This window comes from Chryseobacterium caseinilyticum (assembly GCF_014837145.1).
Taxonomy (GTDB): Bacteria; Bacteroidota; Bacteroidia; order Flavobacteriales; family Weeksellaceae; genus Chryseobacterium; species Chryseobacterium caseinilyticum.
This window is the reverse complement of record NZ_JACYFS010000012.1, coordinates 1-44,032: the sequence shown is the minus strand read 5'-3', so window position 1 is coordinate 44,032 and position 44,032 is coordinate 1. Positions and strand designations below refer to the sequence as shown.

At 34.8% G+C, this 44,032-nt stretch carries 44 protein-coding genes and 1 pseudogene; 24 read left to right on the top strand and 21 right to left on the bottom strand.

What is annotated here, in order from left to right:
* The first annotated feature begins 1,485 nt into the window (after window positions 1-1,485).
* The 8 genes and pseudogenes from IC610_RS19550 to IC610_RS19515 all read left to right on the top strand — a co-directional run.
* Complete coding sequence (locus IC610_RS19550) at window positions 1,486-1,905, top strand: transposase (protein WP_191738499.1); 420 nt, start codon at window positions 1,486-1,488, stop codon at window positions 1,903-1,905.
* A 6-nt stretch (window positions 1,906-1,911) separates the two neighbouring features.
* Complete coding sequence (locus IC610_RS19545) at window positions 1,912-2,235, top strand: helix-turn-helix domain-containing protein (RefSeq protein ID WP_191738497.1); 324 nt, start codon at window positions 1,912-1,914, stop codon at window positions 2,233-2,235.
* Window positions 2,236-2,557: 322 nt separating this feature from the next.
* Complete coding sequence (locus IC610_RS20255) at window positions 2,558-2,830, top strand: transposase (protein WP_449506095.1); 273 nt, start codon at window positions 2,558-2,560, stop codon at window positions 2,828-2,830.
* A gap of 325 nt (window positions 2,831-3,155) precedes the next feature.
* Window positions 3,156-4,064: an ABC transporter ATP-binding protein gene (locus tag IC610_RS19535; RefSeq protein WP_191738495.1), complete on the top strand. Its 909-nt coding sequence runs from the start codon at window positions 3,156-3,158 to the stop codon at window positions 4,062-4,064.
* Window positions 4,061-5,626, top strand: a complete 1,566-nt coding sequence (locus IC610_RS19530; protein WP_191738493.1) for an ABC transporter permease/substrate-binding protein — start codon at window positions 4,061-4,063, stop codon at window positions 5,624-5,626. Before IC610_RS19535 ends, IC610_RS19530 begins: the two co-directional genes overlap by 4 nt.
* Before the next feature lie 718 nt (window positions 5,627-6,344).
* Window positions 6,345-7,322, top strand: coding sequence for a Fic family protein (locus IC610_RS19525; protein WP_317173464.1), 978 nt, complete (start codon window positions 6,345-6,347; stop codon window positions 7,320-7,322).
* A gap of 376 nt (window positions 7,323-7,698) precedes the next feature.
* Window positions 7,699-8,313, top strand: a complete 615-nt coding sequence (locus IC610_RS19520; protein ID WP_191738491.1) for a class I SAM-dependent methyltransferase — start codon at window positions 7,699-7,701, stop codon at window positions 8,311-8,313.
* A 325-nt stretch (window positions 8,314-8,638) separates the two neighbouring features.
* Window positions 8,639-9,046, top strand: a pseudogene (locus tag IC610_RS19515) (ISL3 family transposase); the annotation flags it as partial.
* Window positions 9,047-9,242: 196 nt separating this feature from the next.
* Here IC610_RS19515 and IC610_RS19510 read toward each other — a convergent pair.
* Together IC610_RS19510 and IC610_RS19505 are read right to left on the bottom strand one after the other, a co-directional pair.
* Window positions 9,243-9,626, bottom strand: coding sequence for a PA2169 family four-helix-bundle protein (locus IC610_RS19510; protein ID WP_262891695.1), 384 nt, complete (start codon window positions 9,624-9,626; stop codon window positions 9,243-9,245).
* A 143-nt stretch (window positions 9,627-9,769) separates the two neighbouring features.
* Window positions 9,770-10,729 carry an SDR family oxidoreductase gene (locus IC610_RS19505; protein WP_194698945.1) on the bottom strand — a complete coding sequence of 320 codons (960 nt, stop codon included), beginning with the start codon at window positions 10,727-10,729 and terminating at the stop codon, window positions 9,770-9,772.
* A 219-nt stretch (window positions 10,730-10,948) separates the two neighbouring features.
* Here IC610_RS19505 and IC610_RS19500 point away from each other — a divergent pair, with 219 nt between their 5' ends.
* The 9 genes from IC610_RS19500 (at window position 10,949) to IC610_RS19465 (ending at window position 19,430) form a co-directional block, all read left to right on the top strand.
* On the top strand, window positions 10,949-12,727 hold the full coding sequence (locus IC610_RS19500; protein WP_191738487.1) for an FAD/NAD(P)-binding protein: 1,779 nt from the start codon (window positions 10,949-10,951) through the stop codon (window positions 12,725-12,727).
* A 670-nt stretch (window positions 12,728-13,397) separates the two neighbouring features.
* Window positions 13,398-13,754, top strand: a complete 357-nt coding sequence (locus IC610_RS20085) for a DUF1016 N-terminal domain-containing protein (protein ID WP_317173466.1) — start codon at window positions 13,398-13,400, stop codon at window positions 13,752-13,754.
* Window positions 13,755-14,216, top strand: coding sequence for a PDDEXK nuclease domain-containing protein (locus IC610_RS20080; protein WP_317173465.1), 462 nt, complete (start codon window positions 13,755-13,757; stop codon window positions 14,214-14,216).
* 364 nt (window positions 14,217-14,580) lie between these two features.
* Window positions 14,581-15,222, top strand: coding sequence for a WG repeat-containing protein (locus IC610_RS19490; protein WP_191738485.1), 642 nt, complete (start codon window positions 14,581-14,583; stop codon window positions 15,220-15,222).
* On the top strand, window positions 15,191-15,565 hold the full coding sequence (locus tag IC610_RS19485; RefSeq protein WP_191738483.1) for a hypothetical protein: 375 nt from the start codon (window positions 15,191-15,193) through the stop codon (window positions 15,563-15,565). The genes IC610_RS19490 and IC610_RS19485 overlap by 32 nt, the downstream gene beginning before the upstream one ends.
* Before the next feature lie 193 nt (window positions 15,566-15,758).
* Window positions 15,759-16,031 carry a hypothetical protein gene (locus IC610_RS19480; protein ID WP_191738481.1) on the top strand — a complete coding sequence of 91 codons (273 nt, stop codon included), beginning with the start codon at window positions 15,759-15,761 and terminating at the stop codon, window positions 16,029-16,031.
* 158 nt (window positions 16,032-16,189) lie between these two features.
* Complete coding sequence (locus tag IC610_RS19475; protein ID WP_191738479.1) at window positions 16,190-17,971, top strand: M43 family zinc metalloprotease; 1,782 nt, start codon at window positions 16,190-16,192, stop codon at window positions 17,969-17,971.
* A 124-nt stretch (window positions 17,972-18,095) separates the two neighbouring features.
* Window positions 18,096-18,389, top strand: a complete 294-nt coding sequence (locus IC610_RS19470; RefSeq protein WP_191738477.1) for a hypothetical protein — start codon at window positions 18,096-18,098, stop codon at window positions 18,387-18,389.
* Window positions 18,390-18,473: 84 nt separating this feature from the next.
* Complete coding sequence (locus tag IC610_RS19465; protein ID WP_191738475.1) at window positions 18,474-19,430, top strand: hypothetical protein; 957 nt, start codon at window positions 18,474-18,476, stop codon at window positions 19,428-19,430.
* 190 nt (window positions 19,431-19,620) lie between these two features.
* Here the strand turns inward: IC610_RS19465 and IC610_RS19460 are convergent, their stop codons facing one another.
* Genes IC610_RS19460 through IC610_RS19450 form a run of 3 tightly spaced genes read right to left on the bottom strand, consistent with a single transcriptional unit; the run spans window position 19,621 to window position 20,875 of the window.
* On the bottom strand, window positions 19,621-20,085 hold the full coding sequence (locus IC610_RS19460) for a hypothetical protein (RefSeq protein ID WP_191738473.1): 465 nt from the start codon (window positions 20,083-20,085) through the stop codon (window positions 19,621-19,623).
* A 23-nt stretch (window positions 20,086-20,108) separates the two neighbouring features.
* Window positions 20,109-20,528: a hypothetical protein gene (locus IC610_RS19455; RefSeq protein WP_191738471.1), complete on the bottom strand. Its 420-nt coding sequence runs from the start codon at window positions 20,526-20,528 to the stop codon at window positions 20,109-20,111.
* On the bottom strand, window positions 20,525-20,875 hold the full coding sequence (locus IC610_RS19450) for a GRAM domain-containing protein (protein WP_191738469.1): 351 nt from the start codon (window positions 20,873-20,875) through the stop codon (window positions 20,525-20,527). Before IC610_RS19450 ends, IC610_RS19455 begins: the two co-directional genes overlap by 4 nt.
* Before the next feature lie 673 nt (window positions 20,876-21,548).
* Between IC610_RS19450 and IC610_RS19445 the strand changes: the two genes are divergently transcribed.
* A complete protein-coding gene (locus IC610_RS19445) occupies window positions 21,549-22,094 on the top strand; it encodes a peptidoglycan-binding protein LysM (RefSeq protein ID WP_191738467.1) in 546 nt (181 codons plus the stop codon).
* A 621-nt stretch (window positions 22,095-22,715) separates the two neighbouring features.
* Here IC610_RS19445 and IC610_RS19440 read toward each other — a convergent pair.
* The 14 genes from IC610_RS19440 to IC610_RS19375 form a co-directional block, all read right to left on the bottom strand.
* A complete protein-coding gene (locus IC610_RS19440; protein ID WP_191738465.1) occupies window positions 22,716-23,162 on the bottom strand; it encodes a DUF3872 domain-containing protein in 447 nt (148 codons plus the stop codon).
* Between the two features lie 14 nt (window positions 23,163-23,176).
* Complete coding sequence (locus IC610_RS19435; protein ID WP_191738463.1) at window positions 23,177-23,731, bottom strand: conjugal transfer protein TraO; 555 nt, start codon at window positions 23,729-23,731, stop codon at window positions 23,177-23,179.
* A gap of 1 nt (window position 23,732) precedes the next feature.
* The gene (traN, locus tag IC610_RS19430) at window positions 23,733-24,632 is read right to left on the bottom strand and encodes a conjugative transposon protein TraN (RefSeq protein ID WP_228462973.1); all 900 of its coding nucleotides are present in this window, start codon (window positions 24,630-24,632) and stop codon (window positions 23,733-23,735) included.
* Window positions 24,633-24,653: 21 nt separating this feature from the next.
* Window positions 24,654-25,973, bottom strand: a complete 1,320-nt coding sequence (traM, locus tag IC610_RS19425; RefSeq protein WP_191738461.1) for a conjugative transposon protein TraM — start codon at window positions 25,971-25,973, stop codon at window positions 24,654-24,656.
* 5 nt (window positions 25,974-25,978) lie between these two features.
* A complete protein-coding gene (locus tag IC610_RS19420) occupies window positions 25,979-26,248 on the bottom strand; it encodes a nitrogen regulatory IIA protein (protein ID WP_191738459.1) in 270 nt (89 codons plus the stop codon).
* Between the two features lie 11 nt (window positions 26,249-26,259).
* Window positions 26,260-26,883: a conjugative transposon protein TraK gene (traK, locus tag IC610_RS19415; RefSeq protein ID WP_191738457.1), complete on the bottom strand. Its 624-nt coding sequence runs from the start codon at window positions 26,881-26,883 to the stop codon at window positions 26,260-26,262.
* 15 nt (window positions 26,884-26,898) lie between these two features.
* On the bottom strand, window positions 26,899-27,891 hold the full coding sequence (gene traJ, locus IC610_RS19410) for a conjugative transposon protein TraJ (RefSeq protein WP_191738455.1): 993 nt from the start codon (window positions 27,889-27,891) through the stop codon (window positions 26,899-26,901).
* A gap of 1 nt (window position 27,892) precedes the next feature.
* Window positions 27,893-28,525, bottom strand: coding sequence for a DUF4141 domain-containing protein (locus IC610_RS19405; protein WP_191738452.1), 633 nt, complete (start codon window positions 28,523-28,525; stop codon window positions 27,893-27,895).
* A gap of 30 nt (window positions 28,526-28,555) precedes the next feature.
* Window positions 28,556-31,066 carry a TraG family conjugative transposon ATPase gene (locus IC610_RS19400; RefSeq protein WP_191738450.1) on the bottom strand — a complete coding sequence of 837 codons (2,511 nt, stop codon included), beginning with the start codon at window positions 31,064-31,066 and terminating at the stop codon, window positions 28,556-28,558.
* Complete coding sequence (locus IC610_RS19395) at window positions 31,063-31,395, bottom strand: DUF4133 domain-containing protein (RefSeq protein ID WP_191738448.1); 333 nt, start codon at window positions 31,393-31,395, stop codon at window positions 31,063-31,065. The genes IC610_RS19400 and IC610_RS19395 overlap by 4 nt, the downstream gene beginning before the upstream one ends.
* An 11-nt stretch (window positions 31,396-31,406) precedes the next feature.
* A complete protein-coding gene (locus IC610_RS19390) occupies window positions 31,407-31,712 on the bottom strand; it encodes a DUF4134 domain-containing protein (protein WP_191738446.1) in 306 nt (101 codons plus the stop codon).
* Between the two features lie 326 nt (window positions 31,713-32,038).
* Complete coding sequence (locus IC610_RS19385) at window positions 32,039-32,650, bottom strand: conjugal transfer protein TraD (protein ID WP_191738444.1); 612 nt, start codon at window positions 32,648-32,650, stop codon at window positions 32,039-32,041.
* Window positions 32,651-32,652: 2 nt separating this feature from the next.
* Window positions 32,653-33,084 (bottom strand): DUF3408 domain-containing protein, encoded by a 432-nt coding sequence (locus tag IC610_RS19380; RefSeq protein ID WP_191738442.1) that lies wholly within the window; start codon window positions 33,082-33,084, stop codon window positions 32,653-32,655.
* Window position 33,085: 1 nt separating this feature from the next.
* A complete protein-coding gene (locus IC610_RS19375) occupies window positions 33,086-33,853 on the bottom strand; it encodes a ParA family protein (RefSeq protein WP_191738501.1) in 768 nt (255 codons plus the stop codon).
* A 776-nt stretch (window positions 33,854-34,629) separates the two neighbouring features.
* On the opposite strand from IC610_RS19375, the gene mobA reads away from it, so the two are divergent.
* From mobA to mobC, 3 genes are all read left to right on the top strand, one after another.
* Window positions 34,630-35,067 (top strand): conjugal transfer protein MobA, encoded by a 438-nt coding sequence (gene mobA / locus IC610_RS19370; protein WP_191738440.1) that lies wholly within the window; start codon window positions 34,630-34,632, stop codon window positions 35,065-35,067.
* Window position 35,068: 1 nt separating this feature from the next.
* A complete protein-coding gene (mobB, locus tag IC610_RS19365; protein WP_191738438.1) occupies window positions 35,069-36,361 on the top strand; it encodes a conjugal transfer protein MobB in 1,293 nt (430 codons plus the stop codon).
* A gap of 118 nt (window positions 36,362-36,479) precedes the next feature.
* Window positions 36,480-38,468 (top strand): conjugal transfer protein MobC, encoded by a 1,989-nt coding sequence (gene mobC, locus IC610_RS19360; RefSeq protein WP_191738436.1) that lies wholly within the window; start codon window positions 36,480-36,482, stop codon window positions 38,466-38,468.
* Window positions 38,469-38,760: 292 nt separating this feature from the next.
* Here mobC and IC610_RS19355 read toward each other — a convergent pair whose 3' ends face one another.
* Window positions 38,761-39,615 carry an RteC domain-containing protein gene (locus IC610_RS19355; protein WP_191738434.1) on the bottom strand — a complete coding sequence of 285 codons (855 nt, stop codon included), beginning with the start codon at window positions 39,613-39,615 and terminating at the stop codon, window positions 38,761-38,763.
* Window positions 39,616-39,656: 41 nt separating this feature from the next.
* Window positions 39,657-41,369 (bottom strand): helix-turn-helix transcriptional regulator, encoded by a 1,713-nt coding sequence (locus IC610_RS19350; RefSeq protein WP_191738432.1) that lies wholly within the window; start codon window positions 41,367-41,369, stop codon window positions 39,657-39,659.
* A 275-nt stretch (window positions 41,370-41,644) separates the two neighbouring features.
* On the opposite strand from IC610_RS19350, the gene IC610_RS19345 reads away from it, so the two are divergent.
* The 3 genes from IC610_RS19345 (at window position 41,645) to IC610_RS19335 (ending at window position 43,895) form a co-directional block, all read left to right on the top strand.
* Entirely contained in the window at window positions 41,645-41,887 is a 243-nt protein-coding gene (locus IC610_RS19345) for a hypothetical protein (RefSeq protein ID WP_191738431.1), read from the top strand.
* Between the two features lie 186 nt (window positions 41,888-42,073).
* Window positions 42,074-43,585 carry a MauE/DoxX family redox-associated membrane protein gene (locus tag IC610_RS19340; RefSeq protein ID WP_228462972.1) on the top strand — a complete coding sequence of 504 codons (1,512 nt, stop codon included), beginning with the start codon at window positions 42,074-42,076 and terminating at the stop codon, window positions 43,583-43,585.
* Window positions 43,586-43,619: 34 nt separating this feature from the next.
* A complete protein-coding gene (locus tag IC610_RS19335; protein ID WP_191738429.1) occupies window positions 43,620-43,895 on the top strand; it encodes a DUF6520 family protein in 276 nt (91 codons plus the stop codon).
* Window positions 43,896-44,032: the final 137 nt, after the last annotated feature.

Sequence of the window (44,032 nt, the reverse complement as noted above, 5' to 3'; positions counted from 1 at the left end):
AATTTAAATAATTACTGATATATTGAGATTTAAATACATCAATATTTTTAGCACATAATCTCTACTTGCTGCTTGTACGGCCGAGACCTTTTCTACCCAAAGCCGATATTAAAAATCTATTGATTCTGTAAATTGCAGGTGCAGGAAATTGCTACCTTTTCTATTCTTTAACCCGATCTGCCTCTTGACAAATTAGCTGTGAACACGTGTCACAAGATAATTTTAATTTTGAGTTTGACAAGAGTCAAAATTTCAATAAACTGTATTTGTATGTTTTGAGGATTCTGATTTTTATTTGGAAATAACCTCTCAGCCAAGCATCAGGAAAACTGAAATCAAATCAATTTAAACATTAGGAAAATGTTGATAAAGCTTGAAACGTTTTGTGGAAGGTTCGGACAATTCGGCTTTACAGACACCCGAAAAGATTTCCCCCTTACAATTAAATATATTTTCTGTAGAAAACCTGCAGCAACAATTCAATATTCAACAGTTATAAAACTTTCAGACCATATTTTAAAACTTGGTAGTAATTACAAAACGTTCTTTCTTTACATAATTAAGTGTTTTTTTGTAACAACATTTCAATTCGCGCTAACTGTTTCCTATTAAAGAACAATAAATTCAATTGACATCTCTTGCTAACTGTTCGGGAGACCATAAGAATTTTTACTCGTCGACTCACAAAACCATTGCTGATTTCCATTTGACGAATAGCACATGCAGGAAATTCAAACCTTGGAGACACATATCCTTTTTTCGCGAAAGGATGGATTTTTCTTATAGTGAAACATCCACCTGAAACATCTATTTCAGTAAACCTGATTCGCAAGAACAAAATAACGAGACAAGGAATAATTACAAAAGATACCGTTTTGTGATAAAGAATGATTGTTGTGAACGTTGATAAAATGAGTATAAAGACAGACGCAATAATAAGTAAAAGAGTAATCCACGCAATTTTTTTTACAGATTTTTTATTCGAAATTTTCATTTAATAATTTGATACATAATCGCTTAAAAAAAGCAAAATTATTTATTTATATTTTATAAATATAAACAAATACTATTATCCAATATATAGCACATTAACATAAATTATAAAATTATTTAAAAAAGTCATTATAATTAAGCAAATATTTTGCATTTAAGAATTATATATCAGGAGAGAAAAATTACAGGAAAAATATTCGCTATAAAACAGGAAAAAGCGAAATTTCTCAGTAAGGTATATTAGAGTAATATTTGACTTAACTATGAATAGAAATTCTTCTTTTTAAAAAACTAACCCGTGTAAGGCGTTGCAGTATCAATAGAATTTAATTTTGAGATTCCTTAATCTACTGACAAAATTTTAATGACAAAAAAAACAGACAAAATATCATTAGTATGTGAAAGTAACTAATGGCTCGAAATTGGTATCTATACGACAGATTAAAAAAAAATATCTCTGATAATTTTGAGTCACTACCCATAATAACGACAATGATATCAAACTTTAAAACAATCCACATAGGTACTTTTATTAAAAAAAGAGTTGATGAACTTAATTTGGATTCTGAACGGCTCTCAAAAATATTAAATACGTCAGAAGATGAGGTTGAAAAAATTTATTCTTCCATTAATATCCACGCTGAGCTTATGCTGAAACTGAGTAAATATCTTAAATATGATTTTTTCAGAATCTACTCCCAGCATTTGCTTTTGTATTCTCCATCCAGCAAAAGTGATAAATCGTCAGCTTTACCACAGTTTAAAAAAAATATATATACCAAAGAAATCATTGACTATGTAGTTGAGCTGATTCAGACTGAACGTAAATCAATGCCTGAAATAGTTGAAGAATACAGAATTCCAAAATCAACTCTTTTTAGATGGATGACGAAATACAAAAAAGAAAACTAAGAAAAAATGATTCCTGATTATAAAAAAATATACTCTGATCTTATTGGAGAAAAATATCCGGAGAGGATGAACGAGTGCATTCATATTTTAAAAAAAAAGAATTTTGGTGTACTGGATGTCATTTCTATCCACAATATATTATCTGAAGCTTCCAAAAAGGATGTAGAAATTTTCAACCAGTATCACAGGGCATACGATGAAAAGACTGTGAAGATTTATTTACAGTATCAGGTTGATCATAAGCTTAGTAATAATCAACTGTCAAAACATTTTAAGATCACAAGGAACAGCATTGCAAGGTGGAAAAAGCAATTTCCGGAATATGACTAATTAAAGATCAATAAAAATTTTTAGATCGCACCTTTTAGCAAAATATTCTGAATCTCAAATTTCGCAGTCTAAAATTAAATATTAAAAAAACAAATTCTTTAGATCGTACTAAAAAAATAAGTAAACTATCAGTGTTTATCTTGATATTTTTTTTGTGGAAACTGCATGATGAACGTTCAGACAAAAACTATGAGATCATCACGGAGCTCAGTAATACATCTACAATTTAACGTTTAAAGAAAACATATTTATATAATCCAATGCTTAATCCTCTAATTATGCTGGTAACAGCGGAGTTTTACATTTAAAGAAATAAGATAAAATCGATTTAATTAGTGGTATTTCTGATGGATACAAAATAATTGGAATCTCTCATTTAAAAATTGAAGGTAATATTCTCAATTATTTTGAACGAAGAAGTACAAATGCTTCAGCAGGATCATTCAATGCAAAAATTAAAAACTTCAGATTACAGCTTCGGGGCGTTCGCGACAGAACATTCTTCCTCTTTAGATTGTCAAAACTTTTGCTTAGTCCCCAAATTTTGAGAATGATCCTTTGTACCCACGACCGGGATCGAACCTGTACTCCATAAAAAAAAACCTGTCTCAAGATGAAACAGGTTTTGCGATCCGGACGGGACTGTGAGCATTTCAATCGATCACCTATTAATAAGGTTTTCAGCTACTTGAATGATTTTTAATCCCTAATTCGTCCCTTAAAATTTATGTAATTTTATAACGTTTTGTAGATATCACAAATCTATAAAATTTTCAGATATTATGATGAGAAAATTTTAAAAAAATCTAAAATATTTCAAACTAAAAAGAAATAAACGAGTAGATTACTAGATTGAAAAAATATTTTATAATATTAATATGTATTTTTAGGGTAAAATCTTTCAGACTAAATAATATTCTATGATAAAAGTTGAATCAGTTTCTAAATATTTTGGCGGAAAGCCAGCAGTTGATCATATTTCCTTTCAAGCAAATGATAAGGAAATTCTGGTGCTTTTAGGAACCAGCGGGTGTGGAAAAACAACGACCCTGAAAATGATTAACCGCCTGATAGAAGCCGATTCCGGAAATATTTTGATTAACGGAAAAAATATCCGTGACCAAAAAGCAGAAGATCTGAGGATGGGAATTGGATTTGTGATGCAGAATTCTGGATTATTTCCTCACTATACCGTTAAAGAAAATATTGCAACCGTTCCAAATCTTTTGAAATGGGATAAAAAGAAAACCGAAAGCCGGACTCACGAACTTTTAGCTAAATTAAATCTTTCACCCGATATTCTTTCCCGCTTTCCTCATGAACTAAGTGGCGGCCAGCAGCAGCGGGTAGGAATTGCCAGAGCATTAATAGCAGATTCTCCGATTTTACTTATGGATGAACCTTTCGGAGCTCTGGATAATATTACGAAAGCCGATATTCACTCTGAATTTAAATCTTTGGAAGAACTGAAAAATAAAACAATAATTCTTGTCACCCACGATGTTCAGGAGGCTTTTGAACTCGGTCACAGGATCTGTCTGATGGATAAGGGTAAAATCGTTCAAACCGGAACGCCAAAAGAAATGCTTTATCACCCAAAAAATGATTTCGTAAAAGACTTTTTCGCGGCAAACCGACTGTTGCTGGAGTATAAAGTCACGGTTTTAAAAGATTTATTTCCTGCACTTTCAGATTGTAGTATGGATTTTTCTGAAGATTCAAATATCTGGAATATTTTGCAGAATTTAAGTTCCGACAGACAAAATAGTTCTGCCTACGAAAAAATCACGAAGGCATTCACCGATTACCGAAAACTGCAGATCGTATGAAGCAGCAAAGTCTTTGGCAGTTTGTTTCCGAACAGCACGAAAAATTACTCACCCAAATCACACAGCATTTGGGACTTACCTTTTTGTCGCTGCTTTTGGCAGTTATTGTCGGTTTGCCGCTGGGAATTCTCATCGCCCGAAAAAGAAAATTATCAGGTTCAGTTTTAGGCGTTGCAGGAATTCTGCAGACCATTCCGAGTATTGCGCTGTTGGGATTTATGATTCCGGCATTTGGAATTGGTGCCACTCCGGCCATTGTTGCACTGTTGATTTACGCACTTTTACCGATTATCAGAAATACTTACACTGGAATTACGGGTGTGAATCCGGCAGTCATTGAAGCAGCAAAAGCAATGGGAATGAACCGGAAACAACTGCTTTTAAAAGTAGAATTGCCTCTGGCTATGCCTGTCATCATTGCCGGAATCAGAACTGCAGCAGTTATCAACGTCGGCGTTGCAACTTTAGCGTCATTTGTTGCAGCAGGCGGTTTGGGTGAATTTATTTTTGGAGGAATTTCCTTAAACAATACCAACATGATTCTTGCCGGCGCAATTCCGGCAGCACTATTAGCTGTTTTGCTGGACAAAACAATTGCTGTTTTTCAAAAAATAAAATATCAGGATCTTCGAAAATTCTGGTATATTTTTCCTCTGATGTTGATGATTATTGGTGCCGTTTACTGGTTTAGTACTAAAACTGATACTGCGCTGAAAGCTGGTTTTACACCCGAGTTTATGGGAAGACAGGATGGTGATCTCGGTTTACGTTCTGTTTATGGTCTGAATGTAAGTCCAAAAGTTGTGAATGATGCGGTGATGTACAAAGCGGTTTATGAAGGTAAGCTCAATTTAATCAGCGGCTATTCAACTGATGGAAGAGTCAAGGCTTTTGATTTGGTTGTTTTGGAAGATGACAGGAAGATATTTCCTCCCTATTTTGCTGCGCCTGTTATTAAAAAAGAGACTTTAAGCAAATTCCCTGATCTTGAAAAAACACTGGATTTACTTGCCGGAAAATTTAATGATTCAGTCATGACAGATTTAAATTACCGCTCAGATCATCTCAACCAGACACCGGAAAAAATTGCAAGGGATTTTTTAGTTAAAAATAATTTGTTCAAAGATCCACAAAAGGGAAATAAGGGAACGGTAAGAATTGGCTCCAAGATTTTTGGCGAACAGTATATCCTTACAGAGATTTACAGAATGCTGATCGAAGGCTACACGAGCTACAAAGTGGAAACAAAAACAGGATTGGGCGGAACGAAAATCTGCTTTGATGCTCTGATGAATGACGCCATTGATTTTTATCCAGAATATACAGGAACCGGACTTTTGGTCTTACTGAAAACTGATGAAAAAACACTTTCTGCCGTTACCAAAAGTGCAGAAGATACATACGATTATGTCAATTCAGAATTTCAGAAACAGTACGGAATTCGATGGCTGAAGCCGCTTGGATTTAATAATTCCTATGCCTTGATGATGCGTAAAAAACAGGCAGATGAACTGAAAATAAAAAGCATTTCTGACCTTAAAAATTATCTTGATTCAAAATAAGGAATTTTAATTTTTCTGTTCAAAATACATTAAAAATACTCTATTTTCATAGAATATTAAATTTAGTTTGCCACAAAAATAACTGTAATGAGGTGACACCAAATTAATAGTTCCTTAATTTTCATTAATCTAAAAAGTCAGGAGGATAGGTTTTTTGGTTGTATTTGAAATTACTTATGGATTTTTACAATGACCCCTTTTTTTTGAGAGAACTAATCTTGCTAATAGGCAGGATCTTAACATGAACATAGGTGGTAATCGAGTGAAAAATGTTGAATAACTTAATGCCCAGGTTAAAGCAATGCAAGGGATCATCAGTAAATATAATAATCCTGTAGACTTAAATAAAGCTATAAAGTATAAATAGACATTTTTTATAAAAAGTAGATATTATAAATCTCAAAAAACGATAAGTTTATGTCAGTATTATTGACGAAGGATTTTACACTGTTTTTTCGAAGATAAAGATCCGCGTATTGTAGGTGAAACTTTTCTAACCATACAGTTACGATGAAAATTACAAAAAAAATTATTAAAATAATCTCTAATAGTTGATAGAAAATGCAGAAAAAATCAAAATTATTAGTCATATTAGTGCGAATATAAAAATAAAATAGCATTCTGTTGAACAGCTGTTTGTTGAATCACTAAACGCTCTTGAATAACAAAAACAGGAAAAATTAAGCCAGTAAAAAAAAATGCTTATTTTTATAAAATTATGACTTACATAGTTCCTCAGTTACCACTTTCTACAGATTTAGAAACCAAAAAGGTACTCAAAAAAGTAGCTTCAGCTCAAGCTGCATTGGCAGAACTGAAAGGAGTTGCTGCATCTTTACCTAACGTATCAATCTTACTCAACACATTAGCATTACAGGAAGCCAAAGACAGTTCTGCTGTGGAAAATATTATCACTACTCATGATGAACTCTTTAGAGCCGAGCTCAATGCCGAATATATAAAATCTGCTGCAACTAAAGAAGTTCAGAATTATGCCCTGGCCCTAAAAACCGGCTTTGATTTGGTTTCAAAAAATAGTATTCTTACCAACGGAGCTCTTTTGGAAATTCATAAAGTATTGGAACAGAATGACGCAGGTTATCGTAAAGTTCCTGGTACTGACCTGAAAAACGACAGAACTAAAGAGATCATTTATACACCACCCCAGCACGGAGATGAAATTGTCGAATTAATGAAAAACCTCATTAATTATATTAATGATGATGAACTTGAAGATATTCATCCCCTAATAAAAATGGCAGTTATACATCATCAATTTGAAAGCATTCATCCATTTTATGACGGAAATGGAAGAACTGGAAGAATTATTAATATTCTTTATCTTGTTATTAAGGAGCTTTTGGATTATCCTGTTTTATATTTAAGCCGTTATATTATTCAAAACAAAGATTCATACTATCGTTTACTGCAAAAAGTAAGAGATGATAATGCTTGGGAAGAATGGATATTATTTATATTAGACGGAATAGAGATTATATCAAGACAAAGTATTTCCTTAATTGGCAGTATTAAAACGGTGATGCAGAGCTATAAAAATCATATCCGAAATAACTATAAATTTTACAGCCAAGATCTTCTTAATAATTTATTCAGGCATCCTTACACAAAAATTGAATTTCTTCAGGAAGAACTTAATATAGAAAGACGTACTGCAGCTAAATACCTAAATGCATGAGCTGAAGATGAAACTAAAATTCTTGAGAAAATAAAAATTGGAAATACTAACTTTTACGTGAATGAAGGATTGATGAGCCTAATTGAAAATCATGATTATAATACAGGACAAAACTAAATTTTATCATTGTGCATGAAAATATATATTATGTACAAATGTTCGAACATTTGTACATAAAAATTGAAAATGTGTACATAGGTATAAGTCTTTGTACATAAATTCAGGTTTTATGTACAATACTTTTTCATTGTAAAACTTGATTACAAACTCATTAGTTATGTCTATAGTGTATAAAATATGTTTAAAGTATAGGAATAATGGAACAATAAATTAGATAGGTCTATCAATCTACTTGATAATCTCAAAAACGATATTTATGAATAAAAATAAATTACATTGGGAAAACGTTTTTTCCACCAAACAGCCAAATGAAGTTAGTTGGACACAAGATTATCCTAAAACGGTTATGGATTATTTAAAAACATTAGATTTAGCAAAAACAGCCAATATAATTGATGTAGGAGGTGGAGATAGTAATTTTGTGGATGCACTTTTGGAAAAAGGATATACTAATATTTCAGTTTTAGATATTTCGGAAGCAGCGTTAGAAAGATCAAAAAATAGGTTAGGTGAAAATGCTCAAAAAGTAAATTGGATAGTTTCAGATATTATTGAATTTCGGACAGAAAGACAATTTGACTTTTGGTATGATAGAGCTGTTTTTCATTTCTTAACTGACAAAGGAAGTATTTCCAAATACATTCAATTGTTAAATAAATCTCTCGTAAAAAATGGTAATTTTTTATTAGGGACTTTTTCACAGAATGGACCTCTAAAATGTAGTGGCTTAGATATAAGGCAATATTCTGAAACTTTAATGAAAGAGATATTCTCCGAAAATTTTGAAGCCTTAAAATGTTTTACAGAGAATCATACTACTCCATTTAATACTATACAAAATTTTCAATTTTGTGGTTTTATTAAAAAATAGATCAGTTCTATGTTTAAAAATTAAACTTGTCTGGTTTAATGCCTATAAACATTTTACAAAGCTTACATTTTAGAATAACAAATCTCAAAAAGCGATAAAAAAATATAAATCCCTGTATATATATTTACTGAATGTTTGGTATATTTTGTAAAGGATCTATAAAAACCGAGCTACTATTGAAACGAAAACAAAATGAAAATTTTAAATGATTCGAACAAATTATTCTACCTGAAATCCGCTAATGTAATAGGCGGACAAAATATTTTTCTCTTTTTCAGACAGGCAGATAAGTATACTTTAAGAAAACGGCGACACAAGAAAACAACTTTTAGCAAGAAGTCGATATTTGCTTTATAAATGCCGGGAAAAATGGACTTCAAACCAAAAACAGAGAGCCGAAATCTTATTTTCTCACTATCCAGATTTAGAAAAAGCTTATCATTTAGCAGATGGATTGAGGAAAATTTACAATCAAAAAATCCCAAAACCGGTAGCCATGCTCAAATTGGCGCATTGGTTCAAGGAGGTGGAAGAATCGGGCTTCAAATCGTTTTCTGTGCTCTCGAAAAAAATTGTGAATCATTACAACGATATTCTCAATTATTTTGAACGAAGAAGTACAAATGCATCAGCAGAATCATTCAATGCGAAAATAAAAAACTTCAGATTACAGCTTCGGGGCGTTCGCGACAAAACATTCTTCCTATTCAGATTATCAAAACTTTTTGCTTAATCCGCAAGTTTTGAGACTGATCCGTTATTTCCACATTTATTTGCTGAAATTGTTTAACTAAAAGAAACAATCCTAAAAAATTGATTTCTAGGATTGAAAATTTTAACATTATTGATCTAATCAATATTTCGAAATAAAAGATTAATGAATAATTTTTATTAAGATTTAATTTTTCATTTCGTTTAAGTTACTGAATTTATTGTATGATGACTTCATGATGCAGCTGATCGCTTACCACTCTTGAGCTTTCCGGACAAAGATCGCCGCTGTCTAACGCATCCTGATAAGCATTGATCGCAGCCTCTTCACCATACACTACATTTTCTAAGGTAGCTTCCGCCTTATCTCCTGAAAAAGAATTTTTTACGTCAATCCACGCTCTGTGAATGGCACCTGCTGTGCTTCCTGTGTTATTAGGCTGCCAGCCTCTTTCGGTAATGAGATTGTTCAGTTCAGATTTCATAGTTTGGGATTGACTTACCATTTGGTCGTAATCTCCTTTTAATGGAGTGTAGGTATCCCAAACTTTGTCTTCTACTTTAGAGAATTCTTGAATTCTGTCGTTGGTAATGTTTAGCAAATCGTTCAGTACTGATACTGTTTTTCGTTGTTAATAATAATATTTTTTGTGATGAGTCTTATTTATTACAACCACCATACCATTAGAGGTTCAAAGATGATGAATCGGGTAATGTGTGGTATATTTTATTTTTTATTTAAGTCTTAAGGTTGCCCGCTTCCACCAGCAGAACCATAGATCTGACCTGTAGCAAAACTTCCTGTATTATCGGCAAGCTGTACAAAAATTGAAGCAAGTTCAGCGGGCTGTCCCGGTCTTCCAAATGCTGTATCTTCACCGAAAACCTCAATGTTTTCCTGAGTCTGTCCGCCGCTAATCTCTAATGCCGTCCAAACCGGACCGGGTGCAACTCCATTTACACGAATGCCTTTCGGGCCTAACTGTTTAGCCAAAGATTTAACATAACTCGTAGTTGCCGCTTTTGTTTGTGCATAGTCATATAAATCCTCTGAAGGATCATAAGCCTGAACTGATGATAATCCTATAATACTTGAGCCGGGTTTTAGATGGGGTAAAGCTGCTTTGATAATCCAAAACGGTGCGTAAATATTGGTTTTCATGGTTCTGTCAAAAGCTTCTGTTGATATATCCAATATAGACTCGTTGGTTTTTTGATGTCCCGCATTATTGATTAAAATATCAAGTCCTCCTAACTTTTTAACTGCCTGTTCGACTAGCTCTTTACAAAAAGATTCATCTCTCAAATCTCCGGGAATTCCGAAACCTTTTTGTCCTGCTTTTTCAATCAATTCCAGAACCTGATCAGCATCCGACTGTTCTTCCGGAAGAAAATTGATCACAACATCCGCTCCTTCTCTGGCGTAAGCTATAGCCGCAGCTCTCCCAATTCCGGAATCTCCACCTGTAATCAAAGCCTTTCTGCCTTTCAATCTTACGGTTCCCACATAAGTTTCTTCCCCATGATCAGGCACAGGATTCATTTTGTGTGCTAAACCTGGAAATGGCTGAAACTGTCTTTCGAAGGGCGGTTTTGGATATTTTCCCCTAGGATCTTCTAAAGGTTTGATGTCTTCAGAATTAGAATTTTTATCGTTTTTCTGACCTGATAAAGTCCATACATTTTCTGAAGTTGATTGTTCCATAATATAAATTTTGATGTTTGTGGTGATAATCCGAATATGCGGATTTGCTAGAACCGTTACAATGACCATTCCATTGTAAAGGTTTGTGGTATTGTTTTTTTATTTTAAAATTTTTATAATGTTTTATACTACTTAAAATCATAAAACAATAATTATTTTTTCACTATGAGATTATTTTGACGGAACATTATTTGGATTGATATGATTAAGTTAATAATTATGAATACCCAATCAACCAAAAAAATAGCAATCATAGGGGGTGGTCCTGCTGCCCTTTTAACTTTAAAACATATTCTCAAGAAATCAATTTCCCCCGAAAGCGTTTATATTTTTGAAAAAAACGATAGGTTCGGTGTTGGGATGCCTTATGGAAAATTAGGTTCGACAAAAGAGCACGTCGCGAATGTTTCTGCCAATGAATTACCTGATTTGGCTTATTCCTTTAAAGAATATCTGAAGAAAAACCCTGTAAAGGATTTTCCTAATTTTAGTGATGCGGAACAGTTTAATCCTTATCAGGTAATCCCCAGATTGCTTTTGGGAAATTATTTAGAAGATCAGTTTAAAGAATATATTAAAATTGCAAAAAAATCGGGGATTAAAATCATCGCTAAAACAGATACAATTGTAACTGACATCACAAAACTTGATAAAGGAAAAGAGGGTTTTAAAATTACGACTGATCAGAAAGAGTTTTTTGCTGATACAGTTATCATTTGTACAGGTCATGTTTGGCAAAAAAGACACGAAGAAAAAACAGAAGGTTGGTTTGATTCTCCTTATCCACCTTCAAAATTCACAAAAGCTACTGATTTTCCCGTTGCCATCCGTGGAACATCACTTACAGCAGTTGATGCGGTAAAAACTATTTCTCGGCTAAACGGAGAGTTTATGGAAACTGACAATGGAACTCTAAAATTTAAACCTAATAAAAACTCAGAAAATTTTAGAATAAATTTATTTTCAACGGGTGGTTTCTTACCGGCTCTGCGTTTTCATTCTGAAGATGATGCCTACTCTTCAGATTGGACGATGACTTTAGATGAAATTTATGAATACAAAAATAAAAACGGAGGTTTCGTAGATTTAGATTATGTTTTTGAAATTAATTTTAAACTTCCCATTAAAAAGAAAGATGCGGAATTTTATAAATTCATAAAGGATTTAAGTATAGAAGAGTTTTCTGAAAAAATGCTTGCTTTACGAGAAAGTTACGACAGTTTTGAACTTTTTAAAGCTGAATTTAAAGAAGCAGAGAAATCAATTGACAAAAAAAAATCTATAACCTGGAAAGAGAAACTTGCAGCGTTTAGTTATGCTATGAATTATCCTGCAAAACATTTTTCTGCTGAAGATATGCTGCGTTTGAAATCAAGTTTAATGCCTTTAATATCTGTGATTATTGCTTCACTTCCACAATCATCTTATCAAGAACTTATGGCTTTACATAATGCAGGTCGTCTTGATTTGATTCAGGTTGATAAAGACAGCAGAGTGGAACCACATGCTGAGCTCGGTGGAGTTTACCATTACAGTTCTGAAACTGGTCATAAAAAGAATGAATACTACAAAATGTTTATTGATGCAATAGGACAACAGCAAATGAATATTACTGATCTTCCTTTTGTAGGCTTACAAAATCAAAATGTGACAAGTGAAGGATATTTAGCTTTTAAAGAAAATACTGAAGGGAAAAAATTGTTGGAAGACGGTATGGATAACGTAATTGAAGGACATAATAGTAATTACTATCTGAAAGTTTCGGGTCTGGGAATCAATGATTCCTTTCAATCTCTGAATGTTTACAATGAGGCTGTGCATCATCTTTTTATAATGGCGGTTCCATTTATTGGCGGTTTAAATCCCGATTACTCTGGTTTGGATTTCTGTGATACGGCAGGCGAAAAGATAGCCGAAGCTTTGAGCAGATATGATGTTCCGGTTATTAATATTAAGCTGAATAATTTTAGTGATGATTTACAGGAAAACATTGTTTAGCATTATTATCACAAATAGAATCGATGGTGGCAATAAAGTGATTATTGCAAAATTTAAGATGCAATTTCCAGGACAATACAGCTTTAATACTGTTGAAAATCCTCTTTGATTTAGAGTAAAATACATTCATTGAAATTTCTAATCCATTAGCCATAAAGAATGTACTTTACCATTCACTAAGAATATTTCTTTTAAAAAAGAGAAATTGAGTGGGTGTATTTGCATTCGCTACTTTTTTTTGGTGTGAAAGATAAAATTTAACATGTAATCAATACAAACGATTAAATTATTTATTTAATATTACTAAATAGTTATATATCTTTATTTTACTGATGAATTTTATTACATACAGAAAATAGTAATCCCAAAAAACAATTTGATAAAAGTATTTCTAAAGAGAATGGGAAATTGAGTGGGGGGGGCATTTACTTCCTATAGATTACGTTTCTAGCAATTATATAAGATGGATAATTTCTTTAAACAAAATCGTAAAAACGACACTAAAGTCAATTTATTAATCCATTAGTAAATTTTGTAATTTTGGTAAATGATAGAAAAATTGCCAGAATTTAATCAAGATCTTTATGGTTCTATTGCAAAAATTATTGTTGATGCAAAAGATCAGTTTTACAGAAACAGTAATACCATATTACTGAAAATGTATTGGTAAATTGGTCAACTTATTATTGAAGATGAACAAAATGGTAAACTTCGTGCGAAGTATGGAAAATCAGTCCTTAAGAATCTTGCCAATCATTTATCATTGGAATTTGGAAAGGGATTTAATGAAAGAAATCTTAATAATATGCGAGCTTTTTTCAACGCATTTCCAATTTGGAACGCAGTGCGTACCGAATTGAGCTGGACTCACTACCGAATTATTAGTAGAATCGACAATACTGAACATAGAATACAGTATATAGAACATTCTATTGAAGGAAACTGGAATACCAGGACACTTCAAAGAAACATTGACAGCCAGTATTTAGGTCGATTATTAAAATTTTCCGATGCAGAAAACAAATAAATTTCTAATTATATTAAAGATCCATATATCTTTGAGTTTTTAGGACTTCCTTCAGATCTATCACAAACTGAAACACAAATAGAATCAGCTTTGATTACACATCTTCAACAGTTTTTAATGGAGTTAGGGAAAGGATTTGCATTTGTTGCAAGGCAGCAGCATATCGTTACTGATACTTCAGATTTCTTTATAGGTCTTGTATTCTATAACTATTATCTAAAATGCTTTGTGTTGGTAGATCTAAAGACCCATAAGCTGACCCATGAAGCTATTGGGCAAACGGATATGTATGTAAGAATGTATAATAATCTTAAAAAAAGTGTAGATGACAATCCTACAATCGGAATTATTTTATGTACCGAAAAAGATGAAACGGTTGTAAAATATTCTGTAATGTCAGAGAATGAAAAGCTATTTGCAAGTAAATACAGAACATATCTTCCCGAAAAAGAGCTGAAATAGCTAATAGAAACAGATAGGGTAAAATTTGAATTAGATATTCCTACATCTTAATATTTCACTTATTCAAATTAATCAAATAAAGTATGAAGAAAAAGAAGCTTTATATTTTCACAATAATTGTCATAGTAATCTTATTTCTAGTTTTTAATTACGAAAAGGGATTAGAAGTAGGAACATGGGGAATGAATAGAAAGATTGATTGGGGCTGGAATTTTGAATTCTAAGGAAATTATATTCTATTATAAGTCTCAAAAAACGATAATATGTAAAATTCAATTTAACTAAAATACTTGATAATTTAAAGACTAAAATCTATTTGCAATTGTGTTAGAAGAGCTTTAAGATATATTTAATAAATTTAACGATGAAAAAAATTATTTTATTTCTAATTATATTTTGTTTTTATAAAACTTTATCCTCACAAAATAAAATTGAGTTTGATAAACTTCCTTTTGAAATAGAAGTTTTAAAAAATTTATCGTACAAAAAGGACTCGATTATGCCAAGATTTATTGTTGATAAATTTTATTATGTCAATATTAATACGAATGAAAAATTGTCTGACATTGGTTTTCAGGCTGCTTACCCTTTTGTTGGCAGAAAATTTACCATAATAAAAATAGATGATAATTTCGGTATTATTGATAACAATGGTCGTATAGTTGTAAAACCAACATACAAATTATTTCAATTATGGAACACACCAATGAGAGAAAATTTTATAGCATTATGTCGGGAAAATAACTGTTCTTCTTTTGTGGTTTTTGATTTAGATAAAGGTGATTATACAATTCCAAACAATGGCTGTGCGATTCCTGATTACGAAAGAGAAAGATTAATTATATTTAAAAGTGAAAATCAGAAATATGGTGTGAACCAATTGGATGAAAATTATCAAAATCCAAAACCTGTAATAAAACCTGTATTTGATTCTATTTATGATATTCGAAATAGTTTTATTATAGCAAAAAAAAATGAAAATAGGTGTTATCAACGGAAATGGTAAAATTATTATACCATTTACTTACAACAAAATTCTTCTTTCAAGCAAAAGACCAAATGTCATTGGTTTAAAAAATATTTCAAATTGGGAATACTATAATTTATCGGATAAGTTAACGTTGATTTTAAAAAGCAAATTTGAGTGTATGAATATTGGAGAGATTGCTAATAAAAACGGCTTTGGCATTTATAAAATTAATAATAAATACAATGTGTTGTTTAAAGATGGAAGTTCATTAAATAAGAATTATGATTGGATTTCAGACAATGGTACTATTGGTATAGATGACAATAAGGTATTTATATTTGGGAGCGACAAAACACCATTTTTATATTATGAAAAATAACATTATGCAAGAAAAAGTACAAAACATTATTTTGCACCTGATACGAAAAATTTAAAGATTGTTTATTTAAAAAGCTGTAAACAAAAAGCGCTTATAGAACATTTAGAAGTCTCATAAATTTATACAATACTTTTCGATCAGATAATAAACCTATTCAATTCGATCTGAATGTTAAAAACAGTAAATTTGTATTATGAGATTAAAATGCAATAGTAACAATTTAATTTATATCAGCCAGAAAGTAATTTTAGGTATTAAAAGACCTAATTCTCTTGAAGGAGCAAAAGTTTTAGGAAAGCCCGTTTTGATCAACGCATACAATATTGTTTTTTTAAGTCACAATAATGATGGGCAAGTGACTTTTTTCATGCAAAATGGTTTTGAAATATCGATTAACACATTTTACGCAGAAGCTGAGCAGATTCTAAATAGTGCTATGCAAAGCAAGGAAGACGAAATCAATTAAAATTTGAATTGTACTTAAGCTCACTATAATATCTAATAAATCTCAAAAAACGATTATTTGTCGGATGATAACCTTAACTCATTTATAAAATTTATTTCTTTGAAATAGTTTTTTTCATCAACTCCAATAAAAAATTTTATTTTTGAAAAAAAACTAATTTGAAAACTCTAACACTGTTACTAATCCTCATTAGCACTGCTACGTCGGCACAAAACAAATATGTTGGCAGTGAACCAATCTGTGCCACCGATATTCGGATGTTAGATCATTTTGCTACAAATCCACAAGCCAAGCAGATTCTTGATCAGTTTGATATTGATTTATCCAAACTTCCAAATGTCAGGAAAGGTGCACATGATAAAAATGCTGTCTACGAAATTCCTGTTGTCATTCATGTCATCAGCGATGGAAGTGCTTTAGGAACTCCTTACAACAGGTCAGACCAGCAGATATTAGACTGGATTAATTTTACAAACCAAGTCTTCGCCGGTACAGCAACCGGGATTTTAAATGACACCAATGGCGGAGCAGTTATTCCCGTAAAACTTGTTCCAGCTATAATTTCCCCGAACTGTACTCCAACAAACGGAATTAATCGGGTAGATTTATCATCAAATGCTCAATATGTGCAGTACGGAGTAAACAGTACCATCGGTTACAACGGCATTCCGGAAAATAATATTGTACAGCTTGCACGTTGGGATCCCACAAAATATTACAATATTTATATCGTAAAAATACTGGCGTCGGGAACTTTTATCGCTGCCGGATATGCGAGTTTTGCAGGAACGATTCCGTTTTTTGACGACTGTTTTGTAATGGGAAACGTGGTGAATACATTCAGTACAACAATGGCTCATGAAATCGGACATTCTTTAGGTTTATGGCATACACAGCAAGGTTCTTCTGGAAGCAGCTGTGCACCAAACAATAACTGTCTTCTGGATGGTGATATGGTTTGTGATACCGAACCCATGGTTGATTTGCTTTCGGGTTCGTGTGTAACAGGAACGGTGAATAATTGTACCGGAAATCTTTATAACGCGGTTGAACAGAATATTATGGCGTATTCCAGCTGTACCGATAATCGTTTTACACAGGGGCAAAAAACACGGGCAACTGCCCAATTGCTGGAGTTCAGAAGTAATCTGATTAATTCTCCGGTTGCACAGATTACTCCTATTAATAATTCGGTAGTACTCACGCCATCCTGTGTTCCAACAGGTCTTGAAGGGAGTAATGGCGATCATCATACAGGGATTGCTATGGTGAAGTTCGGCTCAATCAACAATTATTCCGAGACTTATAATACCAGAAATTCACAGTTTTATGTCAATTACACCAATGGATACTGTTTAGGAACTTCCATAACGCAGATTCCTCTCAACACACCGACTCAGCTTTCTGTGCAGGTTGGTTATAATTATCCTCATATCGTAAAAGCTTACATCGATTACAACAACAATGGGGTTTTCGAAGAAGCCTCTGAAGTGGTAATGAATCTTACCAATGTTACTCAAAATTCAGTAGTTACAATTAATGTAACACCTCCGCCAAATGCTGTTTTAAATGCTCCATTGAGAATGCGGATTATAGGAGACATGGATCTTTCATTTACGTACATAGGGTGTTCCAATCCGGTATTCGGGCAGGTGGAGGATTATGCGTTGACCATTGTTCCATCGTTATCTGTGAACGAATTAGATAAAAGCTTTTTCTCAATTTTCCGAAATGATTACAATGGAATCTCAGTAAAAAGTACTGGCAAAAAATTAAGTTCCGTTGAGTTATATGATTTGTCTGGAAAACTGATCAGATCTTTTAAAAATTTAAATACAAAAGAATTTAATTCCGAACCGCTGAATCTTGGCAATTCATTAAATGTGGTTCTGGTCAAATTTAATGACTTTACAACAATAAGTAAAAAAATAAAGTTTTAAACTAGAGGTCTGCTTAATAACATAAATGTTTCTGAGTTGAAACAATAATATTGCAGGATGAACTTCAAACTTGATAATATTAAGAAATATAAGTAATAATTAATCTCAAAAAATGATAAATTAGATGAAAAAAATAGGAATAATTCTATTGCCGGTTCTGTTGGTAAGCTGTGATCCCGGTTATTCCATAATTATTGCAAACAGATCCGTTAACACTATATATTTGGAAACAGACCCTCCGATAGAATCTCGTTTTTCTATGATAAAAGATTCTGCATACTACAGTACTATATCGAAAAAGGTTTTATCTTCAGATGTAAACAACAAATATCAATTAGAATCTGATCAGAAAATTAGATTATTTGGTAATGTAGGATATTACCATCGAAGAATATCAAAAAATAATCAAAAACCATGATAATACAAATGACTAAAAAAAAAATGTGTAACAGGTAATTCTTACCAATAATTGTATAGTTTAATTATTTTGAGAAGCCATTTTATGAAGAAAATCTACACTACATTTTTTATTTTGCTGAATTTTCTGTTGTGCGCTCAGAAAACACCTACTTCTTTTGACAGAATTTATTTAAATGTCGATGATCTTCAATTTGATCAGATTAAAGATGCTGAAATTGAAAATTTCCAGTTTGTCAATCCCACTTTAAATCTTGATTATGGGGTGTATATCTTTCAGGTTAAGCCTTTTGATTTTATGCCTAAAAAAATGGTAAAACAAATAAAAAAAATTTCAACATATGTTAAGTATGCACTCAGCGGGGATAAAAATCTATTTTCTTATGATCTATTTGATCCAGAAGGAAAAAAATACTTTACGAATGAGCGGGGATATATTAGTATCTACTACCATTATGATGAAAAAAAACGTTTGAAAGAAAAAATCAGAGTTGTAAAAACCGATACTGTTGACCACAGTAAATATCAGTTCAATGTAAGAAATCAGCTTTTAGCATTATCTGAAACAGCTGTTGAATATGATTATCAAAATATGCCAATTCGATTTAAAAATACTAAGTTTCCTAATTCGCCATACTTAACGGTTTTAAGGTATGATAAAAACAAAGTAAGGATTGAAGAACGTAATGTTGATGAAATTGTGGGATTCAGAGAATTTACTTATTCTGAAAATGATAATTTAATTAAGGAAAACTATAAAAACCGAACAGTTTTTAACAGTTACAACGATAAAAACCAAAAGATAAAGAGTGTTGAATTCAATAATAAAAATTTATATTCTATAGAGAATTTTGAATATAATGAAATGGGTGATCTCACAATGCATCGTTTTCGTTTTAGCGGAGATATAAAAAACGGAACAAAAGCTGAAAGTCGATCGCATTATAAATACGATCAGTGGGGCAATAAAATTTACGTACGTACCGAAGGAGAAATCAATGCGATTACTACCGAACATTTTTATGAAATAGAATATTATTAATACTTGCTTTAATGACATTATTTTCACTGCTCACAAAAGAAATACAATTAGTATCTCAAGAATAATCTCACAAAACGATTAAATTAGCATTGTACATTATTTTGAAAGTTTTATTCTAAATTATAGTATGTAAATTTTATATACATAGATAAATGGCTTCATGAGAAAGCCATTTATCTGGTTTAAAATGTTATTTAAATCCTCCACGGATAATTGATCTCGTTTTACCAGCTGACGCATAAATATGATAGAATATAGTAGTTATTATTAATTCATCTGAAATGTTTTCGTCCAAAACAGACACTTCTAATCCATCATCTTTTTTTACAGCAATAACCAAGTCTTTATCATTCTCATCGGTAAGTCTAGTACCAGGTTTAAACCATTTTCCTTTTACATCAAATCCTGTATCAACACCATTGAATACAATTTCAGCTCCTCCCCATATATAATCAAAATCTAATGTAAATAGACTTAGATTATTTCGTTTGAGTTCAATATTATTTTTAGAATCTTTCTCTGCTCTTAGCTTTTTATTGCCAAGAAGAAGTGAAGCCTCCAGATTATTTTCGTCATAAATTATTTCTCCAAATAAATTTTCTTCAGAATAAATTTTAAATTTAGATTCTTGAAGTTTTACTGATAATTTTTTCATGTTGTTATTTATAATTCTATTTACTATTTTGAGAAAAGAAATTTCACAAAAATAAATGTAATCAAGCATCCCAAAAAAGTCGTGAAGATATCATAAATATCAATTGGACTTCCCATCATCAGCTGAATAAATTCCCAAATAACCAACCCGAAAAATGAAATTGCAGAAGAAATCGTTAATTTATTATCTGTTGTGTTATCTGTTCTAAAAATAAGTTTGTAGTAAATAAAAAATCCCGCGGTAAATGTCGTTGCTGCAAAAAAATTTGGTAAGACTCCTTGCAGAAAATCTACAGTTGGTGAGAGTTCAAATTGTCTGTATCTAAACCATTTGAGTGCAAAAACACAAATAATTGAAACTAAGGCCCAACTCCAAACATATTTGTACTTTTTATCATGTCTGATTTGCAGCTTTATCTCATCTTTTATTTCCGCAAAACTCATGAATTAATCAAGGAATCTAGCTTTTCAAACCATTTATCTCTGGTGTCTGCATTCAGAATGAATTTAAACTCTTCTTCATCGTCCGTTGTTATACGTAATGCAGTGTCAAAAATATCAAATGTTTTGACCTTTTTTACTCCTTTAATAGTTTCTAGATCGATAGTTTCACCGCTTCTATCAAAGTTTATTTTATGTGGTTGAAAAATTAGACGATTATTAGTTAATGTTAATTTGCCTCCAACAGAAATTGCTTTACGAAGCAGATTTGCTGAATCCTGCATTAAAATAGATTCGTCATTCTCTAGTTTTGAATCGGTATCATTAAAAAAAATATCTAAAAATCTCATAATTTTAAAAGTTTGAGTAGGTGCAAATATATACAATTTGACAAAATCAAACATTATCTTGTGAATTATTATCAAACAGAAATCGATTGAAATATTTGATTAATACCTATTTTGCGGTTGATTACATTTTCGAATCTAATGATTCAATTTTCTTAAAAGTCGCTTTTATACACTTTTGATTTCCCCACTTCATCCGGTTCAGCAGGAATTTTAGTGAAATCTATGTTAAGTGGCACAGACAATTATTTTCCATGTCGATCTTTTCACAAAAAAGCCTTCACCAGTAATATAAAAGACAGCCAGATCGCCATCCTTTTGGTCGAGATCTATCCGAATAAACATGTAGTCGCCATTTATCGGTACCAATTCATAAATCAAACAAGGGTGTTAGTCAAAAATGTTATAGGCGTTGACAAGGTCTCACAAAACGATCGCTTATATTCTATAGTGTATGTCCATGCAAATTTATGTTGATTTGCGATATTGAATAATGTTTTTTATAAAGAGCCCTCAACTTTTAGAGGAGTTGAGGGCTTTTCTATAAAGTGATACGTGTAGTAATTTTACTACATGAACTTCCATTTTCTACTACAAAGAAACTATTACAGCTGCCGTAGATTTGTATTGTTCAAAAGAGGACAACTGAAAAAGAATAAAAATAAATAATACGATCATGACAAAACAAATCTTAAGGTCAGCTTTAACTTTCGGAGCTATTATATTAGGAATAAACACTCTTCAGGCACAAAACACAACCGCAACTACAACAGTAAACATTACCCTGAGCGATGTAATCTCTATCGATACCGGAAGTACTGCAATCGGTAACACTGTTGACTTTAACTATGTAACTGCAGCCGATTATAACTCTGATCAAACGATTAATAAAGCCAACTCTTTAAAAGTTACTTCAACGAAAAACTTTAACGTAAAAGTAAAAGCTGGAGGGGCTAATTTCATCAATGGAACCAACACAATCCCTGTAAATGTATTGACAATTAAAGCTGCTGCATCTGCGGGAACAATGGGAGGAACAAAAACCGCTGTGGTTTTATCTGAAACGGATCAAACTTTAGTTTCAAATGCTCCATTGGGAAGTGCATTAACATTGAATTTGGATTACCTGATTCCTGCATCGAAATCATCTTCTGCCGATATTTTAGGTAAACCAGCCGGAACTTATACGCAGACGGTAACTTATACTGCAACTGCTTTATAATAAAATTTTTTCATATTAATATTTTGTGATTTGGTGTTTCGAAGGCTTCCTATAGGAGGCCTTTGATTTTGCATGTATGGATACCGACATAGAGAAAATATAAAATCCCGTAATATGTATCTATCAACTGTAGATAGAATCTATGTTTTGGGACATTAAAATCTACTCAATACTGTATACCAAAAATTCAGGAATAAATTAAAAAATCTCTTCCTCATCTTTAAAATTTTCATTCATCCAATTAGTAAACATCTTGTAGACGTTAAAACGCTTTTTATAATCGTTACTCATAAAACAGAAAGTCTTATGTACTGAGTAATACGGCAAGCATATTTTTAGAATTAAATAATATACCATTATGTGGAATTAATGTACAGAAAACAGATGATCGCTCATTTATTTTATCATGTCGCATTAAACCTGGGCTAGGTCTAATTTTTTTTTCTCAGATACAAACGTCACTACCGTATTGAAATATTTTTCATGCAACTTAGTCCTTTTGCTCTCAAAATCTGATAACAACAATAAAGTACAATATAAAAGGTCCAAAAGCTTATTCGAGAAAGTTAATTCTGTATTAAAAAAGAAGAGATTGACGATTGCCAATCTCTCTCTTCTTCTTCAATCCTTATTATCAAATTGGAATTCCACCTCCTTCTCATTTCCAAAACTATCCTTTATCCAGATTTTAAAATTCTGAGACACCTTTGATGTCGACGTGTAATACAGGCGAAACTCTTTCTGACTGAGCTCATACACATCATTAGGTAAAAAGGGTGCTTCATCATAATACTTCAGTGCTCCGGACCCGTCAAACTGAAAATACCTGATATAGTATTGGGTTTTATTAAAACTGCCGGATGGATGAATTTTTACCCTGATTTCCACTGTTTCATTTTTTGCTATATTTTTAGGAACAGGCATGACTGAAGTTTCAAATGGAAAGTTCTGCTGAATTTCTAGTTCATCATTGTTACATGATGAAAGGATTGCTTCTGTTAAAATTAAAACGGGAATTACGTACAAAATACTTGCAAAGCGTTTCGCTATTTTGATATAATTTTTCATATTGATTAGGTGATTTATAAATTTATTCTTAAACCGATACCAACTGAAGGTCTGATCTGATTACGGGAAGTATTCCAAAGTACTTTTGTTCTGCCAGAAACAATTATTGTGAAACGATCTGAGAGATAGGATTCTATACTTAGCTTTCCGCCAGCACCATATATAAGTGATGAATCATTTGTTAATAGTGAACCGTCATACAATAAGTGGTCACCTCGATTGATTATTTCGTACCCTGCGACAGCACTTAGAGTGAAATTGACCATCAGACTTTTCCCTCGGTTCGCAATAAAATTGAAGCTATAAGCAGCTTCAGAAGTAATTGATTCTACAGGTATTTCAGAAGTCTGGTATGGGATATCGTCTCTTGAATATTCCAATGCATAAAGCATGTAATTTCCTTTTTTGGAGTGAACAATCAATCCACCATTGATAAAATAATGATCTAAATTCCCTGTAAATAATTTTCCCGAGTTGATCTCAATGCCTTTCTGCTTTGGAAGCATTCGTTGCGCGCTAATTGTTTGGCTAGTGATGAGCAACACCATGATGATGATAAACCTTTTCATCTTATTTAAGTCTTAAATGGATATCTTTAACAAGCTTTGCATTGATCAGATCAGCATTTTCAACCTGTATCTTTTGATGCCTTCCACCCTCTTCTTCAAAAACGTCAATTTCCAGGATCTGATCTTCCAGTAATGTAAACTGATCTAATAGATAAACCGCCTTTTCATCGGATTGATGATTGATAGTTTTAGTTAAGAAATATTCACGAATCGGAGTCAGCATTTTATCCTGAACTACTGTTTTCTTTAGATTTTTCTTATCGACAATCTTAAAACTGACAAAATTGATCTTGTAGGGAAGATTACTCTTGTTTTTAAGATTTACAACAAAATAAAATTGCCCTTCGTGAATATACAAAGACTGTAAGACTAAATGAATTCCAAAAGTTTTTGACGCCAAATGTTTGATGGTGCTCTTTGAATTTTCGTATAATGTCTTCATCAACAGTTCTGTCAGTGAAGAAGAATTTCCTTTAAGGTCTTCAAACAGTACTTCTGACGCATAGCCTTTTTCATGCTTTCTCTGCAACTTTAGAAGATCATAATTCAAAGTGTCAGGATAAGAACTGTAAAATACATCGAAGCTGTAGAATTTACCATCCTGAGTAATGACTGAAAAATTGGTTTCTTCATCAAAATCTCTGACGCCGGCTTTAATTCGGAGCACATTTCCTACATCCTCAGCTTTATTGGCAATGAGATTTTCACTCCCCAAATCAACGTATCGGATGGGTGAAGGAAATAATAAATGGGTCGTTTTGTTGTATGTAACTTCCATTTTATAAGGTTCTAATTTTGCCTCGTTGAGTGAAGCAAATTCCGGCATTTCCTGAGCATTGAATTGACCCGCGGAAATCGCTGTAAGGATGAAGATCATCCATTTTTTAAATATTGTGTTCATTGTTGTTATTTGTTTGTGTGTTTATTTTTTGGAGACCAGAAAAACCTGATGTCCGGCTTTAACAGTTACTTTTGGAAGCCTGACTTTCTTCTGGAAATAACCTGAAACTCCCTGAACAACTCCCTTTGTCAGATCTGCGGCAATTTGCTGTCCTGCTGATTGGGTCATCATAATATTCGTTCCGGAAGTCTGTCCCATATTTGCCAAAATCTCAGTCACGGCATTTTGTTCCGGCGAATAAGGATTATGAAGTCCCGGTTGACCGTCATTATCATGGATATTGATTTCAACATTTTGAATGTTCCCTTTGTATTCAATTGTTGAAATCTTAAGTTGCAGTCTTCCCACCTGAAATTTACCTGATGCTTTTAAAAGTGTTCCTTCAGGAATCAACATTTTTGCAAGCATCATCGGTTGCGAAAGTCTCAAGATGACCATGCTTTCACCAGTAATGGTTTTTGTCTCATGGATGACTGCCCGGATACTGTTTCTGTTTTGAAAACCTTTAGTCTCATAGTAGTTCTGCAACCCACTAAATCTGTTTTTTTGCAATCCTTCTAAAAAAGCACTGTCGCTGACTTCCCGGTAAAGACTTGATACCATATTCTTGCTGACAGGCTGGACAGCGGTGACCTGTAATTTCTTCTGGTCGTCATCTTTTTCCGGAAGTTGCTTTTGTTCGGATTTCTCCTGGCTGGCAGAGGTTGGAAGATATTTTGCAGCCATCTGATACGATTTTTCCATCAGTTCAAGCTGATCATTTATTGTTGTTCCTGTAGGCAATGCCTCTCTCTGTGATGATTCATTTTTAAGTCGGGTGATCTCTCTTTTCAGCTGTCTGACCTCCTGATCATCCCGAGTGTAAAAAGAGCCTAATGTCTGTTGTGCATTTCGATAACTGTTGACGGCGTTCTGATCACCCTGTAAAATATTTCGGTTTGGATCTCTTGAAGATTGAGCATGTAAACTTTCCTTGCTTCCATCTTTTAAAGTCTCTGGATCAGTCCAGTAATCTGACAAGGTGGTGAGTGCATTTCTCTTCTCTTCATTTTTATTTTCCAACAATTGATTTTCATACGCTTTCTGTTTGTCTGACTGGAGTTGATCATCAGCAGCCTGTGGTATGACTGAATTAAAACCGATATCGTCTGTAACAATTTTTTCTTTGGGTTTAAAAATCAGGTACAGGCAACCGCAACAAACAATAGCCATCAAAAAATAAATGAGCGGTTTCTTTAATTTTTCCAGCAGTAATCTCCTGTTCTCCTGAACATCATTGTTCGATGATAAATCGGAAGCTCCTTCAGTAACTCTTACCTGAGTTGTATTTGAATCTTTCATTCTGGTCATTTTTGAATGTTCGTAATAGATGTCGTTTTCAAGGACTGATTCATCGGTTGAATACCTGCCGGAATGTTGTTGATGTGTCCACCGATTGGAATGTTTTTACCATTGGCTCCGTTCATCCAGATCTGTACAAATACACAGACGGTCAGCAACGTGTAGGCTGCCAGGAAGACTTTTGTGAACTGTCGCTGTCGTTTTTCCGGCAGAGCTTTCCACTTTTGTTCTGCCTGCCGAATGTATTGGTCAACTGTTTTTCTAAACTTTTTCATAGCTCCTGATTTTAACGGTCAACGGTTTCAACATCTTTATTTTCAACAACGTTGAATTTTTCAATTGTAAATCCCTGAGGATTGCTGTCCGATCTTACCGAGTTTACCAGTGAACAGTTGGTGATCAGACTTCTGATGGTCAGATTGCTGGATCTGATGATGAACTGCCTGGCAAACGTTTGAACAGCGTATGGATAGCTGTTGAAATCTGCGACAACGCTGTCAATCTCAATTCTCTGCTGGATATTTCCACTGATCATCCGGTTGTAATATCCCTTTTCTGAAAGATCTTTGTAATAGTTAAACGCAGACTGATCAGCCAGATTGAAAGCCCTTTTGACATTGCTTTCAATTGCATTTTTGTCGGGAGCAATGGTAAAGAAGAGTTCATGAAAACGCCTCACGTGCTCCCTTGCTTCTACAGGACGGTTGATCGACATATCCTGAGATAAGGCTACCATCAGCGATTTTCCGTTATCCAAAACGTAGATCTTCTGTCGCTGTTCTTCTGCAAATTGGTATGATTTGAAGATGACCAATCCTACCACTACCAGGCATAACAGCGCAAAAACAAAAGTAAAAAGCCGGATCTGTTTGAAACTGTTTTCTATATTTCTTAAGGTTTTAAATTCCATTGTTGTTTGGTTTAATTATTTTAATAATCTTCCTGAAATATTGCCTGTTGCTGAACCTGCGGCGGCACCGGCAATGTTTCCGGATTTCTGTGCGGTCTGGTTGACATTGCGCGTAAAGTTGCCTGCACCTCCGGCCTGTATAACCCAGCCAGTTACCGTCGGTACTGTAAAGTATCCGATGATTCCGATAATCATAAAGATGATATAGACCGTGTTGGATGTATCAGGAATGAAATCAGGATCGGAAAGCATTTCAATATCTCTTTCGATAATCAGTGACTGGATCTTAGCAAGTATTGCACTGAATATATCTGCGACGGGAAGCCATAAGTACACACTGATATACCGGGTGAGCCACTGAGTCAGTGTGGACTGAAATCCATCCCAAACCGAAATAGCAAATGCTATAGGTCCGAGAATTGAAAGGACGATCAGAAAGAAGGTTCTGACCGTATCAATAACCAAAGCTGCTGCCTGAAAAAGTATCTCCAAAAATTCACGAAAGCCATTCCTGATCTGTTTTTTGACCTCAAACATCTGCCTTTCCATATACATCCCTGACATCGTGACCAGATCCGATGGTGACCAGCCCAGCTCTTCAAGTTTTTTATCAAATTCCTCATCTGATGCCAGATAGGCCATCTCAGGATTGCGAAGCATAGCCTCCCTTTCTAACAGATCTTTTTTCTGCTGCAATTCATTCAGATCCAAAACCTGACCTTCCAGCATGGAATGACTGCCTTCAACTATGGGACTCAAAACTCCGTTAATGCTTCCTAGAACCAATGTTGAGAAGAACATGATACAGATTCCAATGGCAAAAGGTCTGAGCATGGGAAAGAGGTCAATCGGTTCGGCCTTGCTTAAAGACTGCCAGACTTTAATAGCAACATAAAACAAGGCTCCCAATCCGGCAACAGCTTTTGCCACATTGGCCATTTCTTCGCAAAGCGGCATCATCTCTTCATATACCGAGCGAAGTACTTCGTGTAAATTAGTCTCTTCCATCTTACCAGTATTTTTGATTTGCCGTACCGTAAAGATTTAAAACCCTTTGGGCATTGTTCTGCTTTTTAGCCCGAAGATAGCTGACAGAGATATTTTTGTTCGTGTAGTAGCGAACCAGATTATGATAATCCTTCACTTCTTTATAAACCCTGTCAATGACATCCATTCTCTCTTTGTCATTCAGGGACAAATTGGTGGAGGTGACAATCTGCTTTAACTCCTTAAGCAGTTCAGTACTTTCGTTAAGTAATGTGGAATACCCGTTGGCAATGGCGGTCAGTTCCTGTGTATTAAAGCTCGGGTCATTAAGCATCTTTCCGAAATTATTGACATACATGTCAGACACATCACCCACTAACAGAACGGTCTGCTGTACCTTTCTGGCGTCCTTGACCAGATTGTTGACTGCTTTGAGTTTGTCATAATATTCCTTACCCTGTTCGTAAACTTTTTTCACTTCATTAAAGTTTTTGACCACATTGGAAACTGTATTTGAAGTCTGCACAATTTCATTAGCGGAGTTCAATATTCCGGATGCCAGATTCGCAGGATCGGTCACGACAAATTGTGCATGTGCCGAAGTTATGGAAGCAGCTGTGGCGACCAAAACTGTTGTAATGATTAGATTTTTCATTGCTTTTAATTTTAATTGATTGATTATTTTTCAGATATTGTCTTTAGTCTTTTTAATCCTTTTTAGGGATATCCTCCTGATGGCATGTTCTATATTCCCATCAAGTTCTGAAGCCAGCTTCATGACTTCCATCTTTTCGGTTTCTTCGGTGGTGTAAGCGAGATATTCCTCTGTAGAAACTTCCGTAGCGTAGACTGCAGAATGGGTTCCGCCTAATCCGATCCACACTTCTTTGTAAAGTCTTTTCGGATCATTGTTCATATTAATCGACAGAACCTGAGCTCTTTCTTTGTCCGTGAGACCGAGCATTGCCTGAATATCATCGAATTTGTTCATGTATTTTCGCTGATCCAATAAGATCTTACAGTCTGAATTATTAATGATACTTTCTTTGACAATCGGTGACTGAATAATATCATCCACTTCCTGCGTTACTACGATGGCTTCACCATAGAATTTTCTTACGGTCTTAAAAAGGTATTTGATGTATTCTGCCATCCCTTCTTTAGCAATGGCTTTCCATGCTTCTTCAATCAGAATAAGTTTTCTGATTCCCTTCAACCGTCTCATTTTGTTTATGAATACTTCCATAATAATGATGGTCACGATGGGAAAAAGAATCTTATGATCTTTGATGGCATCGATCTCAAAAACAATAAACCGTTTGGACAGCAGATCCAGCTGTTGATCTGAATTCAGCAGATAATCGTATTCTCCACCTTTATAATAGGGTTCGAGAACATTCAGGAAGTTGGCGATATCGAAATCTTTCTCACGCACTTTCTTTTGCTCCAATACTGCCTGATAATCGTTTTTTACATAGTCATAAAAACCGTTGAAGGAAGGATGCTGCTCTGCTTTTTTGATCTGCTCAATATATCCGCTGACAGCATTCGATAAGGCGACTTCCTCAGATCTTGTAGGCGCTTCATCATCCCTTTTCCACAAGGTGAGAATCAGAGTTTTAATACTTTCTCTTTTCTCAATATCAAAAATACCATCGTCTGTATAGAATGGATTAAAAGCAATCGGATTGTCCTCTGTATAGGTAAAATATACTCCATCCTCCCCTTTTGTTTTCCCTTTAATTAATTCACAAAGACCCTGGTAAGAATTTCCGGTATCAACCAATAGTACATGAGCTCCCTGTTCATAATACTGTCTGACCATATGGTTTGTAAAAAATGATTTTCCGCTTCCTGATGGCCCAAGAATAAACTTGTTTCTATTGGTGATAATTCCCTGCTTCATCGGAAGATCGGAGATATCCAGGTGAATTGGTTTTCCGGTCAACCGGTCAGCCATCTTGATTCCAAAAGGAGATGGTGAATTTTGATAATTGGTTTCTTCAGTGAAGAAACAGAGGGCGGGTTCGATAAACGTGTAAAAACTTTCCTCGCTTGGAAAATCACCTGCATTTCCGGGAATGCCTGACCAATACAATGTGGCAACATCGGTGGTATTATGCCGGGGTTTGCATTCCATTAAAGCCAGTGCACTTCCTGTATCATTTTTGATCTGTTTTAATTCAGCAGGATGGTCTGACCAAGACATAACATTAAAGTGTGCGCGGATGGATTGCAGACCAAATGAATGTGCTTCATTAAGGTATTTCTCAATCCATTCTTTATTGATCTGATTGGCTCTGCTGTATCTGGCCAGCGAGTGCATATTTCTGGCGGACTTTTCAAATTTACTCAGGTTATCATCACTGTTGTCTATAAACAGATATTGATTATAGATGTGATTGCAGTTGAGTAAAAGTCCTGCCGGAGCAGCAAAAGACAGCAGACAGTCGCTGCGGTCTGTACTTAATTTTTCATAACGGCTGTGAGAAGTTACTGTTCCGGGAAGATCATCGGTGTCAGAAAGCGTGTGTATACTGATTCGGTTATTGCCGATCCGCATTTCTTCTGCACCTAGATTAATATCCTGCAGGGATGGATTGTGGTCTCTGGATAAAGTCAGGTACTGTTCCAATAATCCTGACTGATCTTTTGTTCCGGTAATCTCATCTTCTGTCATTCTTTCCAGTCCCACATATCCACTGTCATTTATGATTCTTTCGAACTGATCTACTGATTCCATGAATCTTCCAATAACTTCTTTATCTCTGATCTCTTTTGGGATGAGTTTTCCTTTGCAGAGCGATGAGAAATTGCTCTGCAGTCTCATTCGTTCTTTACTGGTTTTAGTGATGAAGAGATAGCAGTAATGATTCAGAAAAGGTCTTTCATTAAAATGTCTTTCGAAGGATTTGGACAAAAAACTTTGATCCTCTTTTGACAGGTCAGGAGTGTAATTTTCTTTGATAAACCAATCCTGCTTGTGAACAATGCTGTAATCAGGCAATGTCTTAATCGCTTTAAACCATACGGAATGGATAGCTTCATACTCTGCTGAAGCAACAGTAAAGAGCTCCGGCAGTCTTACTTTGAAACAAACTGTAACATCAGCATCTTTTGAAATAATACAGTGTTCTTCTACTGCAAGCAAGGGAAATTTGCTTTCTAAAGTTGCTGCCCTGGATGTATTTCTCATGCTGTTGCTTTTTTAGAATTTATTCTGCTGTATCGGAAGATGGACTTTCGGCTGATAATGTAACGGGGATGTTTTTTCCTCGCACCGAGTTTCATCAGTCCGTGCTCACCGTATTTTCTGTTTAAAGAGAAGGTCTGCCAGACCAGCAGACTGCTGCTGATTCCTCCAATCGATAAACAGATGTAGGTATTGACTCCGGCCATGTAGAGGATCATGACCAACACTAAAAGTCCCAGTAGTCCACCAGCAAAGATGAACAGATACTGAGCTTTCAGTCCTTTGAACTCAACCGTTCGTCCGATTCCCTTGTTGATATGATAGGTATTCATATTCAGTGTTTTTAGAGGAAGAATGAACGGAGGATGGTAGCGGCTACGATAAGGAAGATACATGCTCCGAACCAGCTGGCTGCAGTCTTGCTGGTGTCGGGATCACCACTGCTGAATTTGTTGTAGACCTTTACTCCCCCGATGAGTCCGACGACTGCTCCGATAGCGTAGATAAGTTGGGTTGCAGGCTCGAAATAGGAAGTGACCATTTGGGTGGCTTCGTTAATACCGGCGGTGCCGTTGCCTTGTGCGAATGTTTGAGATGCAGTAAAAAGAAATAAACCGCAGATCAGAAATTTAATCTTCTGTTTTTTCATAATTGAAACATTTTAGTTCACGAAAACTGCACTCTGCAGCTTTCGGGAACAAATGTATCGGGAGCATTGAAGGATACTGGTAAACTGGAATGATCTGAGAGACATTGGCGTCGGATTGCTTTACTACACTATAGCAGTAAGTCATTCTCAAAATAAAATCAGGTATGCAGCAATTTAAGAAGCATAAAAAAACCCAGCAAATGCCGGGTAAAAAACTAATAACCATGAAAACTCAAATAAATTGAGAATGATACAAAAGTAGGTCTTATTAAAACTAAAAAAACCTAAAGAAACCCAAATAGACTTATCTTTTTGTTAAGATTGAGCTAGATAAACTCATTGATATCAAATTCTGTCACATCCTTTTTAATGTCCCCCTTAGAGAAGCTGTTGTCCAGCAGTGTTGCTATTTTTACAGACACTCCATTAATAGAACTCTCTAGCAGGTTAAATAATTCTGTGCCCTGAATTTTGCTGAACAGATGGACTGCTGCATCTTTTTCAATGGGTCGCAGGGGATCACTTCTCAACAATCTTCCTGCGTCGTCGAATTCTTCAAAAGTAACTCCCTGAGCTAAATTAGCGGAATCAACTGTAAATCCGTATTTTTTCCATTCCTCTTCCTCCTCTTCCAAATCAACCGGACCGGAAAAAACTTTATCCAGGTCTTCATTAGGAATCTGAAAATATCTTTCCTCTTTTGAGTCTTCGACGTTCAAACGTTCCGATGCTGTCTCCGAATATTTTTTTTCAGGCTCTGAGGAATCTGATTGGTGTCTATTGAGAATGAGTCGCTTTGGCTCTCCCATAACCGATGGATGTTTATTTTTTTTATCTTCACAGGGACTACTTGGGTCAAATATTTTTTTATTGGCAGCCTTATCCTGCATGAGCAGGAAAATGACAATCAAAAGGCATATAATAATTACTGTTTCCATAATTAAAAAATCGGTTTAAACTTATTATTGAAATCTTCAGTGATCGCTTTTTCGAACAGGTCAAAATGATGTTCAAGGATATTGTCCAGATAAGCATATAAGGGAATATTGTCGTCGCCGATTACCTGTACAATACGCGTGAGTCTTTCGTGATACTCCTGCCTGATGTAGATGCTTTTATCACCACGCTTTGCCATGGAATGTGTACTTAGAAACTGGTCTCCATACTTTTCAGTTGATGACTTTTTTGATTTATTTCGTTCTTTGAGCGAAGGCTTATTTTCTGGTGCTGCCAGTTTCGTTACAGCGTCAGCTTCAGATAAACTGTTGGTCTCAGGAACCTCAAACCCATCTTTTTTTACTCCATCGACCATCATATTCATCATCATTTGTTCATCAATAGCCGGTACATTTTTTTTAGAGTTCTTTTCCATTTTACAATTGAATTATTTTTAAGAATTCTTTCACAAATAAATCTAATTGACAAACCTTCATCAGGCGTTCATCTGGCGGAAGTAAAGTGGAACGGAAAATATTTTTGCTGTCAATTTCACTTTCTTTCCGAAACCGTGTACTGTTTTTAATGCGGCTATCCATCAGGCTAAGGTCTAATTGCTTTATAAGTTGTCCGTAAATTATATATAGCGGTGTGTTTTCCCTGCCGTCCACCTGATTCCAGAAGAGGTTTACTGTCTCAATAGAGGTCTCCCCTTTTTTCATCACGACATCCTGTAATAACTGTGTGAAGACTAGTGTACTCTCCATAACCAGCCTGTCTGCCGTTATAGGTGTAAAGATATGGTGCATACCCGCAATCGCGTTCAGTATTCCTGACGAATTGACGGTTCCGGGCAGATCGAAAAAAATAACATCAGGAGATACCGCCGAAGATTGAATAAAATCTTTCGCAGCCTCCAAAACCGTATCTGCCTTGTGCTGAATAATGGGATAGGCTTTTTTATTAATTACTGTAAACTGTCTGTAAGCTTGTTTTTTTAAAGTCTCATTTTCCATAACCATTGTCAAGTCACGAGATTTCATTTTTGACAGACTGTACTGAGGAAAATCTGCGTCAAACACCGCAACATTGTATCCCATCCTGTAATGTAAAGTACTTGCCAGCAAAGTGGTGAATGTGCTTTTTCCTACACCCCCTTTCTGAGATGAAAATGCAATGAACAAAGTTTTCTTTTTTGTATCCATATCTAAAAATTTAAGTACCAAAATAATTTCATAATGCTGTCCCTCAGCCCTACAGTCAGCCATCTCTTCAATCTGCATTCTGAATGGCTTTCTTGCGGGCAGATGAGATTTAATGCTTGTGAGCCTGCTCATATGCAAAGCCGATGGATTGCAGAACTGTTGTCAGTGATGCAATCTTTCTTTCAAGAATGCCATCACACACACTACCTGTTTACCTGGCATAATATACGGAGCGTCATATCTGCTTCAGTCTTTCTGATTTGACTTCAGCCATTCTGTCATGCGAGCTGCCTTGAATTCCAGCAATCCTGCTTTCCTGCATTCCTCCTCTCTGTAACAAACTTCATCCTTCAAGCAGACAAACAGTAGAGTGATCATCCAGGACTGTCAGAGTGCCGGCAAACACTACACTGCAAAGCAAAAAACTTACAGCATATTATCATAGCCTATGGCGCTTCATGTCACTATAAAGTACAGTTTGTCCTTAATGAAGTTAATCGAACCTTATTGGTTAAGCGCTTACTTTGCTTCAGGAAATCCAGTAAATGTTCACACTTCATTTTTATGAGATTTTTGATTTAATGGGGAATGTTATGATCATGTGGAATTACTATACATTAATCATCTACTTATTAATAAGGGTGTTCACCGGAACACGGCAAGTTGTGTTTTGAGTGCCTCATAACTGTTTTTTGTGCCTCAAAACAACTTGCCCTGCCGGGAGAGGGAAACATTCTCCGAAGTCGAAGTTTTTATCATTAAATATTTACAGCATTATGACCTACCAAAATAATAAGTACAGAAGTAAGGGTGGCAGAAAACCTAAGATCAATCCAAGTACACATCGCCACGTTTTTAGACTTACAGATGAAGAAAATGACCGTATAATGATGCTTTTTGAAGAGTCAGGACTTTCTAATAAAGCAAAATTTATAGTCTCAGTATTATTTTCGAAAGAAATTAAAACGGTGAAAATTGATAAGGGAGCGGTAGACTATTATATGCGGTTAACCTCTTTTTATTCTCAGTTTCGTGCAGTTGGAGTCAATTATAATCAGGTGGTAAAGCTCTTACATACACAGTTTTCTGACCGGAAAGCAGCTGCATTTTTATATAAATTGGAAAAGCAGACTGCCGAGTTAGCCGCGTTGTGTAAAAAAATCATTGAGATGACGGAAGAATTTAATCGAAATCACCTGAAAAAAGAACCATAAAATGATTGCAAAAATTGGGAGAAGCAGTAATCTGTATGGTGCGCTAGCCTACAATCATAAGAAGGTTGAAAGTGAGAAAGGAAAAATTTTAATGACCAATAAAATGATTGAAACGACTGATGGCCGGTATTCAGTATCTCAATTAGCACAATCATTTGATTCTTATCTGGCAGCAAACCGAAATACAGAAAAGTACACTCTGCATATCTCATTGAATCCTGATCCAAAAGATAAGATCAGCGATGAAGGTTTTGTAAGGCTTGCACAGGAATATATGCAAGAGATGGGATATGGAGAACAGCCTTATGTTGTTTTTAAACATCTGGATATAGAACGGACGCACATTCATATTGTTTCAGTAGCTGTTGATGAGATGGGAAGAAAGATTTCAGATCGCTTTGAGAAAAGAAGATCAATGGAGATATGCAGAGCGTTGGAAAACAAGTTCGAATTAGCTCCTGCTACAGTGAAGAGAGATGATAAATATGACTTGACATTTCATCCTGTCGATTACAGAGCTGGCGATGTTAAAAAGCAGATTGCCTCCGTCATCCGTCATCTTCCGAAATACTACCGCTACCGGAGCTTAGGAGAATACAATGCATTGCTTTCTCTCTTTAATATTACAACAGAAAAAGCAGATGGTGAACTTCAAGGTAAATTACAAAGTGGCCTACTCTACTTTCCACTTAATGAAGGTGGTAAAAAAGCAGGAACACCTTTTAAGGCATCCCTGTTTGGCAGAGATGCCGGACTTTCAGCTTTGGAAAAACATTTTCAAAAATGTCGTGAATCTCTTAAAGATAATATCTTAAAATCTCATCTAAAGGGGGTTATTGCCAAAACCTTGGAATCGACATTCAATGAAAATGATTTTAAAAACAACTTAATCAGACAGGGAATTAATACAGTCATTCGGAGAAACAGCAGCGGTATGATGTATGGAATTACATTCATTGACCATACTTCAAAAACTGTATGGAACGGATCAGGTCTGGGGAAAGAATTTTCTTCCAATAGTTTAAATGAAAGATGGAAAAATGAAAATCTATCGGAAAATAAAAAATTACGCAAAGATAAAAATGAAATCCTGAATACAGATAAACCTTCAGTTGCACTGTCAGAAAAACCACATCAACTTTTCGGTTTTTTAGAAAACCATCAGAATGGTAGTCAATCCGAAGAGAGCTTTATGGAATCAGCAGTTGGATTATTATCATTTGATAATGACAGTGTTCAGCAGCAACTTGAATTTGAGCATCAGATGAAAAAGAGACGGAAAAAGAAACGCTGAGGTGCAAAATATCTTCTGCAAAATTGACAAACGCTGCCTAATAATGACGGCAATTTCAATAATGCGGGCTTCAATCTTATCGTATTTTACATTCGCTCCCAAATAATTATATAATCTTATGGGAGAAGATGACGCAAAAAGTCTGGCAAAAATAATGGGGTTCATGAGAGCCATCAGCATTCTGTTGGTTTTGATGCATCTCTATTGGTTTTGTCACGGCTTTTTTTTGGAAAGGGGCTGGACTTTAGATCTTGTAAATAAAATACTGTACAATTTTGACCGTAAAGCAGGTCTGTTTTCAAATCTTTTATATTCCAAAATATTTGCACTCGTTCTATTAGCATTAAGCTGCCTGGGAACAAAAGGGGTAAAGAATGAAAAGATAAAATGGTCTAAAATATATTTTGTTGCGGGGACTGGATTTATCCTCTTTTTTTTAAATTTTCCTTTGTTGGGTATGGTCCTAAACATTGGTCATATTCTTTATATACTGTCCATGGGATTGGGATATATAACTCTGATGGTTGCCGGAGTCTGGATGAGCCGGCTGCTGCGAAATAATCTGATGGATGATGTTTTTAACAGTGAGAATGAAAGCTTTATGCAGGAAACTAAACTGATGCAGAATGAGTACTCTGTCAATCTTCCCACCAAATTTTATTACAAAGGAAAATGGAATGACGGCTATATCAATGTTGTCAATCCCTTCAGAGCAACAATCGTTTTAGGAACGCCGGGTTCAGGTAAATCTTATGCTATTGTCAATAATTACATCAGGCAGCATATAGAAAAAGGCTTTTCAATGTATATTTATGATTTTAAATTTGATGATCTTTCTACGATTGCGTACAATCATTTGTTAAAGCACACTGCTCGGTACACAGTGCATCCAAAATTCTTTGTAATTAATTTTGATGATCCAAGGAAAAGCCATCGTTGCAATCCATTGAATCCAGATTTTATGACTGATATTTCAGATGCTTATGAAGCTGCCTATACCATTATGCTGAATCTGAATAGAAGCTGGATACAGAAGCAGGGTGATTTTTTTGTTGAATCCCCGATTATATTACTCGCTGCGATTATTTGGTTTTTGAAGATCTATGAGCATGGAAAGTACTGTACATTTCCACACGCCATCGAACTGTTAAATAAAAAATATTCAGATGTCTTTACCATTCTAACCTCATACCCTGATCTTGAAAACTATCTCTCCCCTTTTATGGATGCCTGGCAAGGTGGCGCACAGGATCAGTTACAGGGACAGATTGCTTCCGCTAAAATTCCGTTATCCCGAATGATTTCCCCGCAGTTATACTGGGTGATGACAGGCGATGATTTTTCACTGGATATTAACAATCCCAAGGAACCTAAAATACTCTGTGTAGGAAATAATCCTGACAGACAGAATATTTATTCTGCTGCTTTGGGTCTTTACAACTCAAGAATTGTTAAGCTGATTAATAAAAAAGGACAGCTGAAGAGCTCAGTAATCATTGATGAGCTGCCAACCATTTATTTTCGGGGACTTGACAATCTGATTGCCACAGCAAGAAGCAATAAAGTAGCAGTCTGTCTGGGATTTCAGGATTTTTCGCAGCTGACCAGAGATTACGGGGATAAGGAAAGTAAGGTAATCCAGAATACAGTTGGTAATATCTTTAGCGGGCAGGTAGTAGGCGAAACAGCTAAAAGCCTGTCGGAACGTTTCGGAAAAGTTCTGCAGAAAAGACAAAGCATATCAATCAACAGAAATGACACTTCCACCTCTATCTCAACACAACTGGATACTTTAATTCCTGCCTCGAAAATATCTACGTTAACACAGGGGGTTTTTGTCGGAGCAGTGTCTGATAATTTTGATGAAAGGATTGAGCAGAAAATGTTTCATGCTGAAATTGTTGTCGATAATGATCTGGTTGCGAGAGAAACAAAAAACTATCGGAAAATACCGGAGGTTTTAAGTTTTGTAGATAAGGATGGAAATGATCAAATGAAACAGGTGATTGATGAAAATTACCGAAGAATTAAAACAGACATTTCGGCCATTATCACTTTTGAACTGGAAAGGATTAAAAATGATCCGGATTTGCAGCATTTGATTTAGTAATTATTTTGAAAACAGGATCTGATGATATGCTCTCTACCTCAAGTATCACATATATCTATATATCAAAAGAATTATTTCTGTTGCTATTTAAGTGTTCGAGCTATACCCAATCGGTTTTTAAATAAAAAAACCTCAGCTTAAATGCTGGGGTTTGGATTGAAAGGATATTAAAGATGAATAATATATGCGTTTTTATCCTTCACAATTACTATACCAGAATATTACTCAGTCAGGAGAAAATTTCGCAACTGCTTTCAAAAGTTACAGCATATCGGGAATAACAAACTATCTATTGAAAATCATCCATTTTATTAAAATGCTGAACAAGATGGTCATTGACCATCTGCAGAAATTTTGTTGGACCCTGCTTTCTGTTACGGATTTCAAAAATTGTTTTATGATAATTTCCCAGATCGATATTAAAGGTTTTTTCAGTAAATCTGATGACCTCACTTAGTTCAATGTTTCCTCCATTGAAACAGCTCAGTTGAAAAAGACCGTATACAAGCTCAACCAGCGACACTTTGGATTCAGACCAGACCAGGGTGGTAGGTGCCTCAGCATTGTGATCTCCATACTGACGCAATTTTTCTATTTTCAGGTTAATAAAAATTTCGGTTTCCCTGTGCGCAAGTATTTGTGCAACGAGATGATCATGTGAAGAGGTAAAGTTTTCGTCGTAATTATAAAGCCCGGAGGGTAAACTCATTTTAAGGTCATACATTCTTCTAAGGAAATATTTTTGATCGAGATAACCAGCACCTCTTCTGTAGTAGCTGTAAAATTCAATATGATTATCATGATGCAGAGTGAGCTTTTCAATTTCCTGGCGGTAATAATTAAGTTGCGCTTCGCGGCCGGCAGAAGGCAGATAGGTCAGAATATCGATAACCCTGGAATGATAGATGAATTTTGAAATAAAAAGAGGCTTCAGGTTTTTGAAAAAATAAATCTCATCTGCTGCACATTCAAATTCAAATTTAGTAAGCAGGGATTTTAAGCCTCTGACCGCCTCGTCGATTTTAAAAAGGCTGAGCTCTGAAATCCTTATGAAATCTTCCTCTTTAAGTTCGATGTATTCAAGATCAAGTTTTAATTTTTCGTAAAGTTGTTCTGTCTTTTTTAAAATTGTTTTGTTTACCATGTCCTTTTTTCAGAAATTTACAAACTTCCTGTGGCATTTCGCTATAAGTCTCCCTTAATATCTTTCCTTTTCATCTTGATAAAGTCGGAAACTCCTATCCCATTGACAGACTTAAAATGGGTTGCGAAATTATTTCTCGAAGCAATTCCACACATTTGAGACAAAGCTTTCACCGTAAATTTCAGATAATTTGGATCTGAATTTAGCTTATTGGTTATGTAACTAATTCTTAAATTCATAAGATAGATTGAGAAGTGGGCGCCCTTATAATCATGTATAAATGCAGACAAGTAATTTGGATTTGTCTTGAAGCGATCCGCAAGTTTTACAACAGTCAGTCCGGCTTCAAGAAACTGATGATGGTCTTCAAAATATTGAATCTTAATTTTCAGCCTTCGTACCAGATCACCGGGCAGCTCATTTTTATTCCTTGAGGGAGCTTGTGGCTGTGGCAAAACTTCTTCCTGTTTCTGTGCTATATTAAGTCTGAGAATAAGTTCTGCATACTTCTGCTTCAGATTTTGCTCCCGTTTCCGGTATCTCCGAATCAGAAAAAGGATAAGACCTGAAGAAAGGATAAAGACCAGTAAGATGGTTATTTTCTGTAAATTAATCGACTTCTCCAATTGATGTTTTTCTTTAACCAGTCCCGCTATTTCGAAATCTTCATAGATTTTCTCAGCCAAATATGAAAAGTCCCTTCTTATGCCTTCATTCACCTCAAGGAGCTGATCGGTATAGTACAACTGCTCTTTTTCATTTTGTCTATTTTTATAGTACCTAATCAGACTTCTGTAACTATCTGATGCTTCAGGCAGAAGAAATTGATGCTTGTTGTAGATAGAATCAACTTTTTTAAATTCCATAATTCCCTTTCTGTCATCCCCATGCTTCAGGTAAATATTTCCCAGGTAGAAGTGGATCACGGCTGCCCATGTAAAATCATTTTTCTGCTCAATGACCGGCAAAGCCTTTTTTAAATAATAGAGCGCATCGCTGTACTGATTGTTTTTATAAAAGATAATTCCTGTACATTTAAGAAAATAAGCGCGCTCAAGTGTAAATTCTGATTTATTTTTTGTGGCTGACAGACCTACGTCCAGTAAGCTGTCGGCTTTTGCATTTTGATTGAGGTTCCGATGGCAGATTACCATCTGATGAAGACTGTTCAGATAGCCCCTGCAATAATTAAAACGCAGGTTAGCATTGGTTTCATTTTTTGCTTTATTTTCATTAAACTCTATGGACTGGTTGAAAAGCTGTAATGCCTTGCTGTAATATCCAAGATAGCTTTTGACAACACCCAAATGATAAATAATTTTCTTTTGAAGATATTCATCATCAGTTTTGACAGCATATTGATGCGCTTTAACATATTCATCCGAAGCTAACTGAAATTTTCTGAAATTGAAATAATAAATAATCCCCTTTCCCAAAAATGCATCGCTGATCAATTCATTTTTTTTTGATTTAAATGCTGCTGCAATGGTACTGTCAGCATAGGAAAGCTTCACCTGTGCATCCGTGGTAAAGAATACTGCATCTTTGTATCCTAAACAAAGTTTTTCAAAATTATTCTCCTTTTTTGCTTTCTGAATAAAATTACTGACATAAGGCAGGGCAGCCGTGTCTTCTTTTTCCAGATTTTCATATTTCTTTCTGAGCTCAGCGTAGGATGGGCTGACATTTTTTTGTGACAGCAACATCACTCCGGTGATTAAAAGAAAAAAAGTAAGTATTGTTCTTTCTGACATTCCTAAAATGTGATTGGTGTTCTTCAAAAATAAATAAAAATTGAAAGATAATCCTGCATTTTCTAGGTGGATAAAAGATTCTGACTGCCTAATGAAGAAACAATAAGACATAGTGCCTGTTTCCTGAATTTTTTAGATGCACTAATATCGGAATAAGCGCGTCCTAATTTTAAAATATGCTCCCCATTGCCTTTTATCAGGCACATCTTCCCTCTATCTTTGACCTAAGAATTCTTAATAATCCGGCCGGGAATTATTTACAAAATTTTATTAAAATGAAAAAATCAATCCCACTATTAGGTATTTTATTCGGAAGTTTTGTCGTTCAAAACTGTGCCCATGAAGAAGTAGAATTTGAAACATATAAAATTGCTTCCGGCAATGTCAAGGAGAGCCAACCTACAAGTTATTCCAGCAGGCAGGATTCTACAAAATCGAAAGTTTCTGATTTGGAACTGGAACCTGATCCACCTGTGAAAGACACACATGACTGGAGAAAAAAACCCATAAAATTATGAAAGCTACTCCTCATTTATCTGCTAAAAAGTCAACGGGTCAAACATGTCCGACCAGCGGGACATGGCAGTGTATGGGGAGTTTTAAGACAACCATTACTCTGGCAAAAGGCTCAATAATGCCTGACTACTGCGGAACTGCAGTCCAATGGATATTAATCTCCGTAATTTAATAGTAATAAGAAAATAATGAAAAAACTAATCCCACATGTTCCAAAAGTAGTAAGTTACTTTTTCATTCTGCTTTTTTGTTATGCTGCTGTAAGCAAAGCAATGGACTTTGAAAATTTTCAGGTTCAGATTGGACAGTCTCCCTTACTCAGTGCTTATGCAGGATGGGTTTCATACACAGTGATCATAATTGAAATTGTCGTGGTGTTTTTTCTAAGCATAGATAAATTAAGACAGTCCGGACTATATTTTTCTACAGCATTAATGACAGCATTTACAGTCTACATCTTTCTGATATTGAATTACAGTGACTTTGTACCTTGTTCCTGCGGAGGTATTTTAGAGGACCTTGGGTGGACTGAACATTTAATATTTAATGTATGCTGTGTTGTGTTAGGCGCAATCTCAGTATTGATCAATGCAAAAACTTCTAAATCGACCTATAAAAGATCACTTGCTTACCTGATCATATTCAATTTTACAGCAATCCTATTAGTGACTACTCTATTTCTAAAATCCGAGTACATCATTAAACAGGAAAATAATTTTACCAGAAGATTCCTGATGCATCCGTTGATTAAGACCAGTACCAGAGATATGGAAACATCCAGTTTATATTTTGCAGGTGAAAGTGAAGGGAATATATTTTTGGGGGACCGTAATTTTCCGCAGCAGCTGATTTCTGTCGACAGTTCTTTACGTGAAATAAATCGTTTCAAAATAAAACTCGATTTGAAAAAATACACTTTCAAAAAGATTGAAATCAAAGTTAGTAACGGATATTATTACATCTATGACGGAACTATTCCCATAATCATTAAAGGAAAACTGGGAGACAATGAAAATTGGGAAATCAGTAATAATGACGTATTCTTTAATCAACTTGAAGTCATCAACGACAGTCAGTTTGCATTCAGAACGCAATCTGCAAAATCTAAAAATCTGATGCTGGGCCAACTTACCATCACTAAAACCGGGAAGAATAAGGTGAGATTATTTCCTCAGCTTCTTGAAAGGCAAGATGACGGCGTCTTTGATTCAGACGGTCATTTATCCGCCGATCATAAAAGAGGAGTTGTCAGTTACATTTATTCTTACAGAAATCAATTTTTAGTCATGGATTCAGTGATGCAGCTGAAAAATAAAATGCGGACAATTGATACTATTGAGAAAGCTCAGATTAAAACCAGAGCGCTCTCAGATGGTAGAAACAAAATGGAAAAGCCCCCTCTGAAAGTTAACGGTCAGGCTACTCCATTTCTGGGACTACTGTTCAATCCTTCTGACTTGAGGGGTAAGAATGAGTCCAAAAGGAGATGGAAAAATAGTAAAGTGATCGACATCTACAGAACGGATCAACAGGAATATATCGGAAGCCTGTATATTGAAAAATTTGGAGAAGAAACATTATCAGATTTTTTGATCACCGAAAAAAACTTTTACGCAATTGTTGGTCATCAACTTATCCGATATCGAATAACCAATTCATTACAAAAACATTTTCAAAAACGGGGAAGCCGAAAACCGTAACCTAGAGTAGGCACAATTATCAAATTTTTTTATTATGAAAAAAATTCTTTTTCCTGTAGCCTTAATTATATTAGGAACAGGGTCAGCATTTGCCACAATGATGGCAAAAGAGAGTAAAAAAGCCAATGTAAAAGGCTACAGAATTGTAGATGTCGGCGGCGGACAGTTTGAGTGTCAGAACACTTTACAGGACTGCAGCAACATTGCAATAGGCGCATTCTGCCAATGGACAGCAGATCCAAATGTAGAATTGCACAACGCCGGTGCTTCTGAAACTATGTGTGGCGATAATCTTTACGAGTTGCCATAACAATGAGGGACGCATTTTGGAGGCCACTGAAAAAGTCTTTTCTGATTAAATAGATTAGCGAAAACAGTTTTGTTTTCGCTTTTTTTTGTATTTTAAGGTTGTATTTCAAGATCAAAACCGATGTTATTACAACAGCA

Excerpts from the sequence above, each read along its gene's own strand:
- IC610_RS19375 (WP_191738501.1), bottom strand. The coding sequence starts at position 33,853 with ATGGATACAAAAAAGAAAACTTTGTTCATTGCATTTTCATCTCAGAAA.
- IC610_RS19525 (WP_317173464.1), top strand. The coding sequence starts at position 6,345 with ATGACTTACATAGTTCCTCAGTTACCACTTTCTACAGATTTAGAAACC.
- IC610_RS19350 (WP_191738432.1), bottom strand. The coding sequence starts at position 41,369 with ATGTCAGAAAGAACAATACTTACTTTTTTTCTTTTAATCACCGGAGTG.
- IC610_RS19420 (WP_191738459.1), bottom strand. The coding sequence starts at position 26,248 with ATGAAAAAGTTTAGAAAAACAGTTGACCAATACATTCGGCAGGCAGAA.
- traM (WP_191738461.1), bottom strand. The coding sequence starts at position 25,973 with ATGAAAGATTCAAATACAACTCAGGTAAGAGTTACTGAAGGAGCTTCC.
- IC610_RS19395 (WP_191738448.1), bottom strand. The coding sequence starts at position 31,395 with ATGAATACCTATCATATCAACAAGGGAATCGGACGAACGGTTGAGTTC.
- IC610_RS19340 (WP_228462972.1), top strand. The coding sequence starts at position 42,074 with ATGAAAAAACTAATCCCACATGTTCCAAAAGTAGTAAGTTACTTTTTC.
- traK (WP_191738457.1), bottom strand. The coding sequence starts at position 26,883 with ATGGAATTTAAAACCTTAAGAAATATAGAAAACAGTTTCAAACAGATC.
- IC610_RS19445 (WP_191738467.1), top strand. The coding sequence starts at position 21,549 with ATGACAAAACAAATCTTAAGGTCAGCTTTAACTTTCGGAGCTATTATA.
- IC610_RS19490 (WP_191738485.1), top strand. The coding sequence starts at position 14,581 with ATGAAAAAAATTATTTTATTTCTAATTATATTTTGTTTTTATAAAACT.
- mobA (WP_191738440.1), top strand. The coding sequence starts at position 34,630 with ATGACCTACCAAAATAATAAGTACAGAAGTAAGGGTGGCAGAAAACCT.
- IC610_RS19405 (WP_191738452.1), bottom strand. The coding sequence starts at position 28,525 with ATGAAAAATCTAATCATTACAACAGTTTTGGTCGCCACAGCTGCTTCC.
- IC610_RS19470 (WP_191738477.1), top strand. The coding sequence starts at position 18,096 with ATGAAAAAAATAGGAATAATTCTATTGCCGGTTCTGTTGGTAAGCTGT.
- mobC (WP_191738436.1), top strand. The coding sequence starts at position 36,480 with ATGGGAGAAGATGACGCAAAAAGTCTGGCAAAAATAATGGGGTTCATG.
- traJ (WP_191738455.1), bottom strand. The coding sequence starts at position 27,891 with ATGGAAGAGACTAATTTACACGAAGTACTTCGCTCGGTATATGAAGAG.
- IC610_RS19480 (WP_191738481.1), top strand. The coding sequence starts at position 15,759 with ATGAGATTAAAATGCAATAGTAACAATTTAATTTATATCAGCCAGAAA.
- IC610_RS19465 (WP_191738475.1), top strand. The coding sequence starts at position 18,474 with ATGAAGAAAATCTACACTACATTTTTTATTTTGCTGAATTTTCTGTTG.
- IC610_RS19535 (WP_191738495.1), top strand. The coding sequence starts at position 3,156 with ATGATAAAAGTTGAATCAGTTTCTAAATATTTTGGCGGAAAGCCAGCA.
- mobB (WP_191738438.1), top strand. The coding sequence starts at position 35,069 with ATGATTGCAAAAATTGGGAGAAGCAGTAATCTGTATGGTGCGCTAGCC.
- IC610_RS19335 (WP_191738429.1), top strand. The coding sequence starts at position 43,620 with ATGAAAAAAATTCTTTTTCCTGTAGCCTTAATTATATTAGGAACAGGG.
- traN (WP_228462973.1), bottom strand. The coding sequence starts at position 24,632 with ATGAACACAATATTTAAAAAATGGATGATCTTCATCCTTACAGCGATT.
- IC610_RS19460 (WP_191738473.1), bottom strand. The coding sequence starts at position 20,085 with ATGAAAAAATTATCAGTAAAACTTCAAGAATCTAAATTTAAAATTTAT.
- IC610_RS19550 (WP_191738499.1), top strand. The coding sequence starts at position 1,486 with ATGATATCAAACTTTAAAACAATCCACATAGGTACTTTTATTAAAAAA.
- IC610_RS19355 (WP_191738434.1), bottom strand. The coding sequence starts at position 39,615 with ATGGTAAACAAAACAATTTTAAAAAAGACAGAACAACTTTACGAAAAA.
- IC610_RS19380 (WP_191738442.1), bottom strand. The coding sequence starts at position 33,084 with ATGGAAAAGAACTCTAAAAAAAATGTACCGGCTATTGATGAACAAATG.
- IC610_RS19500 (WP_191738487.1), top strand. The coding sequence starts at position 10,949 with ATGAATACCCAATCAACCAAAAAAATAGCAATCATAGGGGGTGGTCCT.
- IC610_RS19385 (WP_191738444.1), bottom strand. The coding sequence starts at position 32,650 with ATGGAAACAGTAATTATTATATGCCTTTTGATTGTCATTTTCCTGCTC.
- IC610_RS19485 (WP_191738483.1), top strand. The coding sequence starts at position 15,191 with ATGAAAATAGGTGTTATCAACGGAAATGGTAAAATTATTATACCATTT.
- IC610_RS19345 (WP_191738431.1), top strand. The coding sequence starts at position 41,645 with ATGAAAAAATCAATCCCACTATTAGGTATTTTATTCGGAAGTTTTGTC.
- IC610_RS19440 (WP_191738465.1), bottom strand. The coding sequence starts at position 23,162 with ATGAAAAATTATATCAAAATAGCGAAACGCTTTGCAAGTATTTTGTAC.
- IC610_RS19520 (WP_191738491.1), top strand. The coding sequence starts at position 7,699 with ATGAATAAAAATAAATTACATTGGGAAAACGTTTTTTCCACCAAACAG.
- IC610_RS19400 (WP_191738450.1), bottom strand. The coding sequence starts at position 31,066 with ATGAGAAATACATCCAGGGCAGCAACTTTAGAAAGCAAATTTCCCTTG.
- IC610_RS19545 (WP_191738497.1), top strand. The coding sequence starts at position 1,912 with ATGATTCCTGATTATAAAAAAATATACTCTGATCTTATTGGAGAAAAA.
- IC610_RS19435 (WP_191738463.1), bottom strand. The coding sequence starts at position 23,731 with ATGAAAAGGTTTATCATCATCATGGTGTTGCTCATCACTAGCCAAACA.
- IC610_RS19390 (WP_191738446.1), bottom strand. The coding sequence starts at position 31,712 with ATGAAAAAACAGAAGATTAAATTTCTGATCTGCGGTTTATTTCTTTTT.
- IC610_RS19455 (WP_191738471.1), bottom strand. The coding sequence starts at position 20,528 with ATGAGTTTTGCGGAAATAAAAGATGAGATAAAGCTGCAAATCAGACAT.
- IC610_RS19505 (WP_194698945.1), bottom strand. The coding sequence starts at position 10,729 with ATGGAACAATCAACTTCAGAAAATGTATGGACTTTATCAGGTCAGAAA.
- IC610_RS19530 (WP_191738493.1), top strand. The coding sequence starts at position 4,061 with ATGAAGCAGCAAAGTCTTTGGCAGTTTGTTTCCGAACAGCACGAAAAA.
- IC610_RS19450 (WP_191738469.1), bottom strand. The coding sequence starts at position 20,875 with ATGAGATTTTTAGATATTTTTTTTAATGATACCGATTCAAAACTAGAG.